48 protein-coding genes are annotated in these 46,917 nt (G+C 36.0%); 33 read left to right on the forward strand and 15 right to left on the reverse strand.

From position 1 onward, the window contains the following. Positions 1–104 precede the first annotated feature (104 nt). On the forward strand, positions 105–608 hold the full coding sequence (locus CD152_RS03865; RefSeq protein ID WP_086038633.1) for a hypothetical protein: 504 nt from the start codon (positions 105–107) through the stop codon (positions 606–608). Between the two features lie 101 nt (positions 609–709). Next, positions 710–1,060, forward strand: a complete 351-nt coding sequence (locus tag CD152_RS03870; protein WP_101030779.1) for a hypothetical protein — start codon at positions 710–712, stop codon at positions 1,058–1,060. On the opposite strand, the gene CD152_RS11730 is transcribed toward CD152_RS03870, so the two are convergent. Both CD152_RS11730 and CD152_RS03880 read right to left on the reverse strand, forming a co-directional pair. After that, a complete protein-coding gene (locus CD152_RS11730; RefSeq protein WP_146034097.1) occupies positions 1,057–1,221 on the reverse strand; it encodes a transposase family protein in 165 nt (54 codons plus the stop codon). The genes CD152_RS03870 and CD152_RS11730 overlap by 4 nt on opposite strands. 1,619 nt (positions 1,222–2,840) lie before the next feature. Further along, positions 2,841–4,187, reverse strand: a complete 1,347-nt coding sequence (locus CD152_RS03880; RefSeq protein WP_103214425.1) for an aspartate kinase — start codon at positions 4,185–4,187, stop codon at positions 2,841–2,843. A gap of 133 nt (positions 4,188–4,320) precedes the next feature. On the opposite strand from CD152_RS03880, the gene CD152_RS03885 reads away from it, so the two are divergent. From CD152_RS03885 to CD152_RS03900, 4 genes are read left to right on the forward strand one after another with little or no spacing between them, the layout of a single operon-like run. After that, a complete protein-coding gene (locus CD152_RS03885) occupies positions 4,321–5,535 on the forward strand; it encodes a homoserine dehydrogenase (RefSeq protein WP_101140621.1) in 1,215 nt (404 codons plus the stop codon). A gap of 1 nt (position 5,536) precedes the next feature. Beyond that, positions 5,537–6,598, forward strand: coding sequence for a threonine synthase (gene thrC / locus CD152_RS03890; RefSeq protein ID WP_101140620.1), 1,062 nt, complete (start codon positions 5,537–5,539; stop codon positions 6,596–6,598). After that, the gene (gene thrB, locus CD152_RS03895; protein ID WP_101140619.1) at positions 6,598–7,500 is read left to right on the forward strand and encodes a homoserine kinase; all 903 of its coding nucleotides are present in this window, start codon (positions 6,598–6,600) and stop codon (positions 7,498–7,500) included. The genes thrC and thrB overlap by 1 nt, the downstream gene beginning before the upstream one ends. Positions 7,501–7,526: 26 nt before the next feature. Further along, a complete protein-coding gene (locus tag CD152_RS03900) occupies positions 7,527–8,336 on the forward strand; it encodes a Cof-type HAD-IIB family hydrolase (RefSeq protein WP_101040657.1) in 810 nt (269 codons plus the stop codon). A gap of 9 nt (positions 8,337–8,345) precedes the next feature. Here the strand turns inward: CD152_RS03900 and CD152_RS03905 are convergent, their stop codons facing one another. Then, positions 8,346–9,206 (reverse strand): ketopantoate reductase C-terminal domain-containing protein, encoded by an 861-nt coding sequence (locus tag CD152_RS03905; RefSeq protein WP_086038643.1) that lies wholly within the window; start codon positions 9,204–9,206, stop codon positions 8,346–8,348. 89 nt (positions 9,207–9,295) lie between these two features. Here CD152_RS03905 and panB point away from each other — a divergent pair, with 89 nt between their 5' ends. From panB to panD, 3 genes are read left to right on the forward strand one after another with little or no spacing between them, the layout of a single operon-like run. Continuing rightward, positions 9,296–10,111 carry a 3-methyl-2-oxobutanoate hydroxymethyltransferase gene (gene panB / locus CD152_RS03910; RefSeq protein ID WP_101140618.1) on the forward strand — a complete coding sequence of 272 codons (816 nt, stop codon included), beginning with the start codon at positions 9,296–9,298 and terminating at the stop codon, positions 10,109–10,111. After that, positions 10,104–10,961, forward strand: a complete 858-nt coding sequence (panC, locus tag CD152_RS03915; RefSeq protein ID WP_086038645.1) for a pantoate--beta-alanine ligase — start codon at positions 10,104–10,106, stop codon at positions 10,959–10,961. The genes panB and panC overlap by 8 nt, the downstream gene beginning before the upstream one ends. Next, the gene (gene panD / locus CD152_RS03920) at positions 10,954–11,340 is read left to right on the forward strand and encodes an aspartate 1-decarboxylase (RefSeq protein ID WP_086038646.1); all 387 of its coding nucleotides are present in this window, start codon (positions 10,954–10,956) and stop codon (positions 11,338–11,340) included. The genes panC and panD overlap by 8 nt, the downstream gene beginning before the upstream one ends. A gap of 59 nt (positions 11,341–11,399) precedes the next feature. Here panD and CD152_RS03925 read toward each other — a convergent pair whose 3' ends face one another. The 4 genes from CD152_RS03925 to CD152_RS03940 all read right to left on the reverse strand — a co-directional run bounded on the left by CD152_RS03925 (position 11,400) and on the right by CD152_RS03940 (position 14,764). After that, positions 11,400–11,717, reverse strand: coding sequence for a hypothetical protein (locus CD152_RS03925; RefSeq protein WP_086038647.1), 318 nt, complete (start codon positions 11,715–11,717; stop codon positions 11,400–11,402). Positions 11,718–11,778: 61 nt separating this feature from the next. Next, positions 11,779–13,218: an amino acid permease gene (locus CD152_RS03930; protein ID WP_101140617.1), complete on the reverse strand. Its 1,440-nt coding sequence runs from the start codon at positions 13,216–13,218 to the stop codon at positions 11,779–11,781. Between the two features lie 174 nt (positions 13,219–13,392). Continuing rightward, complete coding sequence (gene rpmG / locus CD152_RS03935) at positions 13,393–13,542, reverse strand: 50S ribosomal protein L33 (RefSeq protein WP_086042448.1); 150 nt, start codon at positions 13,540–13,542, stop codon at positions 13,393–13,395. A 28-nt stretch (positions 13,543–13,570) separates the two neighbouring features. Then, positions 13,571–14,764 (reverse strand): GTP-binding protein, encoded by a 1,194-nt coding sequence (locus tag CD152_RS03940; protein ID WP_103214426.1) that lies wholly within the window; start codon positions 14,762–14,764, stop codon positions 13,571–13,573. A 180-nt stretch (positions 14,765–14,944) separates the two neighbouring features. On the opposite strand from CD152_RS03940, the gene CD152_RS03945 reads away from it, so the two are divergent. The 4 genes from CD152_RS03945 (at position 14,945) to CD152_RS03960 (ending at position 17,079) form a co-directional block, all read left to right on the forward strand. Continuing rightward, on the forward strand, positions 14,945–15,874 hold the full coding sequence (locus CD152_RS03945) for a metal ABC transporter solute-binding protein, Zn/Mn family (protein ID WP_103214427.1): 930 nt from the start codon (positions 14,945–14,947) through the stop codon (positions 15,872–15,874). A gap of 13 nt (positions 15,875–15,887) precedes the next feature. After that, on the forward strand, positions 15,888–16,157 hold the full coding sequence (gene rpsN / locus CD152_RS03950) for a 30S ribosomal protein S14 (protein ID WP_041635978.1): 270 nt from the start codon (positions 15,888–15,890) through the stop codon (positions 16,155–16,157). Positions 16,158–16,276: 119 nt separating this feature from the next. Beyond that, positions 16,277–16,690: a hypothetical protein gene (locus CD152_RS03955; protein ID WP_012656900.1), complete on the forward strand. Its 414-nt coding sequence runs from the start codon at positions 16,277–16,279 to the stop codon at positions 16,688–16,690. Positions 16,691–16,698: 8 nt separating this feature from the next. After that, entirely contained in the window at positions 16,699–17,079 is a 381-nt protein-coding gene (locus CD152_RS03960; RefSeq protein WP_012656901.1) for a VOC family protein, read from the forward strand. Between the two features lie 336 nt (positions 17,080–17,415). On the opposite strand, the gene CD152_RS03965 is transcribed toward CD152_RS03960, so the two are convergent. Beyond that, on the reverse strand, positions 17,416–18,120 hold the full coding sequence (locus tag CD152_RS03965) for a ZinT family metal-binding protein (protein WP_232237468.1): 705 nt from the start codon (positions 18,118–18,120) through the stop codon (positions 17,416–17,418). A gap of 123 nt (positions 18,121–18,243) precedes the next feature. Here CD152_RS03965 and CD152_RS11820 point away from each other — a divergent pair, with 123 nt between their 5' ends. Beyond that, complete coding sequence (locus CD152_RS11820) at positions 18,244–18,384, forward strand: hypothetical protein (protein ID WP_157819676.1); 141 nt, start codon at positions 18,244–18,246, stop codon at positions 18,382–18,384. 34 nt (positions 18,385–18,418) lie between these two features. Here CD152_RS11820 and CD152_RS03970 read toward each other — a convergent pair whose 3' ends face one another. Together CD152_RS03970 and lexA are read right to left on the reverse strand one after the other, a co-directional pair. Beyond that, positions 18,419–18,622, reverse strand: a complete 204-nt coding sequence (locus tag CD152_RS03970) for a PspC domain-containing protein (RefSeq protein WP_197932708.1) — start codon at positions 18,620–18,622, stop codon at positions 18,419–18,421. Positions 18,623–18,931: 309 nt separating this feature from the next. Further along, entirely contained in the window at positions 18,932–19,552 is a 621-nt protein-coding gene (lexA, locus tag CD152_RS03975) for a transcriptional repressor LexA (RefSeq protein ID WP_012656902.1), read from the reverse strand. Between the two features lie 146 nt (positions 19,553–19,698). Here lexA and CD152_RS03980 point away from each other — a divergent pair, with 146 nt between their 5' ends. The 4 genes from CD152_RS03980 to CD152_RS03995 all read left to right on the forward strand — a co-directional run bounded on the left by CD152_RS03980 (position 19,699) and on the right by CD152_RS03995 (position 22,583). Then, complete coding sequence (locus CD152_RS03980) at positions 19,699–19,920, forward strand: hypothetical protein (protein WP_041635980.1); 222 nt, start codon at positions 19,699–19,701, stop codon at positions 19,918–19,920. A gap of 84 nt (positions 19,921–20,004) precedes the next feature. Beyond that, positions 20,005–20,241: a DUF896 domain-containing protein gene (locus CD152_RS03985; protein WP_101140613.1), complete on the forward strand. Its 237-nt coding sequence runs from the start codon at positions 20,005–20,007 to the stop codon at positions 20,239–20,241. A gap of 23 nt (positions 20,242–20,264) precedes the next feature. Next, complete coding sequence (gene tkt, locus CD152_RS03990) at positions 20,265–22,250, forward strand: transketolase (RefSeq protein WP_103214428.1); 1,986 nt, start codon at positions 20,265–20,267, stop codon at positions 22,248–22,250. A 102-nt stretch (positions 22,251–22,352) separates the two neighbouring features. Further along, complete coding sequence (locus CD152_RS03995; RefSeq protein WP_041635981.1) at positions 22,353–22,583, forward strand: YneF family protein; 231 nt, start codon at positions 22,353–22,355, stop codon at positions 22,581–22,583. Between the two features lie 84 nt (positions 22,584–22,667). Here CD152_RS03995 and CD152_RS04000 read toward each other — a convergent pair whose 3' ends face one another. Next, the gene (locus CD152_RS04000) at positions 22,668–23,117 is read right to left on the reverse strand and encodes a hypothetical protein (RefSeq protein ID WP_101140611.1); all 450 of its coding nucleotides are present in this window, start codon (positions 23,115–23,117) and stop codon (positions 22,668–22,670) included. 152 nt (positions 23,118–23,269) lie between these two features. On the opposite strand from CD152_RS04000, the gene CD152_RS04005 reads away from it, so the two are divergent. Further along, positions 23,270–23,944 (forward strand): cytochrome c biogenesis CcdA family protein, encoded by a 675-nt coding sequence (locus CD152_RS04005; RefSeq protein ID WP_086038654.1) that lies wholly within the window; start codon positions 23,270–23,272, stop codon positions 23,942–23,944. Between the two features lie 11 nt (positions 23,945–23,955). Then, on the forward strand, positions 23,956–24,435 hold the full coding sequence (locus CD152_RS04010) for a CcdC family protein (RefSeq protein WP_101140682.1): 480 nt from the start codon (positions 23,956–23,958) through the stop codon (positions 24,433–24,435). Positions 24,436–24,445: 10 nt separating this feature from the next. On the opposite strand, the gene CD152_RS04015 is transcribed toward CD152_RS04010, so the two are convergent. After that, positions 24,446–24,931, reverse strand: coding sequence for a DUF2621 domain-containing protein (locus CD152_RS04015; RefSeq protein WP_012656908.1), 486 nt, complete (start codon positions 24,929–24,931; stop codon positions 24,446–24,448). A 93-nt stretch (positions 24,932–25,024) separates the two neighbouring features. On the opposite strand from CD152_RS04015, the gene CD152_RS04020 reads away from it, so the two are divergent. From CD152_RS04020 to CD152_RS04040, 5 genes are all read left to right on the forward strand, one after another. Next, positions 25,025–25,225 (forward strand): DUF1659 domain-containing protein, encoded by a 201-nt coding sequence (locus CD152_RS04020; RefSeq protein ID WP_103214429.1) that lies wholly within the window; start codon positions 25,025–25,027, stop codon positions 25,223–25,225. Positions 25,226–25,248: 23 nt separating this feature from the next. Next, on the forward strand, positions 25,249–25,467 hold the full coding sequence (locus CD152_RS04025; RefSeq protein ID WP_099483101.1) for a DUF2922 domain-containing protein: 219 nt from the start codon (positions 25,249–25,251) through the stop codon (positions 25,465–25,467). Between the two features lie 78 nt (positions 25,468–25,545). Further along, the gene (locus tag CD152_RS04030) at positions 25,546–26,664 is read left to right on the forward strand and encodes an exonuclease SbcCD subunit D (protein ID WP_101140610.1); all 1,119 of its coding nucleotides are present in this window, start codon (positions 25,546–25,548) and stop codon (positions 26,662–26,664) included. Then, positions 26,651–29,677, forward strand: a complete 3,027-nt coding sequence (locus CD152_RS04035) for an AAA family ATPase (protein WP_103214430.1) — start codon at positions 26,651–26,653, stop codon at positions 29,675–29,677. The genes CD152_RS04030 and CD152_RS04035 overlap by 14 nt, the downstream gene beginning before the upstream one ends. 92 nt (positions 29,678–29,769) lie before the next feature. Then, positions 29,770–30,393 (forward strand): SCO family protein, encoded by a 624-nt coding sequence (locus CD152_RS04040; RefSeq protein WP_101140608.1) that lies wholly within the window; start codon positions 29,770–29,772, stop codon positions 30,391–30,393. Between the two features lie 29 nt (positions 30,394–30,422). Here the strand turns inward: CD152_RS04040 and CD152_RS04045 are convergent, their stop codons facing one another. Then, positions 30,423–30,638: an MscL family protein gene (locus tag CD152_RS04045; RefSeq protein WP_269669163.1), complete on the reverse strand. Its 216-nt coding sequence runs from the start codon at positions 30,636–30,638 to the stop codon at positions 30,423–30,425. A 147-nt stretch (positions 30,639–30,785) separates the two neighbouring features. Here CD152_RS04045 and CD152_RS04050 point away from each other — a divergent pair, with 147 nt between their 5' ends. The 3 genes from CD152_RS04050 (at position 30,786) to CD152_RS04060 (ending at position 35,729) form a co-directional block, all read left to right on the forward strand. Beyond that, positions 30,786–32,336, forward strand: coding sequence for a glycine betaine uptake BCCT transporter (locus tag CD152_RS04050; protein WP_101140607.1), 1,551 nt, complete (start codon positions 30,786–30,788; stop codon positions 32,334–32,336). Positions 32,337–32,507: 171 nt separating this feature from the next. Further along, the gene (gene acnA / locus CD152_RS04055; RefSeq protein WP_101140606.1) at positions 32,508–35,216 is read left to right on the forward strand and encodes an aconitate hydratase AcnA; all 2,709 of its coding nucleotides are present in this window, start codon (positions 32,508–32,510) and stop codon (positions 35,214–35,216) included. A gap of 84 nt (positions 35,217–35,300) precedes the next feature. After that, the gene (locus CD152_RS04060; protein WP_103214431.1) at positions 35,301–35,729 is read left to right on the forward strand and encodes an acyl-CoA thioesterase; all 429 of its coding nucleotides are present in this window, start codon (positions 35,301–35,303) and stop codon (positions 35,727–35,729) included. A 111-nt stretch (positions 35,730–35,840) separates the two neighbouring features. Here CD152_RS04060 and plsY read toward each other — a convergent pair whose 3' ends face one another. Beyond that, positions 35,841–36,425, reverse strand: a complete 585-nt coding sequence (plsY, locus tag CD152_RS04065; RefSeq protein WP_099483093.1) for a glycerol-3-phosphate 1-O-acyltransferase PlsY — start codon at positions 36,423–36,425, stop codon at positions 35,841–35,843. Between the two features lie 198 nt (positions 36,426–36,623). On the opposite strand from plsY, the gene parE reads away from it, so the two are divergent. From parE to alsT, 3 genes are all read left to right on the forward strand, one after another. After that, positions 36,624–38,660: a DNA topoisomerase IV subunit B gene (gene parE, locus CD152_RS04070; protein WP_101140605.1), complete on the forward strand. Its 2,037-nt coding sequence runs from the start codon at positions 36,624–36,626 to the stop codon at positions 38,658–38,660. Beyond that, a complete protein-coding gene (parC, locus tag CD152_RS04075; RefSeq protein WP_101143227.1) occupies positions 38,653–41,064 on the forward strand; it encodes a DNA topoisomerase IV subunit A in 2,412 nt (803 codons plus the stop codon). Before parE ends, parC begins: the two co-directional genes overlap by 8 nt. A gap of 130 nt (positions 41,065–41,194) precedes the next feature. Then, positions 41,195–42,631: a glutamine transporter AlsT gene (alsT, locus tag CD152_RS04080; protein WP_050742474.1), complete on the forward strand. Its 1,437-nt coding sequence runs from the start codon at positions 41,195–41,197 to the stop codon at positions 42,629–42,631. 31 nt (positions 42,632–42,662) lie between these two features. Here the strand turns inward: alsT and CD152_RS04085 are convergent, their stop codons facing one another. Beyond that, entirely contained in the window at positions 42,663–43,634 is a 972-nt protein-coding gene (locus tag CD152_RS04085) for a DUF1002 domain-containing protein (RefSeq protein WP_103214432.1), read from the reverse strand. A 98-nt stretch (positions 43,635–43,732) separates the two neighbouring features. Between CD152_RS04085 and glcT the strand changes: the two genes are divergently transcribed. Beyond that, on the forward strand, positions 43,733–44,584 hold the full coding sequence (glcT, locus tag CD152_RS04090) for a glucose PTS transporter transcription antiterminator GlcT (protein WP_181451684.1): 852 nt from the start codon (positions 43,733–43,735) through the stop codon (positions 44,582–44,584). A gap of 114 nt (positions 44,585–44,698) precedes the next feature. Then, positions 44,699–46,780, forward strand: a complete 2,082-nt coding sequence (gene ptsG / locus CD152_RS04095) for a glucose-specific PTS transporter subunit IIBC (protein ID WP_103214433.1) — start codon at positions 44,699–44,701, stop codon at positions 46,778–46,780. Positions 46,781–46,917: the final 137 nt, after the last annotated feature.

The raw sequence follows: 46,917 nt of genomic DNA on the forward strand, positions 1-46,917 counted from the left end.
TTATAATATAGTTTAACATAATTTGCTAAAATGGTATAAAATAGGTTTATTGTCATGTAGAAATATTATAAAAGGTAGAATAAAATTATAAAAGGTGAGAGTATATGAAAAAACATAGAGGACTTAAGAAAATATTTAAATCAACCTTGGATAATTATCATGAAAATTTTATTAAATATAATGGATATATAGAATTATACGTTCCGCAAATAGGTTTTATGAATGAAGATATCAATGGGAAAGAATATCAAATTATCAATGTTCTAATTGAAAATACTAAACATTCTATTCCAAAGGATGCAAATTTTATGTATGTGATAGATGAACTAAATATTTTGGATAGTCATATAATTATAAGTGACGATAGTAATGATTTTAATTTAAACCTCAGGCAGGAAGCTTCAGGAAAAATTCCTAATTATCTCAAACAAATAGAAAGTAAATTTGGTTTGAAGTTCACACGCATGGTTTCTATAACAGAAATGAACTTTGTAGATTATACTAATTTAGATGAAAATGATAAATTTGATATACTTTATTACATAAGAAAAGACAAAGAAAAAGTAATATTTGTAACAAATGTATTGTGGACTTGGAGTAGTATATGAAAAGAAGCATAGAACATATAAAACTTCATTAACATCTTGCATTTGTTTACTTGAAAAATAATAGGGTTATTTTATATTTTAATAAACAGTAGGTGAATAATATGAATATATTTACTTGTTGTGTTTGTGGTTACCTAGATTTAGATGAAACTCCATATTACGAAGACTTTGCGGGTAGCAATGTCATATGTGCTTGTTGTGGTTTTGAATATGGTGTTGATGATTATGATAATCCAAGCATTAACTATGAGGCTTTAAATGATAAAGAAGCTGTAGAAAAGTCACACCAATTATGGAGAGCAGAATGGATTAAAAATGGATGTAAGGTTTTTGATCCTACAGTATACAGCCCTATAGATATTAAAGACGGAAAGTTAGAAAAAAGAAAAGTTATAGAACAGTTTAAAAATATAAACTATAATTTTGATGATAATCCACATAAAAGAAGTTAATTATGAAATTTCAACAGTTTCATCATTGCTTCTGCAACAGCGTTATCATATGGACAGTCTTTAGTATTTAATGAACGCTTGATTTCAAAAGTCTTTAAAAAATCTACGTGTCGTAAGATCGCATAACTAATAAAGAAACAGACATCTTCATTAACGAACATGTCTATTTCTCTTGATGTCACTAGGAGAAATAGATATAACTAACAAATATCAGTAAAATATGTTGCATTGATGCCTTGCATTGAAGGAACTTATCTGAAGATAAGTTCCTTTTTAATTAAAGTTTTTTCAAACACTCACGTGCTTTTACCGAATTTATATAATTTTTAACTACTTAGACTAGCACCGAAGTTTCACTACCAGTGAAAGATCCAACTGGTGTTCAACTAGAAAAAGTAATACAAGGGTAAACGCTACAATTTCACTAAGTTCCATTGCCCTTGTATTATTTTTCGCTCAGTGCTATTTCTAAACCGTAAAAATTGAAATAGCAACAGTTTCTTAGACACTTTTCATGTGTAAATTTTTAAACGCCACTGATGTTAAATACTATAATGAAGAATGTGGTCTAAAATTGTTGTACCAATTCACATAATCAAATTTTAAATGTTTTTAATACTTCATCTATCAATTTGTTCTAAATTATGATTAAATTTAATGAAACTTTATAATTAAAAATAGTTAATCTAATATGATTAGTTATTTTTTGTTCTTATTTAACTTGTATACTTTGAGTATACCGCAATAATTCATAAAAAGTATTTACTTACAATCATATTTGAAGTATCTTACAAATATAAATAACTAGAATGGGGTATTCACTAATGAAGATTAATATCATATATATTTGTTGTAGTACCATAATTATTTTAGCGATTATATTAAAAGTTTTTTTGATGTTTCTTCGAATATCGTTCTTCCTGCTATGATGATGTCTTGGGCTATACTCATATTATTATCAGAAAGCTTTAAAAAGAAGAGCAAAATAATATTAGTTTCAATACTGCTATTAATGTCTGCAATAATAATAATAAAAGGACTGTAAATTGACTCACAGTCCTTTTATATTTATATATTATTTGTAAAAATAAAATCCGGTAATTGAACCATCAGCTTACAAAAGATGTTCATTGTGATTAGCTTTTTCTTTTTGTTCAATTTTGTCTAATAAGTGTACACGCTAAATGAACAACAACGCTTGTTAAGTCAACAAACAGTCGTTGCAATTGCAAAGTAATGATAAGATCAAAGCACTCGAAGTTGAATTAAAAGAAGTGAAAGAAGATAGTGAACACAATACAACTAGTATGAATGTTGATAGTGATAATAAAACAGGAAGTTTTTATACTGACTTAAGAGAAGATAAAAAACAATCGTCTTTATTGAAAAAACTATTTAAATTTTAAAATATTCTTAAAATTCAATAAAAACTATTTACATCAAACAAAATTTGAAGTATCTTGCAAATATACTAAAAATATAGAGTGAGGTATTTAGAAATGAAAAATAATATTATATATGTTTGTTGCACTATCGTATTTATTTTAGCTATTGTATGCAAAGTTTATTTTAATGCATCATTAAATATTGTTCTTCCTGTTATAATGATAGCTTGGTCAATATTAATAGCTATTTCAGAACATTTCACAAAGAAAAGTAAAATAATACTAATATTAATGTTGTTATTGATGTCGGTATCGATATTAGTAAAAGGTCTATAGAAATATAACTATAGACCTTTACACTTAATTGGAATCAGTTCCTCTATATATGCGCTTTGTTAATGCGTAAAATATGCCTCATATGCGGCAAGTACCGCTTGGTCTGCATCTTTCTCCTCGATACCAAACATCATACTAATTTCTGATGAGCCTTGATTGATCATCTTTAAATTGATATTGTGAGCTTTAAATGCCTCTGTTGCTTTATTAGCGGTACCTACAAGTGTTTTCATACCTAGACCTACAACCATCAGTATTGCGATATTCTTTTCTATTGAAAGAGCGTCTACTTTTAATTCCTGTTCTATTTTTTCTAGTAACTTTACTTCCTTTCCTTCAAGCTGATGGGCGCGTAATATAACACTAATATCATCGATTCCAGAAGGCATGTGTTCATATGAAATATTCATATCTTCTAGAATTGATAAGAGACGACGTGTAAATCCAATTTCTCTGTTCATCAAATATTTCTTCATATTAATACTAGCAAACCCTGTATCACAGCTTACACCAACGACACCTGTAGATTGTCTTGTATTCGTAATAAGTGTTCCTGGATGATCTGGATCGTTCGTATTCTTGATGTTTACAAGTATTTGAGAACGATAGACAGGAAGTAATGCCTCATCGTGAAACACACTGAAACCAGCATAGGAGAGTTCTCGCATTTCTTCATATGTCAACTGTATAACTGAAGCAGGATGATCAACGATATTGGGATCTGCTGAGAAAATACCTGATACATCTGTAAAATTCTCATAGACATCACTGCTTACACTGCTGGCGATAATTGCTCCTGTAATATCACTGCCTCCACGAGAGAAGGTGTTGATATCTCCATTCTCATTAACACCAAAAAATCCAGGAATGATTACTTTGCCTTCAGTATGAGCGAGATTATTTTTTATTTTTTCATAGCTTTCTTCTAATACGATGGCATTAGAGGGTTCATCACTGACGATAAGCCCAATATCTCCTGGAGATAAATAAGTCGTCATTATTCCTAGTTCGTTGTTGCATCTTGCTATAAGCTGCGCGTTGAAATCTTCTCCGCAGCTCTTCAAAGCATCTGTCAGTCGCTCGGACTGATTTTGATAGCGCACAATATAGTCATTGAGCTGAGTACGGAAAGTCTCGATTAATGAGTGACGTATGTTCAGATCTCGTTCTATTTGTAGAAATCGTTCAAGTATTTGTGCGATGAGCTCCTGATAATCTTTTCTATATGTAACAGTTTCTACCAGAGCAATAAGCAAATCTGTAACTTTAACATCCTTATTGTGACGTTTTCCAGGTGCAGATACGACAATGTATTTTCTGGTTGCGTCATTATTAATAATATTCAGTATTTTTTTAATCTGTTTAGCATCAGCGACACTTGAACCGCCGAATTTACAAACTTTCATGAAATCACTCATTTCGCTTAATGTTATTGTTATTTTATCTTTACATTGCTGTTGTTTTAGTTATACTATATTTATGAATCCTTTTCAAGAATACATTTGTATTCTCAGTAAATACATAATCAGGAGTGAGATAATGAAACAAATTAATATTGCATTATTAGGTCTAGGAACGGTGGGTACAGGTGTCGTCCAGATCCTTAAGGAGAACCATGAACAGATAAAAGAGAAGTTGAATACCGATATTCGAATTACATGGATACTTGTTTCTGATGTAACAAAGTCAAGAAGTATCGAGACCGCACATTATCAACTCACTGATGATATAGAAGATATCAAAAATGATGCTACGATAGATATGTATGTTGAAGTAATGGGTGGAATAAAAAATACGAAAGAGATATTACTCTATGCATTGAATCAGAAGAAGCATGTAATTACAGCTAATAAAGATCTGCTTGCAGAGCATCTAGAAGAGATGGAGCAAGCGGCACATAATAACGGTGTCTCTTTAAAATATGAAGCCAGTATCGCTGGAGGTATTCCTGTGGTGAATGCCTTGAATTATGGTTTGAACGCGAACGGTATCGGCAAGTTTATGGGAATATTCAACGGAACGTCTAATTTTATATTGAGTAAGATGACACATGAAAGACAATCTTATGAAGAAGCATTACGAGTTGCTACAGAATTAGGTTTTGCTGAAGCAGATCCTACAGCAGATGTAGAGGGTATAGATGCTGCCAGAAAAGTAACTATTATGAGCTATCTTGCCTTTAATCAATTCAGAAAACTTGAGGATTGCCGATATACAGGGATTAGAGAAGTGAAGTTATCGCATATCGATATTGCCAAAGCTTTTGGATATCGCATTAAATTGATTGGTAGTGGTGTCATGAATGGTGATGATGTATCGCTATGTGTAGAACCGATGTGTATTCCATCTGATCATCAGTTATCGCATGTCGAATACGAATATAATGCAATTTACATTGTTGGAAATGCTGTTGGAGATACAATGTATTACGGTAAAGGAGCCGGTAGTCTTGCAACTGGAAGTGCTGTTGTCAGTGATATCCTGAACGTAATAGAACTCATAGGGACAGAACTTCACAACTTGCCGCTGCATCTTGAAATTAAGCAGGAGACGCGTGAACAGCCTTCTTGTTTACTTTTGATTATCGATTTGTATGCAGATAGTAATATTGAAGCAATACTGAATGAAATTTCAGTTGAAAGACATATTGTAAGGGATGGCATGCTTGCAATTGAAACAGACCGAGAAGTAAATTATGAATATCTAGAAGAACAGCAATTAAACTATAAAACTTATAGAATTGAAGGTGTATAGAATGAACAGATGGTCAGGGTTAATCGTAGAATATAAGCATTTTTTACCCGTAAGTGAGGCAACACCGAAACTCACATTAAATGAAGGTGGTACGCCATTGATACATTGTGCTCATCTTTCAGAGGTTCTTGAAAATGAAGTATATGTGAAATATGAAGGTGCGAATCCTACAGGTTCATTTAAAGACCGCGGTATGGTAATGGCTGTAGCAAAAGCTAAAGAAGAGGGGAAAGAAATTGTCATTTGCGCTTCTACGGGAAACACTTCAGCTTCAGCAGCTGCCTATGCTGCAAGAGCCGGAATGAAAACGATTGTAGTTATTCCGGAAGGGAAGATTGCTATGGGTAAATTGGCTCAGGCAATCGTTTATGGAGCTGATATCGTTTCTATCGAAGGTAACTTTGATGAAGCATTGAAGATTGTAAGACATGTTGCAGAAAAACGTGATGATATCGCACTAGTAAACTCCGTTAATCCATATCGACTAGAAGGTCAGAAGACAGCTGCTTTTGAAGTAATTGAACAGCTTGGACAAGTTCCAGACGTGTTAGCGATTCCTGTTGGAAATGCTGGTAATATTTCGGCATACTGGAAGGGGTTTAAAGAATATGATGCAAATCATAACGTTGGTTTACCAAAAATGTATGGTTTCCAGGCAGAAGGTGCTGCACCGATTGTAAAAGGACGTATTATCGAGCAGCCAGAAACGATTGCTACTGCGATTCGTATCGGAAATCCAGCAAGCTGGAGGCTCGCAGAAGCAGCACGCGATGAATCGGAAGGCATGATAGGTGCTGTAACAGATGATGAGATACTAGAAGCATATGATTTAATTGCAAAGAAAGAAGGTATCTTTGCTGAACCAGGCAGCAATGCAAGTATCGCTGGTCTGTTAAAGTTAAAACGTGAAGGTCGGCTGTCAAAGGGGCAGACGATTGTTGCAGTATTAACGGGAAATGGGCTTAAAGACCCGCAGACGGCGATTGATTCAATTGAAATCCAGCCTGCTGTACTGAAGAACGATGAATCAGCGATTATTAGATACATTGAGGAGCGAGTATAATGCTATATATAAAAGTCCCAGCGTCAACATCAAATTTAGGGCCAGGATTTGATTCGATCGGTATGGCTGTAAACATCTATCTTGAACTTGAAGTAGAAGAAAGTGAAAACTGGGAAATTCAGCATCTCGGTGATGTACTATCTGAACTGGATGATAATGATGATCATTATATCAGAAAAATGTGTCGACTGTTTATGCAGCAGTTTAATCTAGAAGAAAAAAAGTTTAAAGTTATAATGTATTCTGATATCCCATTAGCGCGTGGCCTGGGAAGTAGTGGTTCAGCACTCATTGCAAGTCTTGAAATTATCAATCATTTCTATCAATTAAATTTAACGAGAGAAGAACGTATTCGTATACTCTCTCGAATTGAAGGACATCCAGATAATGTTGCACCGAGTATTAAAGGTGGTATTGTTGCAGGATATTATAATAATGTAACCGATGAAACGGTAACATTAGATGTTCCTGTGATTAAGTGGCCGATCATGGTTGTAATTCCTAATTATGAACTGAAAACTGAAGCGTCAAGAAATGTCCTTCCGAATCACATATCGTTTGAAGATGCAGTGCGTGCAGGTGCAATAGGAAATATGCTTATAGCAGCACTATATTTTGAAGATTATAAGACAATGGGGAAGATGATGACTAGTGATCTTTATCACGAACAGTATCGTGCACACCTAGTGCCACATTATCAGATGGTGAAAGATGTTATCACCGAGGACTGCTTTGCATTTTTAAGTGGGGCAGGGCCATCGATCTTTATTGTATCTCATCCTAAGCAATACGATGAAAATCGTTTCAATCTACTAAAGTTACCCGACTGTGACGTAAAAAGCATAGAACCCGATCATGAAGGTGTAATTACCTATGAAAAAGAAGGTCGTATGGTAAACTAATACTATCAATTTTTAGGAGTGAGAAAATGAACTATAAACTGATAGTACTCGATATGGATGATACATTACTATCATCTAGGAACGAAATACTGCCTTCAACGATCAAGGCATTGATAGAGGCACAGAATAATGGTGCTATGGTTGTGCTGGCATCCGGCAGGCCGACAGGTGGCATGATAGATGCAGCAGAAATATTACAGCTGGACACACATCAATCCTATATTATTAGCTATAACGGGGCTGTTATAACAAGGATGAATGACCGTACAGTTGTAGATGCAACATATGTTGAACATTCGGAGTTCAATGAAATATTGCAGTTCTTAAGAAAAGAAAGGGTAATGGCACTGACATACAAGGAAAATAAAATTTATTATGAGGGTCAGTCAGCTTATGAAAAAGTAGAAGGCGAACTTACAGGTTTAGAGATGATTAAAGTAGACAACTTGCGAGATGTTATAAGTGAAGATGTCCCTAAAGTAATGGGTGTCGGTAACATAGAACTTATTCAGGCATTAAATAAGCAGCTTGCTGGGAGTTTCGGTGACGATATCCATGCAACAACTTCAAAGCCGTTTTTCCTTGAATTTATGCATCGAAATGTGTCAAAAGGTAAAGTGTTGCGAAGACTGGCTGAGCAGTTTGGAATTCATCAGTCAGAAATTATTGCATTTGGTGACAGCAATAATGACAAAGATATGCTTGAATTTGCAGGACTTGGCGTGGCGATGGGAAATGCGAATGCTACGATTAAAGAAGTTGCAGATGTCATCACACTTAGTCATGATGAAGATGGTATCGCACAAATAATAGAAGAATATATATTAAAAAAGTAACCAATTAGGTTACTTTTTATATTGGTATCCTTTAAGAAGTAATGTGATGATGTTTAAAAGTGGTGTGTACAGCTGATACTTTGTTGACAGCTCATTTAAATAGCCCTGGATATATTCGTATTCTGTTGTCTGACCGTTAATAACATCGTAATACATTGACGTTCCCATTGATGCATCATATGCGCTATAGATGGACATAATTGTAGCTATGATATCCTCTGGCAGATCTATACCATGATGTGATGCAATCGTTACACCTTCTTCTAATAATTGTTCGGTCAGTGTATAGATTTCTTGCACCTCCAGTACTTGTGCTGTATTTTTAGTTAATGCTGTGATCGAATTAATACCAAGATTAACGAGCAACTTAATCCATTGTTTTTTTGCATGATTTGGATCCAGTACAATATTTAACTGTGATTGATCTGTTATCAATTTGAGTGGCTGAAGACGTGATTCATCTGGAAGAATCAGCGTATTATCTTGAAAAAAGATGACGCGGTCACCGTTCTTCTGACCGCTAATATAAACAACAGCATGATATGTATGTGGATGATGTATCAATTCAGATTGAGAAATTCCATTCTGGCAGAGGATGATGATTGTATCGGCATGGCACATACTTTTAATCGATAATAAGAGATTTGATAGTGCGGTTGCTTTTACACATATATAGATACAGTCATATTTTTCTGTAGATGGGAACACTTTTGTCTCTTTTGACTGTTCTATTAATTGTCCTTTATACTCGATGGTGATCGTTCTTTCTTCTTTAGCAAAAACATCTATTTCTAATTCTTGATTGGAACTTAATAAATGATACAGTATGCTACCTACTGCACCTGCACCAATGATTGCATGTCTTTTCATAATGAACTCCTTAAAACTTAATGATTAATATATACAATTATATCGATTAATCATATAATAGCACTAGAAATTTTATTGAGGTGAAGAAGTTGCGTACAACACAAGATTTATTGAAGATGAAACAACTAGGTGAAAAAATAACAATGATGACAGCATATGATTATCCGAGTGCAAAGCAGGTTGAAGCAGCACAGATCGATACGATACTTGTCGGTGACAGTCTCGGTATGACTGTTCTTGGCTATGAATCTACCGTTCAGGTTACACTGTCAGATATGATACATCACGCACGTGCAGCTAGAAGAGGCGCGCCGAATACATTTATCGTTGCAGATATGCCTATAGGAAGTGTCGGGATTAGTGAAGCGCAGGACTTGAATAATGCTCTGCGTCTATATCAGGAAAGTGGTGCGAATGCCATTAAAGCAGAGGGAGCTCACTTAGGTGACTTCATTAAAAGATGTAAACTAATTGGTATTCCGGTTGTTAGTCATCTAGGATTAACACCGCAATCAGTCGGCATAATGGGATATAGTGTCCAGGCAAAGACAAAAGATGAAGCAAAACAATTGATACAGGACTGTATGGGTATGGAAGCAGCAGGAGCAATCATGATTGTACTGGAAGTCATTCCGAGTGATTTGGCAGAAGCGATAAGTAAAAAAGTAAATATACCTGTTATCGGTATTGGTGCTGGCAGTGGTACGGATGGACAAGTGCTTGTATATCATGATGTTCTACAATATGGACAGGAACACCGTGCAAAATTTGTAAAAGTATTTGGCGATTTCACTACAGGTGTTGACGCACTGAGACGATTTAATGAAGAAGTGAAGGCAGGACAATTTCCTTCTGAAGCATATACGTATAAAGCTAAAGTAATGGAGGATGTCATTAATGACTAAAAGAATTACATCGATCAAAGAAATGCAGCAGCTGACATCTGAATTGAAGGCGCAAGGAAAGACAATCGGATTTGTTCCGACGATGGGTGCACTTCATGACGGACATATAACACTGTTGAAACAAGCACAGCAGGAAAATGATATTGCTGTTGCCAGTGTATTTGTAAATCCTCTTCAGTTCGGACCAAATGAAGACTATGCGGACTATCCTCGTCAAATTGATGAAGATGAGGCATTGCTTTCAAGGCATGCAGTAGATTATTTATTCTATCCAGGGGAAGAAGAGATGTACCCTTCGTTACCCATAACACTGCATGTAGGGGAAATGGCAGAAGTGCTGGAAGGCGCCAAAAGACCAGGTCACTTTGATGGCGTTGTAACTGTGGTAAATAAACTATTTAATATCGTACAGCCAGATAGAGCTTATTTCGGTAAGAAGGATGCACAACAACTAGCAATTATTGAAGCGATGGTCGAAGCATTTAATCACAATATTCAAATTACTGGTGTAGATATTGTACGTGAAGCGGACGGTTTAGCTAAAAGTTCGCGCAATGTTTACCTGACTGACAATGAACGACAAGAGGCAACTGCATTATTTAGAAGCTTACAAGAAGCTAAAAACGCGTTTGACAATGGGGAAAGAAATGCAGAGCAACTGGAAAGTATCGTGAAATCTTATTTAGCTGCACATACAACTGGAAGTATTGATGAAGTTGCAGTTTATGCATATCCTTCATTGCAGCCAGTTGATACAATTGGTTCACAAGTATTTATCTCAATCGCAGTTAAATACAGTAAAGCTAGACTGATTGATAATATTATATTAAAGGATGGGCATAATGATTAGAACAATGATGAATGGCAAGATACATCGTGCACGTGTGACAGAAGCTAACTTAAACTATGTAGGTAGTATTACGATTGACCAGGATATTTTGGATGTTGTTGATATTCTGCCGAATGAAAAAGTAGCAATTGTCAATAATAATAATGGAGCACGACTTGAGACCTATGTTATTTCAGGAGAAAGAGGCAGTGGCGTTATTTGTCTGAATGGAGCGGCTGCACGTTTAGTACAAGAAGGGGATATTGTAATCATTATGAGTTACGTCACTATGACGAGTGAAGAGGCAAGAATTCATGTGCCTAAAGTAGCAGTTATGGATGAAAACAACACGATTGTTGAATTATTACATGAAAAAGAAGCTATGATTGTAATGTCATAAGATTTATTAAGTCAGAGGTCAGGAATTTTCCTGACCTCATTTTTGATGATCAGTATCAGTTATTTTGCTGTATGCGTCCATTCTGAATCATTGCGATGTCTTTTTGTATGCGCAAAGATATTATCAGCAGCATAATCTTCATTCGTATAGATAGTAATATCATAGAATACCATGTCTTCTTCAAATGGCTCATTGAGATATGTATCCCTTAGATGGTCGAATAATCGCATCATAGCAGTACGATCTAATCCAGGATATTCACGTAATATTTTCTTGATAATCTGGTTATGCTTTTCATAGACACCTTGAACGACGATTACAAATTTTTCATCGGTTTTTAATACGTCATCAAACAGATTAATTTGTCCATTACTCATTATCACCACTCCTTTATTTTATTATACAAAGAAACCCTATACAATGTATAGGGTTGTTGTCTTATAGCGTATGCTTTTCAAGATTAATATCTTCAAGTTTAATGATTTTTGTGCGTTTAACTAATTTATATCCAAAATAAGAAATGATTGCTATAACAATCGGGATATAAGATTCTATCACTTTAATTATGTTCATTGCTTTAATATCACCGAACGATTGCCCGACTAACAGGAAGATGATAGTACAAATTACGATGACTGGTCCTAATGGGAAGAGTGGTGCTTTATATGCGAGTAATTTATTAATATCTTTGTTTTGTTTCTTGATGGCATATCTTAAACGCATATGACTTATTATACTGATAAGCCATACGATTAGAATAAGCGATCCAACCATGTTTAATAGTTTGAAATAACCTCCTGCATTAATATTTGCATAGATCAATGTGAGTATAACGAAGCCTGTCGTTACTAGTAATGCATTGAATGGCATATTATTTTTATTTAGTTTTCCAAGAAACTTTGGCGCTTTATTATCCTGACTTAATGATAATAATAGTCTGCTCGTTGCGTACAATCCAGAGTTACCTGCACTAAGCACAGCAGTCAATATCACTGCATTCATTACAGAAGCAGCAAAGAGGATGCCTACTTTATCGAATACGATGGTAAATGGACTCATGGACACATCGCTATTCTCATTAATGAGCTGAGGATCTGTATATGGGATAATACAAGCAATAATAAATATAGAACCGATATAGAACAATAAAATTCGCCAGAAGACTTGCTTGATTGCTTTTGGCATAGATTCACTTGGATTCTTAGATTCACCTGCTGTAACAGCTACGACTTCAGTTCCACCAAATGAGAAACCAGCGACGATTAAGACACCGAGCAATCCAAAAATACCATTATGGAAAGGGGCATCACCAACCGTAAAGTTTTTAAATCCAATAGGCTCACCACCAATAATTCCAAAAATAAGCAATAACCCCATAATTAAAAATAAGAAGATGGTTGCTACCTTAATAATACTGAACCAGTATTCAGCTTCTCCATAAGATTTAACAGAAAATGCATTCAACATGAATATCAATGCCAGAAAAATAAGACTCCATATAAAAGGATGAATGCCACCGAACAGCTCCCAGTAACCTAGTACTTTAGCAGCAGATAATATATCGACACTTGTAACTAAACTCCAAATAATCCAGTAAAACCAACCAACTGTAAACCCGGCAGCTGGATCGATAAAACGTGTTGCATAAGCGTTAAATGCACCAGAAACCGGATAAAATGTTGCGAGTTCTCCAAGTGCTGTCATTAAAAAGTAAATCATAATTCCGATAACAGCATACGCAAGTAATGCACCACCTGGTCCAGCTTGTGCAACTACTGCACCGCTTGCCATAAATAAACCAGTACCGATTGAACCTCCAATCGCTATCATTGAAATATGGCGGGTCTTTAAATCTCTATCCATCTTCTTATGTTCCATATAATCACCTTTCTTTATAAAAATATAAATCCTATTGTAAGATAATTAAGAAAATTTATCAAGAAAAAGTTTTAATGCGTCTATGCTTTTAAACGTTAAAGTATAAATGCAAATAAAACTGGACTATGAAAATAAGTGTTAACGCTCATAGTCCAGAGAAATTTTTAATAATTATTATTTTGTCTCACGGTGTAAAGTGTATTTTTTTAATCTAGGACAGTATTTCATCAATTCAATACGCTCAGGATTATTTCTTTTATTTTTCTTCGTGATATAGTTTCTATCGCCACATTCTGTACAAGCTAAAGTAATATTTACTCTCATTTTGTTCACTCCTATAAATTTATTTGTTTTAATCTAATATAATATCAGGATCCGTTTCTGTTACCGTAAACTGAGGCAGGGGATCATTAAATGTTGTCCAGTCCATCTTCATTTCTTCGTCTGTTAATAAACAGCTATCAAGATTAGTTGTGATTTGCTGTTGATCCATTTCGATTCCGATGAAGACGATCTCTGTCTGACGATCACCGAATGCATCCCATCTCTCCTTAAGCGAAGGGTCTTCTATCATTTCCAGAGCTATCTCATCCGCACTTAACGTTGCAATCCATTCACCAGCACCTTGAATCTGCATCGAGTTACCTGCCTGGCTGATTAATCCGCACATATCATTACGGGATGCGAGCCAGAAGAATCCTTTAGAACGAATAACATCAAGTGAGAAGCTTTCAAGAAAATGCATAAAACGTTCAGGATGGAAAGGGCGCTTTCTTCTATATACAAATGAGCCGATACCATATTCTTCAGTTTCCGGTGTATGCTCGTTATTTAATTCTTTTAACCATCCGGCACTTTGAGATGCTTTTTCAAAGTCAAATAACTTCGTGTTTAAAATTTTATCCATGTCGATTTTTGAGTGATCGGTTTCATAAATATGTGCATCTGGATTTAACTGATGGATTAACGCACGTAGTTCCTTAACATCTTCCTCATGCACTAAATCCGTTTTATTTAATAGAATAACATTTGCAAATTCAATTTGATCGATTAATAAGTCAATGACTTCACGTGTATCATGCTCGTCATTTGCCATCTGGCGTTCAAGCAGTGATTCGCCAGATGCATAGTCATCCCAGAATCTGTTCGCATCAACAACTGTAACCATCGTATCTAATATCGTCTTGTCATCTAAATTAATACCAAGCACTTCGTCCTCCAACGTTAATGTTTGTGCAACCGGTAGTGGTTCAGAGATGCCAGTAGATTCAATAACAATATAATCTAGTTCCGAAGTTGTAATGAGCTTATTAATTTCAATCAGCAAATCTTCTCGTAACGTGCAACATATACAACCATTTTGTAACTGTATCATCTTTTCATCGGTACGTGACATATTTACTAGGTCAGCATCAACATTAATCTCGCTCATGTCATTTACGATGACACCAACACGTTTGTCTTCACTATTCATCAATATATGATTAAGTAATGTTGTTTTACCGCTTCCTAGAAAGCCGCTTAACACGGTAATAGGGACTTTCAAATGTATAACCTCCAATTCGTAATCATTACGTTTTAACATGTTATCGCTTTTATGACTATTTGTAAAGCAAAAAAATCAAAAAGATAATTCTTCCAATAATCTTCCTTTTATCTATTGCATTTGTAAAAAAAGAAGTATAGAATATTAAAACGTAACGATTACGAAATAGGAGATGACGAAATGAAGAAGTATTTTTCACTGTTAGTGGTATTGGTAGTGATGCTGCTGTCGGCTTGTGGTTCGGTAGATACAGTTCAAAAGGAGGGGAAACTAAAGGTCTATACGACAGTATTTCCATATAAGAGTATTATTGAGCAAATTGGTGGGTCGCACGTTGAAGTGCAATCAATTTATCCGAAAGGAATCGATATCCATACCTTTGAGCCTACACAAAAAGATTCTTTACGTGTAGCGAAATCTGATATCTTTATCTATTCAGGTAAAGACTTGGACCCGGTTGGTGCTAAGATTGCTAATATTGCAAAAGATAAAACTAAAGTCATGTCATTAGTAGATGAAATCAAAGAATCTGATTTGCTTGCCAGTGAATCACATGAACATGGTGATGAACATGAAGATCATAATCATGGCGTACATGACCCGCATATATGGCTAGACCCAGTGTTTAATAAATCTTTTGCAAAGACGATAAAAGATGAGCTCGTTGCGAAAGATAAAAAGCATAAGAAGGACTATGAAGAGAACTATAACAACCTGATCAAAGATCTTGACGGTATTGATAACAAGCTGAAAGATATTACGAAGAATAAAAAACATGATACGGTATATATCTCTCATGACTCATTAGGATATCTTGCACACCGCTATGGATTTATGCAAGAAGGTGTATCTGGTATGAACAATGAAGAACCTTCCCAAAGTGATATTATCAATATGATTAATAATATTGATAAGTCTAAAGCATCAGTGATTTTATATGAGCAGAATATACCATCCAAAACGACAGATATTATTAAGAATAAAACGAATGCAAAAACGGTAAGGTTTCATAATATGGCTGTATTAACAAAAGACGATAAAGGAAATATTACGTATCAGCAATTAATGGAAGATAATATTAAAGCTATTGATGAAGCTTTAAATAAATAGGAGGAGCGATATTTTGGCTAAAAAATCAAAAATAGCAAAAGAACTAAAAAGGCAGCAGCTGGTAGAACAATATAGAGAACAAAGAGCAGCGTTGAAAGCTGCTGGAGATTACGTCGGTTTAAGCAAGTTACCAAGAGATTCATCACCTTCAAGACTTACGAACAGATGTCATATTACAGGAAGACCGCGAGGCGTTTATCGTAAATTCGGACTTTCACGTATCGCACTAAGAGAACTTGCGCATAAAGGACAGCTACCTGGTATAAAAAAATCGAGCTGGTAGTACATGCTTAATTAGAAAGGTTAAGGCCATAAAAAGTCTTAACCTTATTTTTATGTTATAATTTTTATTATGTCATATGTTTGATATAATAAAATGAAATTATGATCTAGGAGTAAATCATGAAAGAAAAAATAACTGCATCACTTTTAATCACGACTGAAGATAAAATATTGATTCAAGACAATGGCAACAAGCGAATGAAATTACCAGGTGTCGTAAAAAAAGGTCAATATACAATTAAACAGACTGCTGAGCAATTTGCGCGTAAGTTAGACAAAGAAATCAAAGTGGGAGGTATCTTGTTTGTTGTTGAGGAGAAAAAGCCGTTTAAAGGATTGATTTTTGAGACGATGGTTAATGATACTGCTTTTGTTTTCAATACACGCAATCAATCTGAATTTAAAGTAAGACATCCATATGCCTGGCTTGATTTTGATTACCTCGATCAGCTTGATATCGCTGATGAATTAAAACAGCTGATTATATCCAATCAAGTGATAAAATCAAGTGTGCCCTTAATCAATCTACATTAGGAGATATTATGAAAAGTTACTGGTTAAATTTTGCTGTTACTGATGTTGAACGTGCTCTAAACTTTTATCGTAATATCGGATTTGAAATCATTGATGAACGAAGTAACAATGAAACATTAGGTGCCTTTAAAATTGGTGATAATACGATATGTATATTTAAGCAGGATATACTTGAACAATTTATGCAGACACCATTAAAAGGTTACGCTGATCACCCTGAGATTATCCTTTCCTTTGATCTGCCTGAAAAACACAATGTCGATGAGTTGTATGAACGTATTGTTCAGTCGGGCGGACATGCAGTAAGTAAACCTACTGTAAAAAATGGTTATTATGGGTTTATATTCACGGATCTTGATGGTCATTATTTCAATGTGATGGTAATGTGAGGTAATTTATGTATAAGAAAATTGTAATATTAATTTTTACCGCAAGTATCCTGCTGTTATATTTTCTTCCTTCGATACACGGAAGGGGACAGATTAATCTCTATGTCCGCCTGCTGCTATATGTTCTTACACTTCTTGGTTTATACATGAGTATGCTGATTGGACATATAAAGAGGCGAATGCTCTATACTGGATTATTTGTATTGTTGACGGCAATAATATTGCTTATGCATACCTTCAATATATGGATATAATAGACTTTGATAACGGTTAAATACGATTAAAAAGAAGAGAAGATGACAGGGAATATTAATTTCTCGTCATCCTCTCTTCTTTTTAATGGGCCAGCATTTCTTCTTGTATTTCTTTAGCAGATAGGTCATCAGGATAGTATGTTGGCCAGTTTTCAAGTTCTTTTAGGAGCGCCTTACGGTCATCCCCCATATAGATATGGAAATGAAGTGCACGTTCAGGAGTGATGATATGATCGCTGAACTGCACATAGTTGGGCGCCTCATTATCTCCAGATACTTTTTTGAATATGTATCTAACACCGCGATTTCCTTTTTCATAAGTCAGAATCTCTTTGCCATCATATTCATACTTAGCACGATATTTTTTATTTTGTTTTGTAAAGATGATATCTTTTTTACCAATTTTGATATGAGCGACATCAGTTTCGTATCCTTTATTATAGTATTCCTTTATTTCTTTCTTCGATTTATTCTGATTTTCCGCTTTATGTTCGAATACTTTATCAAGAGATCCATCTTTTAAGAAGGGATACACAGACTGCCAGTTACCTTCCCAGTCTGTTAACCGCCTGTCTTTTACAGCGGCATCTTCAAAATACCCTTCGTAGATTTTTTTGTCTGAATCTGTCAGATGATGTTCATGTTTGTGACTATGTACCTGTTTGTCTTTATGATGTTCAATCTTCTGTTCTTTTTTTACTGCTGCTTTTTCTTCAGTGGTGTCACTACATCCAGTGAGCAATATAGCAAGTGAGACAGTTGTACCGATAATCAATTGTGTTTTCATACGCATTCTCCAATCGTAATTATTACGATTTAAATATTACTTCAACCTCCATGATTCGTCAATGGTAAATTTTAAATTTATGGTAGAATAGTTTAAAATATATTGAAAGTGGGATTTAACTTTATGAAATTAACTTTGATCTTTAGCTATGTACTGTTATTATTTGTCTTAAGATATGGATTTCAAATAATGAATGATCAAGTGACGCTTCTGCTACTGATTGGTGGATTAGCTTTATTTGGATTTTCAAACAGAAAAAAATAGAGCTGGTTGCAGGCTTCCAGCTCTATTTTAATCATTAGTCCATAATATCTGCATCTTTTGGCATAAATAAGGCAAGTAAGATATAGATTGTAAAGGTAGGTATATTGGCTGTTAAAAATGAGATTAAAATGAATAACACTCTAACGACTGTTGAATCAATATTAAAATATTCACTGATGCCACCAAGAACACCGGCTACATAACGGTCTGTTGTTGATCTTGCAAGACGTCTTTCCATTATCTATCACTCCTTTTTTTAAATATAACAAATGAATACAGGATTTTCCAATGATTTACTATTATGTTTAACAGATATTTTTAAGGGTATAACATAATATAATGTTAAAGGGGATAGTATAATGGAAACAACAGATAAGAAAAATGTAAAAGACATACTGGAACAGGTAAAAACAATCTTAGGTAAATAACTTACAGCTAATAAATAATATAATAGAACCCGGGCAAATTAGAATAAAGCTATTCTAATTTGCCCGGGTTCTATGATGACGATATAAATAATTGCGAAAGGCTATATCAGGAAACGATATTAAAACTCTCTGAATAACCCTACAACTTTACCAAGAACAGTGACTGAATCAAGGTAAAGTGGTTCCATTGTCAGGTTCTCAGGTTGGAGACGATAGCGATTATTTTCTTTAAAAAAGCGTTTAACTGTCGCTTCATCTTCATCTGTCATCGCCACGATGATGTCTCCATTTTCTGCGATGGACTGTCTTCTTACAATTACTTTATCTCTATCCAGAATGCCCGCTTCAATCATACTTTCCCCAACGACTTCTAAAATAAATATGTCACTGTTATGGCTAGAAGTGAAGTGCGCAGGCAATGGAAAGTATTCTTCAACATTTTCGATTGCAGTAATCGGGACACCTGCAGTAACCTTTCCGATAACAGGTACATGAATTGTAGCCTCAGAATAATCTTGTGAATTTTCACCGTGCATAATCTCAATAGCACGGGGCTTCGTTGGATCGCGTTTAATATAGCCTTTTTCCTCCAGACGAGAAAGATGACCGTGTACAGTCGAACTTGAGGCAAGTCCAACAGCTTCTCCAATCTCTCTTACACTCGGTGGATATCCTTTAGTTGATACAATATGTTTTAAATATTCATATATCTCTTCTTGTCTTTTAGTGAGTTCTCTCATTTTGTAAACACTCCTTATATGTGGTGTTATCCGTATTATAGCATACACGTTCGCATGTAACAAACATTTGTTCGTATTTTTATTGACATAGAACACACGTTCTGATAAAGTGTGAATACAAACAAATGTTCTAGGAGGAATTTGATATGACCATTAGAATTTCTAAGGAATTTATTTTATATTGTATCTTATTTTTAATGATTACACTTTTTTCAGTACTTTATATAGAACAATCGCAAGCTATTTATTATAATGAAGCACCTGGATTTACCGAACAGATTGGGGAACAAGATAATAGCAGATTACCGCATTCGGATTCTTATCATGATCCTGTTTCGAATGGTGAAGTGCTAGGTGTTGTAAATTAATTTAAATAATTAATGTATTACGAGTGTAGCCAGTTGGTTTCACTCGTATTTTTTGGTATCTTTATAATGAAAGGAATGAGAGTTATGTTAGATGAAAATAAGATGAAGAGAATTAATGAATTAGCTCAGAAGAAAAAGACGACAGGTCTTACGGACCAAGAAGGTAAAGAACAGACTTTACTACGTAAAGAATATTTACAGTCCTTCAGACAATCTTTCAAGAAAACGATAGAGAACACGACCGTCATCGACCCTGAAGGTAATGATGTGACACCTGACAAGGTGAAAGAAATTCAGAGATTAAATAATATCAGAAAATAAATTTTGTAGATAGGAGCATTTATATGTTTAATGAAAAAGATCAATTGGCAGTAGATAGTATTAGAGCTTTAAGTATCGATCAGATTGAGGAAGCGAATTCAGGCCATCCGGGGTTACCTATGGGTGCGGCACCTATGGCTTACACTTTATGGACACGTCATCTTAATTTCAATCCGTCATCACATCATTTCTTCGATAGAGATCGATTTGTACTATCAGCAGGACACGGTTCAGCTCTGTTATATTCATTGCTGCATGTTTCTGGTGGGCTCGAAATAGAGGAGCTTAAGCAGTTTAGACAATGGGACTCTAAAACTCCAGGGCATCCGGAGTACCGTCATACTAAAGGTGTAGAAATCACAACAGGACCACTAGGTCAAGGATTTGCGATGAGTGTCGGCATGGCGATGGCAGAAAAGCATCTCGCTGCAAGCTTCAATCAGCAGTCAGATATTATTAATCATTATACGTATGCATTAGTTTCAGATGGAGACTTGATGGAAGGCATATCGCACGAAGCTGCAAGTCTTGCAGGTCACTTAAAACTTAATAAATTAATCGCTTTATATGATTCGAATGATATCTCTTTAGATGGAGAGCTGAATAAAGCATTCTCTGAAGATGTTAAAGGGCGTTTCGAAAGCTATGGCTGGGAACATATTTTAGTGTCGGATGGTAATGATATGGAAGCCATTGATAAAGCCATTTCAGTAGCAAAATCAAGTGATAGACCTACGATCATTGAAGTTAAGACTATTATCGGTTATGGTTCTCCGAATAAGCAAGGAACGAATGGTATCCACGGGGCTCCATTAGGAGGAGATGAGCGTAAGCTTGTATTTGAAGCATACGGTTTAGATGCAGATAAGAAATTCCATGTAGATCCAGCTGTATATGAAATATTCCAGCAGACGATGCTGAAACGTGCAAATGAAAAAGAGCAGTTATGGAATGAGAAATTTGCACAATTAGAAAAAGAAAATACTGAACTAGCACAACAGCTTAAACAAGCAATAGCTGGGGAATTAAATTCTGATTATGCGGAAGCGTTACCGGTATATGAGGCCGGTACATCAGCTGCTACCCGTGCAACCAGTGGTGATATGATCCAGGCAATCGCAAAAACAGTTCCTTCATTCTTTGGAGGATCTGCAGATTTAGCATCTTCTAATAAGTCAAATGTTAAGGATACAGGAGACTTTTCGGCTGAAACGCCTGAAGGAAAGAATGTCTGGTTTGGTGTCAGAGAGTTTGCAATGGGTGCTGCTTTAAATGGTATGGCTGCTCACGGAGGACTTAAAGTATACGGTGCAACATTCTTTGTGTTTAGTGACTATTTGAAGCCGGCAGTAAGATTATCAGCGTTAATGGGCTTACCGGTCACATATGTATTTACACATGACTCAATAGCAGTAGGTGAAGACGGCCCGACACATGAACCGATCGAGCAGCTGGCTGGTTTGCGTGCGATTCCGAACTTAAATGTAATTCGTCCGGCAGATGGTAATGAAAGCCGTACCGCCTGGAAAATTGCGCTTGAATCAACTGATGCACCGACTGCACTTGTCCTTACGCGTCAGAACCTAACAGCGATTGATATTGAACAGGATAAATTAGAAGCGGGTGTTGCACGTGGTGGCTATGTTGTTTATCAATCTGAGCATCCAGAGATATTAATAGTTGCAACTGGTTCAGAAGTGAATTTAGCGATTGATGCAGCAAAAGTATTAGAAAATCAAGGTAAAGGTGTTCAAGTGGTATCAATGCCGAACACTCAGAAATTTGATGCACAAGACAAAGCATACAAAGAAGAAGTATTACCATCTTCAATTAAGCAGCGTGTGGCAATTGAAATGGCTGCTTCTGACAGCTGGTATAAATACGTTGGTCTGGATGGACTTGTAATTGGTATTGATAAGTTCGGTGCAAGCGCACCTGGTGAATTAGTAATGGAGAAATATGGATTCACTGTAGAAAATGTTGTAAATAACATTTTGAATATGAAGTAAATAAAAGGCTGTTTAACAGCCTTTTATTATTTATTGAAAACATATTGAAAAAAAAGTTTGTTTTTAGTAAAATTTTAATGGTATAAGAAAGTGGGTGAACAAATGGCTACTTGGATTTGGATATTGATTGTACTACTTGCATTAGCAGCAGGAGCTGCTTTAGGATTCTTCCTGGCAAGAAAATATATGATGGATTACTTAAAGAAGAATCCACCGATCAATGAGGAAATGCTTCGTATGATGATGATGCAAATGGGTCAGAAACCATCTCAAAAGAAAATTAATCAAATGATGCAGATGATGAATAGAAATATGAATCAGAATCTTAAATAAATAAAGGTCTCTATTAAGACGCCAAGACCCGTGAATGACTATATGAATCATTAACGGGTCTTGGTGTCTTAATGTATATATCATTTATTGGACTGGTTCTGTAGTTTCAGCAGGAGTTATCTCAGCAGAATCTGTTGCCTCAAGCGCTGCTACTTCTTCAGTAACAGGAATATCAGTTGCTTGTTCTGTTGGTGGTTCCTGAGTAACTGGCTGCTGTTCAGCTGGATATGTCTGTTCCGGAAGTTGTTCTATAGGTGCTTCTTGTACAGGTGTTTCAATGACTGGCACTTCTGCAGTGATAGGTTCGGATTCAACAGCCGCTCGGGTAGATTTTACGCTTTGCTTTGCAGTTTCAATTTTTTTCGCTGCATTTTCAGTTAAATTATTATCAGGCTTTACTTTATGTTTATGCAATATCTCTTCAGAAGGTTCATCACTAACTGAAGTTGTAATCTCTGGGGGACTCTCTTTATTACAGGCAGCTAAACTGACTAGACCCATCAGAATGATAGTTGTTAATATCTGCTTTTTCATTCTATTTCCTCCTTGTCATTTATATAAATATATCATATTTTATTCTATAGATAATCATATTTCATCCGCTTTTTGTCACATTTAAGTCATAAAGCACATCTTAATTTGAAATGAATATTTGCTAAAATAGAAGTGAATGGAGGTTTTTTTAGGTGAATGATATTACGATTGCGGTGGCATTTGGTGCAGGTTTATTAAGTTTTGTATCTCCATGTGTCTTGCCGATATATCCAGCATTCTTATCTTATATAACAGGTGTTGGCTATAATGATCTGCAAGATTCGAAACTGAATCGGAATGCCCTGTTACATACGATATTCTTTTTACTAGGTTTTTCTGTCGTCTATATCTCTCTAGGTGTCGGTATCGGGATGTTTTCGGACTTTTTACTGTCATATGATAATACAATACGAATGCTCGGTGGACTGCTCTGTATAATTTTCGGCTTGATAATCTTAGGTATTTTTAATCCGAAGTTATTGATGAAAGATCATAAATTCGAATTTAAAAATAAACCAGCAGGATTTTTAGGGTCATTTCTAGTAGGTATTGCATTCGCTGCTGGCTGGACCCCTTGTATGGGACCGATTATTGGAGTTATTTTTTCTATGGCAGCTGTGAATCAATCATTAGCACTCGTTTACATGACCATGTATGTATTAGGGTTCTGTATTCCATTTTTCCTGCTGACATTTTTTATAACTAAAATTAATATATTAAAGAAATATAGTCAGTTGTTAACTAAAGTTGGAGGGGTTATAATGATAATCATGGGCTTATTGCTATTCTTTGATAAGCTGACGGTAATCAATCAGTACTTTAGTTGAAAGTAGGTCAAATCATGTATTTTATCGTTTCTATGCTTGTTGCATTATTTATGGGTATGGCTGTTATTGTTGTCAGGATGAAAGCACAGAATTATCCGACGAATGTTAAGAAGATTATTTTACCACCATTTTTTATGTCTACAGGTGCACTTATGTACATATTTCCCTATTTTAGATTGACAACTATGGAGATAATAGAAGCTGTAGTTGTAGGGATGTTTTTTTCCATATTTTTAATTTTTACATCAAATTTTGAAGTGAAAGACCAGCAGATATACATGAAACGCTCTAGATTATTTCCTTTGATTCTCATATCCCTTCTTGTCATCCGCTCAGCAATGAAATTTTTCCTGAGCAGTTCAATACATCCGGGGCAGCTAGCAGGAATGTTCTTCCTGCTAGCTTTCAGTATGATAGTCCCATGGCGTATTGCGATGTATAGAAAGTATGTGAAAATTGCGCGTACAATAAATAGCAGCAGTGAGCATTAGCTCACTGCTGTTATTTTTTTGCGATTTCAGAATGCTCGAAGATTGAGAACTTCTGCTTTTCATCATCTGCATATTTAAAATAATGCTCATACGGCGTATAGTCGATATTCAATTGATTGAGTTTTTTCTTCATAAAAGGATGATCACGTTTTGGTGTCGCAATAATGTATCCTCTTAAGATATGATCGAGTTCAATATCTTCTGCACCTTCATCAAGTGCAATCTTCGAAATTCGTCCGGCGATTCTTTCTTTAGCAACTTGCCTGAACAAATCTGGTACAGGACTGACAAGTTCATTCAGAAGATTGCGTGCATCGTCATTCCATAATGGAAGGGCTTTATTGATATAGTATTCCTGCCAGTCCAGTTCGCTTTTACCATCATCTTTCGGCAGCCTCTTAAGAAACTTCCTGAACATGAAGAACCCACCGATAGTAAGCAACCCCATAAAGAGTATTGTCCATAAAAAAATTAAAATAATAAACCATTCATTCACGTCATCACCTCATCACATATTATATAGAACTGAAAATGTAATGTCTATCTAATAAAGATATGACGATATATATAGCGTAAAGGAGGTGAAACAATGATAAAGGATGTTATTCTGGAGCTTGCTTTTGTTAAAGAAGTTACCGAAGAAGGTAAATCTATTATGAAAACACGCAGATTCAATCAGGTTGTTCTAAACATCACAGATGAAGAAGCACGTGCTTTTGCGCTATTAGTTTCAAGGCTTACCGGTGAGGTTTATGTATTTGTGAATAAGATTGAGAAGAAAGAAATATAAAAATCTAAGAAAGGAGATATGAGATGAAAACACTTCAGCTTAATTTTGTTACAGAAATCGGAAAGAATTATACGATGTCAATCATAAGACCTAAAGAAGGGGTGACATCTGAAGAGGTATTGCAAGTAATGGAATCTTTAATCAGTCAAAATTATATCACGACGAATTCAGGTGCATTAAAGTCGATCAAATCTGCAAAACTAGTTGATCGTACAGAACAGATTTTATTTGAAAATAAATAATAATGAGCTCCCTGTCATTATCAGCACATCTCAGCAACGAGGTGTGTTTTTTAGTATAATGATATATGAGGTGAGCACATGAAAATTATGCATTTAGGTGACTTGCATATTGGCAAGACAATTAATCAGCAAAATTTATTAGAAGAGCAATCGATATTATTGAATAGGTTGATTCAAGATATCGTGGATGCATCGATTGATGTATTAGTGATTGCTGGAGATATCTATGATCGTTCGATCCCTTCCAGGGAGGCAATGAAGGTATTTGAAACCTTTATCTATGAAGTAAACCAGGTGCAGAAAATTCCCGTATTGCTGATAAGCGGTAATCATGATAGTGCAGAACGTCTTGGCTATGGTAAGGCTTGGTATAAAGGGCATGGGATGCATATAGGTACTACAATTGATGATGCTTTGAATCCGGTCTCGATAGATGGAGTTGACTTCTATCTTGTCCCTTACGTAGAGCCGGTTGTTGCACGACACTACTTTGAAGATGATAGTATTCGCACGCATCATGATACATATAAGAGAATCATTGAACAAATTGAACAGCATCTCAATGAAGATAGAACAAATATCTTAGTGAGCCATCTATTTGTCGCAGGAGGGAAGACAACTGAGTCCGAAAGAGAGATTATCGTCGGTACGATAGAGAATGTCTCCCTAAATCTTTTTGATGCATTCGATTATGTGATGCTCGGACATCTTCATACACCAGATGCGATACGTGATGAAAAAGTATTCTATAGTGGGAGTATCATGAAATATTCGTTCGATGAAGTGCATCAAAGAAAGGGTTACAGAATCTTTGATCTTAAAAAGCAACAGGTCAGCTTTATTACACTGTCACCCCCGAGAGATCTGGAATATGCTACTGGAACATTTGAAGATGCGATTAAAATGAAGTTAGCTGTAGATAGAAATTCATATTTAAAGCTTGAGTTAAGTGACATGGAGCATATCAATGATCCAATGTTCAAGCTTAAGCAAGTATATCCGTATCTATTAGAATTAAAGCCGATGATAAATAATAGGGATATTCAATATAAACAAAGAGAAGTACAGCAGCTCTCACATTTGGAACTTGTCAAACAGTTTTATCTAGATATGACAGATAGTAAGATGGATGAAACACAGACGTTATTAATAGAACAGCTTATTAATGAAAGTAGGTTAATGGATGAGACCGATTAAGTTAGAGATTCAGCATTTTGGACCATTTAAAAATAAAACGATCGACTTCAAGCAGCTGAAAAACCATACACTTTTTCTTATTAGTGGTAAGACAGGGTCAGGAAAGACTACCATTTTTGATGCGATGATGTATGCACTTTATGGCACGGCGTCCACTTCTTCCAGGAACTATAAGGCAATGAGAAATAAACATGCATACGATGAAGATGAGACGGTGATTAAATTTCAATTTTCGATTAAAGATAAACAATTTTTAATTATTCGTAATCTACCACACATAAAGGCAGGAAATAAGACACCGATCACTTCTAGATTAGAAGTTTATGAAATCGATGAGAATAAAAAGCGTTTAATCAGTACCAATAAAAAGACCGAGACAAACCAGCTGATTGTAGATATCGTCAAGCTGCAGGCAGACCAGTTTAGACAAATCCTTATACTGCCCCAAGGGGAATTCAAAAATTTTCTTGTATCAGATAGCGAAAGCAAGAATGAGATATTAAGAACATTGTTCGATACGAAGCATCTTGAGCTGATGGTCAAGCGATTAAAGGAGAATGTTGATGATAAAATCGATGCTATAAGAATGAAGGAAAAAGAGATCGAATTCCATATACAGCAGCTCGGTGTCGGGTTTCCGCCATATATGGTTACTTACGACGAACAGATCCGTACAGCTAACTTGTATTACGAAGCGTCACAAAAGGTCTTTTCGCAGAACGTATCAGAATTAAATGATAAATCAAATGAACTGAAGCTTAAAGGAGACGCCTTGAAAGCGGCGGAGATATTAAATAATAAGATACAATCTGTCAAGCAGCATAAACATCAGCTAGCAATGTTATATGAACAGCGTGAAGAAATAGAGAATACACAAAAAACGGTTCAGCAACTCGTGCAGTTCGAATCCTACCTTTCCTGTATCAGTCAGCTGGAGGACTTAAAGAAAGGTGATGCGCATTTAAGAGAGCAAATAAAGGATGAAGAACAACAGATTAATGAAAATAAGAATAAGCTTCAGCAACTGAAAAGTGCATTAAACGAAGTTATGCAAGATGATGAAGAAATGAAGCGGCTCAATCATCAATTAATAGAACAGGAAAGATTTGTCGATGAAAAATACCAAGGTCTAGAAGAAGATGTCAATACGCTAAATGAACTGAAAAATGAAACGACAGCATTGAGCGATAAGCTATCAAGTACACATCAAGCAAATGAGACCATTCAAAGTTCCCTAGAAGCGTTGATTCAAGAAAAGACAAAATTATATGAAGAAAAGGTGAAGCTTCAGAATCATATTCGTGATAATGAAACGATTATCTCATTGATCAACGAATATGATTCACATTATAAAGCATTGCAAGCGATTAAAGAAAATAAGGACATGCTAACAGAAGAACTATTGTCATGTGAATCACTTATCGAACGTTTTAATTTCGGAGATGATCTGCTGGATATTGATGCAGTGGACTCTATTCGTGCACAATTGAAAATAGGTCAAAATTGTCCGGTGTGTAATCATATCGTCACCGAGAAAACGGATGGTGTTCATCATGAATACCATAACCTTGTACAAAGAAGGATGACGTTGTCACGTGAACAAGAGGCCAATGCAACTAAGATAGAGTGGATTGAAGCATTGATGAAGGCAATCACCGATAAGTTACTTGCATATGAGCAGTTTAAAGTTACTTATAAACATGAAGATATGCAAAATACTGGTGAACTGCTTATTCATGAACAAGAGATGTTAACGCAGAAACTTGAAACGCTCAATGACCATTTAAATCATATCGATCACGAGTACGAGGACCTGAGTAATGAACTTAAAAATAACAAAGCATCCATTATCTCCTTAAAAGACGCTATCGATGCAAATGAGAAAAAAATAATTGAACTCAATGATGAAAAAGAGAGATATCATACATTTGTATCATTCACAGGTTTTGAGAATTATGATGAATTCAAGGCTCAGTTTGATGAGAAAAGGAATCTCTATAAAGATTATGATAGACATCTGAATAAACTAAACGAAATGATAGTCTCTTGTTCAGAACTAATTCGATCAAAAGAGAATATTGTTGATAAGTATAATACGCATCTTATATATAACGAAAAATTATTAAGCCAGTTAGAATCAACGAAAAATTCGTTTCATATATCAGATAAAATAGTGGATGAATATATGGATAAAGATATAGAGCAGGAAATAGAAGCTTTGCAGATTACTGTTGAAAGCTATTATAAAGATATGCATTTCCATGAAAATACGATAAAGTCTTTGGAGGATCTGATAGGCGGAGAAAAAGCTCCTGATATTGAAATGCTGACAACTGAATACGCCGAGCTATCGTCTAAAGTAAAAGCGTTTGAACAAGCAATCAATGATGAACGTAGTCAGTTAAAGCTGATGAACAATATCATAATGCAGCTGGAAGTATTACATAGCAGTTATGTCAAGCAGATGGAGGATATAGGTTCTGAGATCAGACTTTTCGAAGTACTGAACGGAAAGAACACTTTAAAACTATCGATCGAAAATTATGTGCTCGTATACTATCTGGAACAAATACTTCTATTAGCTAATGAAAGGTTACTTCAGATGACCCATAACCGATACAAGCTCGTAAGGAAAAAGGAGGTTCACTCCAGAAAGAAAAGCGGGCTTGAAATTGAAGTCTTTGATTATCACACAAATAATGTGAGGGATATTACAACGCTTTCTGGCGGTGAAACATTTATCGCCTCTTTATCATTAGCGCTTGGCCTAAGTGATTATGTTATGCAGATTTCAGGTGGAATCAATCTGGAGTCAGTGTTCATTGATGAAGGCTTCGGAACGTTAGATAGTGACACGCTTGAGACAGCGATTGAAGTCTTGATTGAACTGCAGCAAACCGGAAAACTGATCGGTATAATTAGTCATGTACAATCACTCCAGGAAAGTATGCCTGCGATATTAAAGGTTGAATCAGATGGTTTTAACAGCGATACAGAATTTCAGTTGAAGTAATTGTAACAACTATGTCAAATTTATATGAAGTATGGACTTTTAATTGATAGTAAGTTTGCTATAGTATTATATGGATACATAAGGAGGTTACTATGAAGCAGTTAAATGTTCTCTTAATATTATTTTTAGCATTAGTAGTATCAGCGTGCAGTAATTCAAGATTAGAACCAAAGTCTTTATATGGCAATACAATGACTGAGTTCAGTGGAACGGATGAAACCGGTAAGTCAATTTCAAATAAAGATCTCAAAGGAAAAGTATGGCTGGTTGATTTTATCTTTACTAACTGTGAAACAGTCTGTCCACCCATGACTTATAATATGAGTCAGGTTGTGGATCAGCTTGAGAAGGATGGCATCAGTCATGATGATTATGGCATCATCAGCTTTAGTGTCGATCCTAAGAAAGATACGCCAAAGAAACTTAGTGACTATATCAATCAGCATAATCCTCCAAAAGGGATTTGGAAAGCTGTGACACAGTATGATGAGAAGTTTATCAGACAGTTTGCAGAAGAGAACTTCAAAACTATCGTAGTTCCACCTACAGCCAATAACTCACAGGCTACACATGGTACATCGTTTTATCTTGTTGATCAAAATGGGATGATAATAAAAGATTATGCGGGAAAAGATACTGGAGATAAAAAATTTCCGAAGTCAGAAATTGTGGAAGACGTTAAAACGATGATTGAAGAAGGACCGTATAAAAAATAAAAAAACTTCACCATGATGGTGAAGTTTTTTTATTTGGAGCGTAATAAGTCTCTGATTTCAGTTAATAGCACGGTATTCTCTTCGACTGCTTCTTCAACTTCTTCAACTTCGCTCTTACGCATAATCTTGTTGATAAGTTTAATGAATAAGAAGATTGCACCTGCAACGATTAAGAAATCCACGATTGATTGAATGAAGACACCGTATTTGATTCCTTCTGCTAGATTTAGTTTACATTGTAACATTTTAAAAATCAATTCATTTTCATAAATTATTTATAGTTGCCTACTTTAAAAATTAGATTTTGAAAAAACGTTTCTATTTGTGTAATTAATTATTGTTTGTTATACTTAGAACTGTTTTTTAAAATTTTAATTCGGAAGGAGTATTTTATGACATCAGGAAAAAAATTGACACCTGTATTTTTTATTGCGTTATCACTTGTAATCATTACTGTTTTGTTAGGTGTAATAAGTCCATCAGGATTTGGTGATGTTACGAGCCAGATTAATGTATTTATTACAAAATATTTCGGTTGGTATTATGTAATGATTACATCTGTATTTGTATTTGCCTGCTTGTTTCTAATTCTTAGCCCTATCGGTAAACTAAAATTAGGTAAACCATCAGATAAACCAGAATTTAGTACAATATCCTGGTTTGCGATGTTATTTAGCGCAGGTATGGGTATCGGACTCGTATTCTATGGTGCTGCAGAACCATTAAGCCACTTTATAAAATCACCGACAGCTGATGCTCAGTCAGATGAAGCGATGAAAGATGCATTTCGCTATACGTTCTTTCATTGGGGATTTCATGCATGGGCAACATACGGAATAGTCGCTTTAGGTCTTGCATACGCTCAATTCAGGAAAGGGGAAGCGGGATTATTATCGAAGACATTAAGACCATTGCTCGGCGATAGAGTAGATGGTGTTCTGGGAACAATCATTGATGTACTTGCAGTATTTGCAACTGTAGTTGGGGTTGCAGTATCATTAGGAATGGGTGCTCAGCAGATCAATGGTGGTTTACATTTCTTATTTGATGTACCAAATACAATTAATGTAAAGTTAATAATCATTGTCATTGTTACTATATTATTCTTGATGAGTGCATGGAGCGGCTTATCAAAAGGGATACAGATTTTAAGTAATATTAATATAGGGATCGCAACATTATTATTGGTTGCAGTTCTCTTTTTAGGTCCAACAGTGCTGATTATGAATATGTTTTCAACATCGCTAGGGAATTTATTACAGAACTTCTTGTCTATGAGTTTTGATGCTGCGCCTTTAGATGAGTCGAAGCGTGAGTGGATGAACAGCTGGACAATCTACTACTGGGGTTGGTGGATGAGCTGGAGTCCATTCGTTGGAATATTCATAGCACGTGTCTCTAAAGGACGCACTATTCGTGAATTTTTAATCGGTGTACTACTCGTTCCGACAATTATCAGCACACTTTGGTTTAGTGTGTTTGGTGTAAGTGGAATACAGATATTTAAAAAGTTCCCTGAAATTGGTGAACTTGCTGTTGAAACACAGCTATTCGCAATATTTGAACATATGCCTATGGCTATAGGATTATCATTATTGGCATTGCTATTAATTTGTACTTTCTTTATCACTTCAGCAGATTCAGCAACATTTGTACTAGGAATGCAATCTACAAATGGGTCACTTGAACCAGCAAACTATATTAAAGTAATATGGGGTGTGGCACAGTCAATTATTGCTGCAGTGCTTTTATATGCAGGTGGACTGAGCGCTTTACAAAGTGCCGCGATTATCGCAGCTTTTCCATTTTCATTTGTACTTATTCTGATGCTGTTATCTTTATATAAAGATGGTAATGCAGAACGTATGAGAATAGGACTGACCTTAAAACCTGATAAGAAATTCAGAAAATCATATCAAGAAAATCAAAATAACCAAAAATAATATATTAAAATACCTGTCGACAAATCAATTGTGAATTGTCGACAGGTATTTTTTATAAGTAAAACTTATAGCTAAGTATAGCTAATTTGGAATGTGATAATATTTACTTCTTATAAAATATTGATTAGAATGAATATGTAAAGGCTTTATCAATAAATAGGGGGAACACATATGAATTCAAATTTACAGCAAACTGCAAAACAGACATTTGAGTTAAACGGTAAGACTTTTACGTTTTACAGTTTAAAGTCACTAGAATCACTAGGGCTTGGAGAAGTTAAGAAACTTCCTTATTCTATCCGTGTGTTACTTGAGTCTGTTCTTCGTCAATACGATGGGCGAGTGATTAATGAAGAACATATCAAACATCTTGTCAAGTGGGGGAAGAAGAACGATCCTAATGCAGAGGTGCCATTTAAGCCATCACGTGTTATTTTACAGGATTTCACAGGAGTACCTGCTGTGGTTGATTTAGCTTCACTTCGTAAAGCGATGGATGATGTAGGTGGAGATGTCACAAAGATTAATCCTGAAGTACCGGTGGATCTTGTAATTGACCATTCTGTGCAAGTGGATGCCTATGGTAACGAAACAGCATTACAAAGAAATATGGAACTTGAATTTGCACGTAATAAAGAACGTTATCAATTTCTGAACTGGGCGACAAAAGCATTCGATAACTACCGTGCTGTACCACCAGCTACAGGTATCGTGCATCAAGTAAACTTAGAGTACTTAGCAAATGTTGTTCATGTACGTGATGTTGATGGTGAACAAGTTGCATTTCCTGATACTTTAGTAGGAACCGATTCTCATACTACAATGATTAATGGTATTGGTGTACTGGGTTGGGGTGTCGGTGGTATTGAGGCTGAAGCAGGTATGCTAGGCCAACCTTCATACTTCCCAGTACCAGAAGTAATTGGAGTTAAACTTACTGGAGAGCTTCCTGAAGGTGCAACTGCAACTGATTTAGCTTTACGTGTAACGCAGGAGTTACGTAAAAAAGGTGTAGTAGGAAAATTTGTTGAATTCTTTGGTCCGGGTGTAGTGAATTTACCGCTTGCAGACCGTGCGACAATTGCCAATATGGCACCGGAATATGGTGCGACATGTGGTTTCTTCCCTGTTGATGAAGAAGCGCTAAATTATATGCGTTTGACTGGTCGTGATGAAGCACATATCGAGCTCGTTAAAGAGTATTTAGTGAAGAATGAGATGTTCTTTACGACAGATAAAGAGGACCCGACATATACTGATACATTAAATCTTGATTTATCTACAGTTGAAGCATCTTTATCAGGACCTAAACGTCCACAAGATTTAATTAAATTAAGCAATATGAAAAAAGAATTCGTTAAATCTGTTACTGCCAAAGCTGGTAACCAAGGTCACGGCTTAGAAAAAGCTGAATTTGACAAAACTGCCACAACAACTTTAGCTGACGGAAGGTCTGTCACAATGACAACGGGTGATATTGCAATTGCAGCAATTACATCATGTACAAATACTTCAAACCCGTACGTTATGCTAGGTGCTGGCCTCGTTGCAAAAAAAGCGGTAGAGAAAGGATTACAAGTTCCTGCCTACGTAAAAACATCACTTGCACCGGGTTCAAAGGTTGTAACAGGGTATCTAGAAGATTCAGGACTTCAAACGTACTTGGATCAGCTTGGATTTAATACGGTAGGTTACGGATGTACGACATGTATCGGTAATTCTGGTCCTTTATTACCAGAAATCGAAGAGACGATTTCTAATGAAGATTTATTAGTGACATCTGTATTATCTGGGAACCGAAACTTTGAAGGACGTATCCATCCTCTGGTGAAAGCGAACTACCTTGCTTCACCGCAACTTGTTGTGGCTTATGCTTTAGCGGGTACTGTTAATATCGATCTTCAAAATGATCCAATCGGTAAAGGTCATGATGGTAAAGATGTATTCTTAAAAGATATCTGGCCGACAATTGAAGAAGTTAAAAATGAAGTAAACTCAGTAGTAACGCCAGAATTATTCCGTAAAGAATATGAGAATGTATTTAATTCAAATGAAATGTGGAATAAGATTGAATCCACTGATCAGCCGTTGTATGATTTTGATCCGACTTCAACGTATATCCAAAACCCAACATTCTTCCAGGGCTTATCAAAAGAACCAGGAAGCATTGCACCATTAAAAGATCTAGCTGTTATGGGTAAATTCGGTGACTCTGTAACAACTGACCATATTTCTCCAGCAGGTGCTATCGGTAAAGATACGCCAGCAGGGAAGTACCTACGTGAGAATGGCGTAGAAATTCGTGACTTCAACTCATATGGCTCTCGACGTGGTAACCATGAAGTTATGATGCGTGGAACATTTGCAAATATCCGTATTAAGAACCAGATTGCTCCAGGCACTGAAGGCGGATTTACAACTTACTGGCCGACAGGCGAAGTTATGCCTATCTTTGATGCCTGTATGAAATATCAAGAAGATGGTACAGGGCTTGCTGTATTAGCAGGTAATGACTACGGCATGGGATCTAGTCGTGACTGGGCTGCGAAAGGTACTAATCTTTTAGGTGTGAAAACTGTAATCGCACAAAGTTACGAGCGTATTCACCGTTCTAACTTAGTAATGATGGGTGTGTTACCTTTACAGTTCTTAAAAGGGGATTCAGCAGAAAAGTTAGGACTGGATGGCAGTGAGAAGTTCTCTGTAGATATTCATGAAGGTATTAAACCTCGTGATGAAGTTAAAGTGACAGCGGTTAAAACAGATGGTACTCAAATAGAGTTCAATGCTTTAGCTCGTTTTGATTCAGAAGTGGAGATCGATTATTATCGCCACGGTGGTATCCTCCAAATGGTACTACGAGGCAAATTAGCTGAGTAATAGGCTGGCAGGGACTTTTGTCCCTGTTTTTTTATTGAAACTGGTGTATGATAGATACAATAGTACAAATAAGGAGTCAGATGCATGCATATAACAGAAAAAGATATTGAGGTTCGATACGCTGAAACAGATAAGATGGGTGTCGTCTATCATGCGAACTATTTAATCTGGTTTGAAGTTGCAAGAACAGATTTTATAAAGAAAGCTGGATTTAGCTATCAAGCGATGGAAGATGAAGGATTAATTTCTCCGGTGGTAGATATATCGGTACAATATAGGAAATCCATTACTTATCCAGAAACAATTACCGTGAGAACATGGATTGAACGATATAGTAAGCTTAAGACCATCTATGCATACGAGATTGTTAAAGCAGATGGAACAATTGCAGCGACTGGTAAAACAACGCATGTCGTTATAAAAAGAGGCAGTGAAATCCCTATCCGACTTGATCGTTACTATCCTGAATGGCATGAGAAATTTATTGAACTTTCATCTGATGATATCAATTGATTATATAAATTAATGAAGAAAAGCTGGAATATAAAAATCCGGACACTGTGGAGAGTCTATCGTTTGACTACAGTGTTCGGATTTCTTAATTCTACATATAAAAGGAATATATTATTTTTTGAACTGTATCTTAGGCTCTGTTCCTGAAATAATTCTCTTGATATTGCTGCTGTGACGAATAATAATAAGCAGCATAATCAGAAATGAGATAATCTGCAAAATGATATCATCGAAAAATAATGTAGTAATAAAGTTTCCGATGCTCGTCAAAATACTTGTTAATGATACCATTCGTGTTGTAAACAGTAAGGTAAAGAATATTACAGCGATGATAAGGAAGACTACTGGATTCACACCAAGGATGACACCGGCACTTGTTGCCACTGCCTTTCCCCCTTTAAATTTTAAGTAGATAGGATAGACATGGCCAATTATTGCAGCGAGTCCAAACCAGATACCATGAATATCAAGGTCATATATAATCGGGAATATTGCAGGTAGAACCCCTTTTGCAACATCGAATATCGTGACAAATATTCCGGCTTTCTTACCTAATACTCGAAATGTATTGGTGGCGCCTAGATTTCCGCTACCAAACTTACGAATATCTTTGTTAAAAAATAGTTTGCCTACAATCAAACCTGTTGGAATTGCACCAAGTAGATAGGCAAGTAATAGTAATAATGCAATCTGCATAACGTTTCTCCTTTATGAGTAGCTACTAATAGTAATCCATAACTGTATCCATTATAACGCATACAAAAATAGTTGTGTAGAAAAATATAATATTAACAAATAATATTATTATGTAAACTAAAATAATAACGTTTTGTAAAGACTTGCATTTTTAAGGGTTTCATTTAAAATAATGAATGTATATAAATTTTCGAACGTATGTTTGTAGGAGGTAAGCACTTGGCAAATAATCAGTATAATGATGAATCCATTCAAGTCTTAGAAGGTCTTGAAGCAGTTAGAAAAAGACCAGGGATGTATATAGGATCTACGGATTCAAGAGGATTACATCATCTTGTATATGAAATTCTTGATAATTCAATTGACGAAGCATTGAATGGTCATGGTAATGAAATTAACGTTGTTCTCAATGCAGATGACTCTATAACAGTAACAGATAATGGGCGTGGTATGCCGACAGGACTGCATAAGACCGGTAAACCAACGCCAGAGGTAATATTTACTGTGCTGCATGCAGGAGGGAAATTTGGTCAAGGAGGCTATAAAACAACAGGAGGACTGCATGGTGTAGGTGCTTCTGTTGTTAATGCTTTGAGCAGCTGGCTTGAGGTGACGATACATAATAATGGAAAGATATTCAAGCAGCGCTTTCAAGATGGTGGCGTACCCGTTACAACGTTAGAAGAAATCGGAAAATCAAAAAAGACGGGGACGACTGTGACATTTAAACCTGACCCATCTATTTTTAAACAGACAGTTAAATTTAATTTTGATACGTTAAGTGAAAGATTACGTGAATCTGCATTTCTACTTAATAATCTCAAAATCACGATCAGTGATCTTAGAAATAATGAGGAACGTCATGAAGTGTTCTATTACGAGGATGGATTAAAAGATTTTGTCAACTTTGTCAATGAAGGCAAAGAAACGTTACATGAAGTTGCGAAGTTTAGCGGTAAGTCACATGATATTGAAGTTGAAGTTGCATTCCAGTTTAACGATCAATACTCAGAGACTATTCTGTCATTTGTTAATAACGTGAGAACGAAGGATGGCGGGACACATGAGGTTGGAATGAAGACCGCTATCACACGAGTATTTAATGAATATGCCAGAAAGATCGGAGAGTTGAAAGCTAAGGATAAGAATCTGGATGGTAATGATATTCGTGAAGGGATGACCGCGATCATTTCGGTTAAGATTCCCGAAAATTTACTCCAGTTTGAAGGGCAGACGAAATCGAAGCTTGGAACGAGTGAAGCACGTAGTGCAGTGGATGGTGTATTGAGCGAACAACTTCCGTTCTATTTTGAGGAAAACGGAGTACTAAGTCAGAAATTAGTGAAGAAAGCGGTAAAAGCAGCTCAGGCAAGAGATGCTGCACGTAAAGCGCGTGAAGAAGCGCGAAATGGTAAGAAGAATAAACGTAAAGAAACATTATTGTCAGGTAAACTCACACCTGCACAGAGTAAGGATACGAGTCGTAACGAGCTTTACCTTGTCGAAGGAGATTCAGCAGGTGGTTCTGCTAAACTCGGGCGTGATCGTAAGTTTCAGGCGATACTTCCGTTACGTGGTAAAGTTATCAATACAGAAAAAGCAAAGCTCGAAGATATTCTAAAGAATGAAGAAATTAGTACCATTATTCATACGATTGGTGCAGGGGTCGGAAATGATTTTGAAATTAAAGATGCAAACTATGACAAAATCATTATAATGACCGATGCTGACACAGATGGTGCACATATTCAGGTGCTGCTTCTGACGTTCTTCTTTAAATATATGAAACCTTTGATTGATGCCGGCAAAGTTTATATTGCGTTACCACCGTTGTATAAAGTTTCTAAAGGTAAAGGGAAGAACGAAGTCATTGAATATGCCTGGACAGACGATGAACTTAAAGGAGTTCAAAAGAAGGTAGGTAAGGGCTTTATTCTACAGCGATATAAAGGACTTGGAGAAATGAATGCAGATCAACTGTGGGATACTACGATGAATCCTGAAACGAGAACATTAATTCGTGTTGAAATAAATGACGAACTTAGAAGTGCTAAACGTGTTTCCACATTAATGGGAGATAAGGTTGAACCGCGACGTGACTGGATTGAACGCCATGTTGAGTTCGGTATGCAGGAAGATGTAAGCATTCTGGAAAACGATGAAGTCGAACGTTTAACAGAAATAGAGGATATCGAAACAATTCAGGATGATGAAAAGGGTGAGGATAATGAATGAGAATATACAAAGTCTTCCACTTGAAGATGTAATCGGTGATCGTTTTGGTCGCTATAGTAAATATATTATACAGGATCGGGCGATTCCGGATGTACGTGATGGGCTTAAGCCAGTTCAACGTCGTATTTTATTTGCGATGTATGCAGAAGGCAATACATATGATAAGAACTACAGAAAAAGTGCGAAAACGGTTGGTAATGTTATCGGAAACTATCATCCTCACGGAGATACATCTGTTTATGATGCGATGGTCCGTATGAGTCAGGACTGGAAACTGAGACATGTCCTTGTTGAGATGCATGGTAATAACGGAAGTATCGATAATGATCCACCTGCAGCGATGCGTTATACTGAAGCTAAGTTATCTAAGCTTGCTAACATCTTGCTTGAAGATATTAATAAAGAGACGGTTGATTTTGTACAGAACTTTGATGATACTGCGATGGAGCCGATGGTATTACCGGCAAACTACCCGAATCTACTCGTTAATGGATCAACTGGTATTTCAGCTGGATATGCTACGGATATACCCCCACACAATCTGGATGAAGTGATTAATGCGACATTAAAGGTCATAGATAAACCGAATATATCTACTGATGAAATAATGAAGGTGCTGCCGGGACCGGATTTCCCGACGGGCGGCATAATAATGGGGAAATCAGGTATCAAACAGGCATACGAGACAGGAAGAGGTAAGATACAGGTTCGTGGGAAAGTAGATATTGAAAAATTACGTGGTGGGAGAGAAGAGATTATTATCTCAGAAATTCCATTTGAAGTGAATAAGAGTAACCTTGTTAAGCGCATTGATGAACTGCGTGCAGATAAGAAGGTCGACGGTATTATCGAGGTGCGTGATGAAACGGATCGAAATGGTTTGCGGATTGCTATCGAGTTGAAGAAGGATGCAAATAGTGAAGGCATTCTTAATTTCCTTTATAAAAATACGGACCTACAGATTGCATATAACTTCAATATGGTAGCAATCAGTGATCGCCGACCGAAACTGCTAGGGGTCCGTGATATGCTTAACAGTTTTATCAGTCATCAAAAAGAAGTTGTTACAAGACGCAGTCAATATGACTATGATCACGCTGAGAAGCGTATGCATATTGTTGAGGGATTGATGAAAGCACTTTCGATATTAGATCAGGTAATTGAAGTCATCCGTAATTCGTCAAATAAAGCTGATGCAAAACACAACTTGATACATGAGTTTAATTTTACTGAAGCACAGGCTGAAGCAATCGTTATGCTGCAACTTTATCGATTAACCAATACAGATATTGTGGCATTAGAAGCAGAACATGAAGCATTAAAAGATAGACTCAAGCAGTTATCACTTATATTGAATGATGAGACGCATCTGAAAAAAGTGATCAAAAAAGAATTAAAAGCAATCCAAAAAGAATTTAAAGAAGAGCGCCTGAGTCAGATTGAAGAAAAAATTGCAGAAATTAAGATTTCTAAGGAAATCCTTGTTCCTAATGAAGAAACAGTAATCAGTATTACAAAGGAAGGTTATATAAAGCGCACATCTCCACGTAGTTTTAATGCTAGTGGTGTAACCGATATTGGTATGAAAGAAGACGATCAGTTACTGGCTTATCATGAAAGCAATCTGCAGCATATAACGTTAGTATTTACAGATAAAGGACGATATATGTATATTCCAAATCATCAGTTGCCTGAAATCAGATGGAAAGATCTTGGAACGCATATTTCTCAGATTGTACCAATAGATAGCGATGAGCGTGTGATTCATATGATTACCGTCACTGACTTCAATTCAGAGGCGAAAATTTTAGCCGCTACAAGAAATGGTATGATAAAGTTATCTTCGTTGAAGGACTTTGAAGTTACAAGATATTCTAGACCACTCATCAATATGAAGCTAAAAGGTAATGATGTTGTGAATACTATCCATGTAGTAACAGGCAGTGAACATATTCTTGTCGTTACGAAGCAAGGCATGAGTCTGCATTATTCATTAACTGAACTTAATGATACAGGACTTAAAGCTGCAGGTGTTAAATCAATCAATCTTAAAGATGATGATGTTGTCATAACAACGGAAATCATCTATCCAGAAAGTTCATTGCTGATTGCGACACAACGAGGTGCAATGAAAAAAATGGATATTCAATTATTTGAAGAAGCTAAGCGTGCCCAACGTGGTTTAATGATACTGAAAGAATTAAAAAGTAATCCTCACCATATTATCGGTGCATACATCATCACTGAAGATATGGCATATACACTCGTATCGGAACACCATGAGAAACATGGAAAAACAAAAGCAATCAGAAAAACAGATCGTTACACTAATGGCAGCTTTATCATCGATGAGAAAGATTTTGGTAAAGTCGTTAAACTTTATATAAATTCTGTAGATTTATAATGTTTGTGTAGACCCTTTCATTATCTATGGTAAAATAGTTTTAGTTTTATTTTACTTTGAATAGTGGAGGGTTTTTATTTTGAATATATCAAAAGTAAATTTTGATGCGTGGATACCGGAATGGTTTAAGATGATAGTATCTACCGGAAATGATATGATTTGGTCACAATTTTTAATTGGATTATTATTGCTTGCTGGCTTTTTCTTTAGTTTAAGTTCTAGATTCATACAGCTTCGCTGGTTACCAGAGATGTTTAGAGTCATCGGTGAGAAACCAGAGACATTGGAAGATGGACAAAAAGGCATATCTTCCTTCCAGGCGTTTGCTATTAGTGCAGCGAGTCGAGTAGGGACCGGAAATATTGCAGGTGTTGCCACTGCTATTGTTCTTGGTGGACCTGGGGCCGTATTCTGGATGTGGGTTATTGCTTTTTTTGGTGCAGCAAGCGCATTCTTTGAGGCGACGTTAGCACAAGTTTATAAGGTTAAAGATGAAAATGGTGGTTTCCGTGGGGGTCCCGCTTATTATATGGAATATGGTCTTGGACAAAAATGGTTAGGGGCAACATTCGCCATTTTAATTACGATTACATTTGCATTTGTCTTTAATACTGTGCAATCAAATACGATTGCCGAAAGTTTAAATACACAGTATGATACACCTGCATGGATCACAGGATTAATTCTAGCAATCATTACAGCCATCGTAATTTTTGGTGGTGTACGATGGATTGCAAATGTATCTTCAACTATCGTTCCTATCATGGCAATTTTTTATATTCTGCTTGTGCTCTTTATTTTAATAATGCATATTGGTGATGTAATTCCCATGATAATCAGTATTATTAAAGGTGCATTCGGTATGGAACAGGCATTTGGCGGTGCATTAGGTTTTACAATCATGCAGGGGATTAAGCGTGGATTATTCTCAAATGAAGCTGGTATGGGATCAGCTCCTAATGCTGCTGCAACGGCTGCTGTCAGTCATCCAGTGAAACAAGGTCTAATTCAGTCGTTAGGTGTATTCTTTGATACGATGATTGTATGTACTGCAACTGCGATTATGATCTTATTATACTCAGGATTAGAGTTTGGGGAAAAAGCGCCACAAGGTGTGGCCGTTACACAAGCGGCCCTTAATAATCATGTCGGTAGTTTCGGTGGTTTCTTCCTGACAGTAGCTGTATTCTTATTTGCGTATTCATCAGTTATCGGTAACTATTATTATGGTCAATCAAATATTGAATATTTAACAAAGAATAAAGTGATCATGTTTATTTTCAGATCGTTTGTTGTAGTTATGGTATTTTTTGGTGCTGTCATTAAAGTGGAGACGGTCTGGGCAACTGCAGACTTGTTTATGGGACTTATGGCAATCTTAAATATAACTGCGATTATCGGTTTAGCACATGTTGTATTTGAAGTTGCTAAAGATTATGGAGAACAGCGTAAGAAAGGACTTAATCCTGTATTTAGAACAGAGAATGTCAGGGCTGATCTATCCGATGTCGAGACTTGGGGAGATAACCCGTATCATTTTAAAGATAAAGAAATAAATCATAAATAAAATACTAAGCTGCAGCTGCAGCTTAGTATTTTTATTTGAAAAGGTTCGCTATCCAGTCGATTATAGACTGGATGAAGTTCATGATCTTATCCCAGAACCCTTCATCTTTTAAAGTATTATTAATATTATTACCAAGTTCTTTTGCTTTATCTGTAGCTTTTTTAAAGCCTTCAGAATTTTTGATATCATCGACATAGTTTTTTGTGCCTTCAATAAATTTATCTTTATTTTCACCACTGAAGACGCCGTTGTTTTGTGCATTTTCTATAAAGTTAACAATGATATTGATCTGATTGTCATTGATGATATTCGTCAGGCCATTATTCTCGATCTTCTGAATAACAATATTTTTGATTTCTGTCGCATCTAGATTCGCACCTTGCTTTGCAATCTCTGCTTTCGCTTCAGCAATCGCTTTATTGAGCTGTTCTTGAGAGTAACCATCGACACCTGTATTTTGTTCGTTAATATTAGAGATAGAATTAAGTTCATCCTGAGCTACTTGTGTCTTCGACTGATCGATTGGCTCACCTTGTGCTTCGAATGCTTTATAGACACCAGCGAGTGCACTTTCACCAGTAACGTCTTCAGCGGCTGCAATGGTAACATCAGCATCTGTTACACCTGCTGTAAGTAAAGCATTCTTATAAGTATCTTCAGTTATTTTAGTGATTTTACCGGCAGATTGGTTTATATTTAAAGTAAGACCACTACCAGCAGATAGCTTTTTGATACGAATACTAGACTTTAATACATCGTTACTTGATTGCAGATTTAAGTACTTTCCTAGGTCTTCAGCATAGACATACGTTGTTTTATCCTGAGCATCCGTTTCAAGCAGTTCACTCGTCTTACCTTTAAGGGCACTATTTTGTTCTAATGCTGCACCATACACTGTCACTGCTTCAGACCACGCTTCTTGCGTCACCGCTTGGGCACGCTGAGGGATCATCAGCATTAAAGAAAGAAAGGCTGTTAATATTAAAATAATGAGTTTTTTCATATATAATCCTCCTGATAATTTATATATATTTAGTATATACCTTTATATTATCATGAGCATGTTTATTGTGATATAGGTCTTTGGAATGAGGTGTTATTTTGAAATATCATGTGTTGAAAGTTTTGAATAATAATGTTGTGATAACTGAAGGCGATGAGGGAGAAACGATCCTGATAGGTAAAGGTATAGGTTTTGGTAAGAAAAGTGGGGCAGTTCTAAAGGATAGCGAGCTTGAACATATTGAGAAGATCTTCAAACTTAAGTCATCTTCTGAGCAGGAAAGATATAAGTCTTTATTGACCTTAACTAATGATGAGGTAATCCAGACGGTCATAGAAGTAATTGAATTCATCGATCATAAAACGAATGGAGAGATGAATGATAATATTCTTTTATCTCTTACGGATCATATTATCTTTGCATTGAAACGTTATCAGGAAGGAATCATTGTGGCCAATCCGTTCCTGAAAGAAACTGAAAGTCTATACAGACAGGAGTTTCTGATTGCTGAACAGGTCGTAGCGATGCTGAATGACAGACTGCAGGTCCAATTCCCGAAGACAGAAGTCGGTTTTATTGCTTTGCATATCCATTCGTCGGTGAACAATCACTCGTTAAGAGATATGCGTCTGATGACTGAAGTTGTGCAAAATGCTATTACAATTATAGAGCAGGACTTAAAGGTTATTGTGGATAAAGATTCCATTACATATTCAAGATTTTTAAGACATATTACATTTACTGTGCAACGTGTGATGTCTGATGAGAGGATGCCGGAACAAAAAACATTAGAAAGCCTATTGAAACAGCAGTATCCTCTGTGTTATAATACTTCTGTAAAGATCGTAAAGATGATGCAGACTTATTTAAATAAGCCTGTCTATGATTCGGAATTGGTATATCTTACGATGCATATTCAAGCATTTAATACTGAAGTCGATAACGTGTAACTGATAATGCAGGCATGAGTTGTCACTGGTACTTAGGGACTGGTGTATACTCATGCCTTTTTATATGTGACACTGCATCACTTTACATCAAAAACTATTTAGGAGGAATACAATATGTGGAAAACGTTTCTCGGTCAATTACAACGTATCGGTAAAGCACTGATGCTTCCGGTGGCATTATTACCAGCTGCAGGAATACTGCTTGCATTTGGTAACGCAATGCATAATGAACAACTTGTTCAGATAGCACCATGGTTAGATAATGGATTCTTTGTAATGCTATCAGGTATTATGGAAAGTGCTGGACAGGTTATTTTTGATAATTTACCTTTATTATTTGCGATTGGTACAGCGCTAGGGTTAGCAGGTGGTGATGGTGTTGCTGGACTTGCTGCATTAGTAGGTTATTTAATTATGAATGCTACTATCGGTAAGTTTATGGGAATTACTATCGATGATATTTTCAGCTATGCTGAAGGGGCGAAGACACTAGGGCAATCCGCTAAAGAACCGGCAAACGCTTTAATTTTAGGCATACCAACCCTTCAAACAGGTGTATTTGGCGGAATTATTATGGGTGCGGTTGCTGCATGGTGCTATAATAAGTTTTACAATATTAATATGCCTGCTTTCTTAGGGTTTTTCGCTGGTAAACGATTCGTGCCAATCATTACTTCAGTGATGGCAATCATTGTGGGTGCGATTCTAGCGATTATCTGGCCACCAATTCAAGGCGGTTTAAATACATTGTCTGAATTCTTATTGAATAAAAACTTAGTATTAACGACCTTTATTTTTGGTGTCATTGAACGTGCTTTAATTCCATTTGGATTACATCATATTTTCTATGCGCCATTCTGGTTTGAATTCGGAAATTACACAAATGCTGCCGGTAACTTAGTGCGTGGTGATCAAAGTATATGGATGGCACAAATGAAAGATGGCGTTCCATTTACAGCAGGTATGTTTACTACTGGTAAATACCCATTTATGATGTTCGGATTACCAGCTGCTGCTTATGCTATTTATCGTCAGGCACGTCCAGAACGCAAGAAAGTTGTAGGAGGATTAATGCTATCTGCAGCTTTAACATCATTCTTAACAGGTATTACAGAACCACTAGAGTTCTCATTCTTATTCGTTGCTCCAATTCTTTATGCAATACACGTATTACTTGCAGGAACATCGTTCTTAATCATGCATTTATTACATGTTAAGATTGGTATGACCTTCTCAGGTGGGTTTATCGATTATACACTTTTTGGATTATTGAATTATGATAGAACTAATGCACTATTGGTTATCCCTGTAGGCCTTGTATATGCAGTTGTTTACTATCTATTGTTCACTTTTGCAATTAAGAAATTTAATTTAAAAACACCAGGAAGAGAAGTTGAAGAAACAGTTAACAAAGCTTCAGAAACCTCTGAACTTCCATTCCACGTGCTTGATGCAATGGGCGGTAAAGAGAACATCAAGCATCTAGACGCTTGTATTACAAGACTTAGAGTTGAAGTAAACGATAAGTCCAAAGTGGATGTCGGTGAGTTAAAAGCGTTAGGTGCAGCTGGTGTGTTAGAAGTAGGAAACAATATGCAGGCAATCTTTGGACCTAAGTCAGATCAGATTAAACATGATATGGCCAGAATCATTTCAGGTGACATAACACGTCCAGAACAAACGACTGTCACTGAAGAGATGAATCCGGTGAAAGCTGAAGAACAAATCGAAGCTGTACCAGCAGCAGCGGATCATATTGTATATGCGCCGATTACTGGTGAGGTGGTAGATTTATCTCAAGTACCAGATCAAGTATTTAGTCAGAAGCTAATGGGAGATGGGGTTGCAATCATACCTTCTATCGGTGAAGTAGTAGCACCATTCGATGGCGTTGTGAAGATGGATTTCCCGACGAAACATGCAATAGGACTTGAAGATGAGAACGGTCTTGAAGTTTTAATTCATTTTGGATTGGAAACTGTTGGATTAAAAGGCAACGGATTTGAAATGCTCGTAGCGCCTGGTGATAAAATCACTAAAGGTCAGTCGTTGTTAAAAGTAGATCTGGATTATATCAGAGCGAATGCGGACAGTGATATTACCCCAATCATCTTCACTAATTTGAATAATCAAATGATTCATGATGTCAATTATGGAAAAATTCAATCTGGTGAACGTTTACTTTCAGTTAAATAAGTAAAATCAAGGAACATCTGTAACGATGTTCCTTGATTTTTTTTGTTATATATGGTTAAATTTCTTTATATATATAATAAATTATTATAAATATATTATGTAAACTATAGATATATAGATAAAATAATATATTACAT

The organism is Macrococcoides caseolyticum, assembly GCF_002902665.1.
Taxonomy (GTDB): domain Bacteria; phylum Bacillota; class Bacilli; order Staphylococcales; family Staphylococcaceae; genus Macrococcoides; species Macrococcoides caseolyticum.

Bases quoted from the DNA above. Each gene is read 5' to 3' on its own strand.
- CD152_RS03865 (WP_086038633.1), top strand. From the start codon at position 105: ATGAAAAAACATAGAGGACTTAAGAAAATATTTAAATCAACCTTGGAT.
- CD152_RS03870 (WP_101030779.1), top strand. From the start codon at position 710: ATGAATATATTTACTTGTTGTGTTTGTGGTTACCTAGATTTAGATGAA.
- CD152_RS11730 (WP_146034097.1), bottom strand. From the start codon at position 1,221: ATGTTCGTTAATGAAGATGTCTGTTTCTTTATTAGTTATGCGATCTTA.
- CD152_RS03880 (WP_103214425.1), bottom strand. From the start codon at position 4,187: ATGAAAGTTTGTAAATTCGGCGGTTCAAGTGTCGCTGATGCTAAACAG.
- CD152_RS03885 (WP_101140621.1), top strand. From the start codon at position 4,321: ATGAAACAAATTAATATTGCATTATTAGGTCTAGGAACGGTGGGTACA.
- thrC (WP_101140620.1), top strand. From the start codon at position 5,537: ATGAACAGATGGTCAGGGTTAATCGTAGAATATAAGCATTTTTTACCC.
- thrB (WP_101140619.1), top strand. From the start codon at position 6,598: ATGCTATATATAAAAGTCCCAGCGTCAACATCAAATTTAGGGCCAGGA.
- CD152_RS03900 (WP_101040657.1), top strand. From the start codon at position 7,527: ATGAACTATAAACTGATAGTACTCGATATGGATGATACATTACTATCA.
- CD152_RS03905 (WP_086038643.1), bottom strand. From the start codon at position 9,206: ATGAAAAGACATGCAATCATTGGTGCAGGTGCAGTAGGTAGCATACTG.
- panC (WP_086038645.1), top strand. From the start codon at position 10,104: ATGACTAAAAGAATTACATCGATCAAAGAAATGCAGCAGCTGACATCT.
- panD (WP_086038646.1), top strand. From the start codon at position 10,954: ATGATTAGAACAATGATGAATGGCAAGATACATCGTGCACGTGTGACA.
- CD152_RS03925 (WP_086038647.1), bottom strand. From the start codon at position 11,717: ATGAGTAATGGACAAATTAATCTGTTTGATGACGTATTAAAAACCGAT.
- CD152_RS03930 (WP_101140617.1), bottom strand. From the start codon at position 13,218: ATGGAACATAAGAAGATGGATAGAGATTTAAAGACCCGCCATATTTCA.
- rpmG (WP_086042448.1), bottom strand. From the start codon at position 13,542: ATGAGAGTAAATATTACTTTAGCTTGTACAGAATGTGGCGATAGAAAC.
- CD152_RS03945 (WP_103214427.1), top strand. From the start codon at position 14,945: ATGAAGAAGTATTTTTCACTGTTAGTGGTATTGGTAGTGATGCTGCTG.
- CD152_RS03955 (WP_012656900.1), top strand. From the start codon at position 16,277: ATGAAAGAAAAAATAACTGCATCACTTTTAATCACGACTGAAGATAAA.
- CD152_RS03960 (WP_012656901.1), top strand. From the start codon at position 16,699: ATGAAAAGTTACTGGTTAAATTTTGCTGTTACTGATGTTGAACGTGCT.
- CD152_RS03965 (WP_232237468.1), bottom strand. From the start codon at position 18,120: ATGAAAACACAATTGATTATCGGTACAACTGTCTCACTTGCTATATTG.
- CD152_RS11820 (WP_157819676.1), top strand. From the start codon at position 18,244: ATGAAATTAACTTTGATCTTTAGCTATGTACTGTTATTATTTGTCTTA.
- CD152_RS03970 (WP_197932708.1), bottom strand. From the start codon at position 18,622: ATGGAAAGACGTCTTGCAAGATCAACAACAGACCGTTATGTAGCCGGT.
- lexA (WP_012656902.1), bottom strand. From the start codon at position 19,552: ATGAGAGAACTCACTAAAAGACAAGAAGAGATATATGAATATTTAAAA.
- CD152_RS03980 (WP_041635980.1), top strand. From the start codon at position 19,699: ATGACCATTAGAATTTCTAAGGAATTTATTTTATATTGTATCTTATTT.
- CD152_RS03985 (WP_101140613.1), top strand. From the start codon at position 20,005: ATGTTAGATGAAAATAAGATGAAGAGAATTAATGAATTAGCTCAGAAG.
- tkt (WP_103214428.1), top strand. From the start codon at position 20,265: ATGTTTAATGAAAAAGATCAATTGGCAGTAGATAGTATTAGAGCTTTA.
- CD152_RS03995 (WP_041635981.1), top strand. From the start codon at position 22,353: ATGGCTACTTGGATTTGGATATTGATTGTACTACTTGCATTAGCAGCA.
- CD152_RS04000 (WP_101140611.1), bottom strand. From the start codon at position 23,117: ATGAAAAAGCAGATATTAACAACTATCATTCTGATGGGTCTAGTCAGT.
- CD152_RS04020 (WP_103214429.1), top strand. From the start codon at position 25,025: ATGATAAAGGATGTTATTCTGGAGCTTGCTTTTGTTAAAGAAGTTACC.
- CD152_RS04025 (WP_099483101.1), top strand. From the start codon at position 25,249: ATGAAAACACTTCAGCTTAATTTTGTTACAGAAATCGGAAAGAATTAT.
- CD152_RS04030 (WP_101140610.1), top strand. From the start codon at position 25,546: ATGAAAATTATGCATTTAGGTGACTTGCATATTGGCAAGACAATTAAT.
- CD152_RS04035 (WP_103214430.1), top strand. From the start codon at position 26,651: ATGAGACCGATTAAGTTAGAGATTCAGCATTTTGGACCATTTAAAAAT.
- CD152_RS04040 (WP_101140608.1), top strand. From the start codon at position 29,770: ATGAAGCAGTTAAATGTTCTCTTAATATTATTTTTAGCATTAGTAGTA.
- CD152_RS04045 (WP_269669163.1), bottom strand. From the start codon at position 30,638: ATGTTACAATGTAAACTAAATCTAGCAGAAGGAATCAAATACGGTGTC.
- CD152_RS04050 (WP_101140607.1), top strand. From the start codon at position 30,786: ATGACATCAGGAAAAAAATTGACACCTGTATTTTTTATTGCGTTATCA.
- acnA (WP_101140606.1), top strand. From the start codon at position 32,508: ATGAATTCAAATTTACAGCAAACTGCAAAACAGACATTTGAGTTAAAC.
- CD152_RS04060 (WP_103214431.1), top strand. From the start codon at position 35,301: ATGCATATAACAGAAAAAGATATTGAGGTTCGATACGCTGAAACAGAT.
- plsY (WP_099483093.1), bottom strand. From the start codon at position 36,425: ATGCAGATTGCATTATTACTATTACTTGCCTATCTACTTGGTGCAATT.
- parE (WP_101140605.1), top strand. From the start codon at position 36,624: ATGTTTGTAGGAGGTAAGCACTTGGCAAATAATCAGTATAATGATGAA.
- parC (WP_101143227.1), top strand. From the start codon at position 38,653: ATGAATGAGAATATACAAAGTCTTCCACTTGAAGATGTAATCGGTGAT.
- alsT (WP_050742474.1), top strand. From the start codon at position 41,195: ATGATAGTATCTACCGGAAATGATATGATTTGGTCACAATTTTTAATT.
- CD152_RS04085 (WP_103214432.1), bottom strand. From the start codon at position 43,634: ATGAAAAAACTCATTATTTTAATATTAACAGCCTTTCTTTCTTTAATG.
- ptsG (WP_103214433.1), top strand. From the start codon at position 44,699: ATGTGGAAAACGTTTCTCGGTCAATTACAACGTATCGGTAAAGCACTG.